Raw genomic sequence first — 55,025 nt, forward strand, 5'->3', positions numbered from 1 at the left:
TCCGATGCGCGCTGGCTCGGCGACTGGCCGGCCGACCGGGTCTCGCTCGGCACCACCTTCGGCGATGTGGCGGGCGCCCGGATCGCCGCGATCGCGGAGGGCGTGGAGCGCTACTGCGGCAACTTCATCCCCGACCGGCTCGACCCCACCGACTACCGGACCGGAACCGCGGCCGGGCTGCGGGAGCAGGGCCTTCGAGTCGTCGGCCTCGACGATCTCCCCCGCTGGAGCACGTCGCAGCTCGCCCGGCCGGACTTCCCCTACCGTGCGCTCGACGACGAGCTGCCGACGCTGTGGAGCCGTTGCCAGGAACAGCCGGCCGAGGGCTGGTCCGACCTGGCGACCGACCTCTGGATGCCGCACGCCCTCATCGGCCTCAACTGGCGCCAGCGGCGGTTCGCCCACCTGGACCGCGTCTTCCACCTCAACTATGCGGGCATCGCGACCGGTCAGGGCGCCGCCGATGCCCACGACCGTGGTCTTCTCGAGGTCGTCGAGAGAGACGCTCTCGAGGTGTGGTGGCACCACGGCGGACCGGCCCAGGGGATCGACACCGGCTCGGTCCCGGGGCTGAGCGCCGATCTGGAGGGAGCACCGCTCGACGTACACATCGTCCGGATGCCCACCGAGCTCGCGCCGGCGATGGCCGCCCTCGTGCGCGACCGGGAGACGGGTGTCTACGCCGCCGGTTTCTCGGCGTCCACCGACCCGGTTCGGGCCGTCCGCAAGGCGGTTCTCGAGGCGGTCCACACCTGGATCTACACGCTCGGCTGCCGTGACGCCGACGGCTGGGTCTTCCAGGCCGTACGCGCCGGGCTGATGGCTCCCGGGCTCTACCTCGACCACCGCGAGGACCGCCGCTACCTGGATGCGGCGGGACCGGACTTCGCCCGGGTCCGCGATCTCGGCGCCCATGTCCAGGTCTGGCTCGATCCACGGGTGCACCCGCTCGCCGATCGGTTCACGGCACCGGCCCTGGGCACGGTCCCGATCTCCGAGGTGCCGGCCACCGACGTCGCCGAAGTGCGCCGCCGACTGCACGAGGGCGGTCATCGGGTCATCACCCGGGACCTCACGACGCGGGACGTGGCACAGACACCGCTGCGGGTCGTACGCACCTTCGTCACCGGCCTGGTGCCCAACGCCCCAGCCGCGTTCCGCTACCTCGGGATGCCGCGCTTCGCCGAGGCCGCGCTGCGCCGCGGCTGGGACCCGGTCGATCCCGACGAGCCGCTGGCCCTGTGCCCGCCGCCCCACATGTGACCCCGGGGACGCGACATGACCTCGAGCATCGCGCTCCTCGAGACCGCCTTCTCCCCCGACCTTCCGGGCGATCCGCTGCCTCCGGGGCCACGTGAGAACAGCTGGCCTGGCGAGCTCGTCGAGATCAGCGGCACGGCGGCGACGGCCATCCACCGGCTCTGGCGGGCACGGGGTCACCATCCGCGCCCCGACGGGACCCCGACGACGATCCCGCGCCGGGCGGTCCCCTCAGCGGGTGGCTCCTACCCCGTGCAGTGGCACCTGGTGGTGCCTCCCGGCCGTGCGCGGCCGCTCGGCCCGGGTCGCTACGTCTACCAACCGTCGGCCGAGATGCTCGTCCGCCGGTCCGAGCCCCGACCGGGACAGGCCGCAACGGACCACGTCGAGATCGTCCTCACGGTCCAGCCGGGACGTACCTTCGGCCGCTACCGTCACCGGGCGTGGCCGCTGTGGGTCGCTGATGCGGCGTACGCGCTCGAAGCGCTTCTCCTGCTGATCCCGGACGCCTACCTGCCCGAGGACTGGTCCGACCTCGCCACCGCCCGTCGAGCGCTCGGCCTGCCCCGAGCGGCACAGGTCGCGTGGTGGCTCGAGCGCGCACTCGTGCCCGAGATCGCCCTTGCCCGGATCAGGCTGCCCCTCGACCCGCAGCTCGACGAGGTCGCCTCCGCCGCGATCTGCTCACGGCGCAGCCCCGCTCTGGATCGCTTCCACGAGCGTCGTGACCTCAGCCCCGCCCACCGGCACGTCGCCGAGGCCGCGCGGCAGAGCGGCCAGTCCTGGGTGCTCGGCGCCGACCACGTCATCGGCTGGCCGCGCCCTCCGCGGCTCGACGCCGTTGGGTACGCCCGGCTGTGGCAGCTCCATCGCGAGGCCGCCCGGCACAGCTACGCCCTGACCGCCCGGGGCCATGGCGTCCGCGCCGTCTCCGGGTTCTGCACGCGTCCGATGGCTGCGCATCCGCTGGTCCATGCCATCGCCATCCTCGAGAACGGATCCACCGCATGATGGTCGACAAGCTGCTTCTGCGCACCGCGCTGCGACATCCCGCCCCTGCCGCGGCCACCGTCGGGCTGCAGGTCCTCGTGACCGCGACCTACCTCCCTCAGGCCTATGCCCTGGCCCAAGGGCTCTTCGCCGTGGTCGACCGCGACGACGATCGTGCGGTCGCGGCAGCGCTGTGGATCGCCGGGATCGTGGCGGTGCGCTGGCTGCTGTCCTGGGTGCAGGCGACCGCCGCGGCACGGCTGGGTGAGGACGTACGCCTCGGGGTGCGGGACGAGGCGCTGCGGGGCGTCCTGGTCCCCGAGGCGCTGCACGACCCCGGACGGCGAGACGGCGGCCTCCGGACGGCGCTCGTCGACGGGGTCGACGGGGTCGACGCGTACGTCACCCGTTACCTGCCGGCGCTCGCCCAAGCCCTCGTGCTGATCCCGGTGGTGACGATCCTGCTGGTCCTCGTCCACCCGCTCGCCGGTGTCGCCGCCGGGCTGGCCGCGGCCGGCGCACTGACCGCTCCGCTGCTGTGGAAGCGGCTCATGCGGCGGCGCTCCGACGATCACTGGGACACCTACGAGGGCCTCGGCTCCGACCTGCTCGAGGCCCTCCGCGGGATGGCGACGCTGCGCCTGCTCGGACAGGTGGACAGGACCCGCGCCCGGATGGCCCGGCGGAGCGAGGAGCTGCACCGTGCGACGGTGAGGGTGATGCGTACGTCGCTGCTCGACACCGCGCTCATCGACCTCGCCGTCCAGGGCGGCACGGTCGCCGCTGCCGGACTCGCGCTGGTCGCGAGCGTGACCGGGACAGGGGTGCCGCCGGCCGAGCTCTACCTGGCGCTCATGCTGGTGAGCGAGGTCTTCCGGCCGATCCGGGACCTCTCCGGCGCCTGGCACGCGGGCTATCTCGGGACCTCCGCCGTCCCGGCGCTCCGCAGGCTCGGCGTCGGCGGGCACCACGACACCCCGTCGAGCGGCCCGGCCGAGGCGGACCGGACGGTGTCACCCTCGGCGGCACTCGTCCTCGACGACGTCTCGTTCTCCTACCCCGACGGGCCACCGATCCTCGATGGTGTCCGGGAGCGCTTCGAGCCCGGCACCGTCACCGCCGTCGTCGGCCCGAGCGGCGCCGGGAAGACCACCCTCCTCGACCTGGTCCTCACCCACCTCTCCCCCAGCGGCGGCCGGGTTCTGCTCGACGGGCGCCCGGTGCGTACGTCCGATGTGGCGGTGGTCTCGCAGCGCCCCGTGCTCTTCGAGGGAACCGTCCGCGAGAATCTCCGGGTCGCCCGCCCGGACGCGAACGACACCGACCTGTGGGAGGCGTGCGCCGCGGCCGGCATCGAGCAGGAGGTACGCAGCCTCCCCACCGGTCTCGACACCCCGATCGCCAGCGCCGGAGCGAGCCTGTCGGGTGGTCAGCGCCAGCGGATCGCGCTGGCCCGGGCGGTCCTCTCGGACCGGCCCGTACTCCTCGCCGACGAGCCGACGAGCGCCCTCGACCCGGTCTCGGCACGCACCGTCACCGCCACGCTCGCACGGCTCTCCGCCGACCGCATCGTCATCGTCGTCGCTCACCGCGAGGAGTCGCTCGACGGGGTCGAGCGCGTCCTCGAGCTCACCCACGGCCGACTGACCCCGCTGCTCGACGGGAGCCACGTATGACCGCGCCAACCGCCCCAGCCCGCCCCCTCACCGGCCTGCTCCATCATCTCGGCGGCGAGCGACGCGCCATCGTCGCCACCATCGTGCTGGTGGTCGTCAGCCAGGTCTGCCTGGGCGCGATCTCGGTGCTGCTCGCCGCCGCCGTCGGGCACGCCGTCGTGCTCCGCAGCGCACCGCCGGGCTGGTTCTGGGCCCTGCTGGCCGGTCTGGTGATCCTCCGGGCGCTGCTGACCTGGGGCGAGATGGATGCCTCCCACGCCCTCGCGTTCCGGGTGCTCGCCCGGCTCCGGATGGCGCTCTTCGACCGCTACGCGGTCGCGTTGCCGACCAGGCGTCGCGAGAACGTCGGCCGCGCCGCCTCGACCGCGATGGCCGACACCGAGCGCCTGGAGTTCTTCTACGCCCACACCGTGGCTCAGCTCGTCGCCGCGGCGGTCAACGCCCTTCTCGGCCTGGTCCTCCTCACCGTCGTGGAGCCCACGCTCGCGCTGGTCACCCTCACGGCGCTCGCGCTCGTGCTCTCGACGATCCCGCTCGGCCGGCGCCGCCTGGAGACGCTCGGGCAGGAGGTCGTCGAGGCGACCGGCGCCCTCTCCGACCGGGTCGTCGACGTGCTCGGCGGCCTCCGTGAGGTGCTGGGCTACGGCATCCACGAACCGGTCCGCCGTCAGATCAGGGAGACCGGCGCCGAGGCCGCCCGCGCCGCGGGCCGGCTCGAGACCACCCATCGCGTGCTCGCCGGCGCACGCGAGGCGGCGGTGACCCTCGCCGGCGTGGGCGTGCTGGTCAGCGTCCTCGGTCGCGGCGTCGCCGCCGAGCACGTCGCCGCCCTGGTCGTCCTCGCGCTCGCGACGGTCGCCCCGGTGGCCGACGCCGCCGCAACCTGCGCTCGCCTGCCCGCGCTGCGTGCGGCCGCCGCCCGGGTCGGCACCGAGCTCGCCCGGCCATCCGTGCTCACCCGCGAAACCCCGCAGGCGCCCCTACCCGACGGACCGCTCGGCCTCAGGATGAGCGAGGTGGGCTTCGGGTACGACGACCGGAGGGTGCTCGACGGGTTCGGCCTCACCATCGCTCCCGGGGAGCACATCGGCCTCCGCGGACCCTCGGGAGCGGGCAAGTCCACCGTCGTGGCGCTGGCCAGCCGGCTCTGGGACCCCGACACCGGCACCGTCGAGCTCACCGACCCGGCCGGCGGCCACGTACCGATCTCGGCTGTCGACGACGCCGCCCTCCGGACAGCGCTGTCGACCGTCGAGCAGGACGGGGCGCTCTTCTCCGGCACCGTGCGCGAGGCGATCGCCGGCCCCTCGACCACCGATGCCGAGATCGAGGACCTGCTCGCCAGGCTCGGCCTGGCGGACACGGTCGCGGCGGAGAGCCACATCGGTGAGGGCGGCCTCCGCCTCAGTGGTGGACAGCGGGCACGACTGAGGCTGGCGCGCGCCGTCCTGCAGCGCCCGCGGATCCTGGTGCTCGACGAGCCGACCGCCGACCTCGACGAGGCCTCCGCGCGGCAGGTCACCGACCTGCTCGGCACCCTTCCGGCCACGATGCTGGTCGTCTCCCACCGTCCGCAGACTCTCGCCGGGATGGACCGGGTGATCGACCTGAGCTCGCACAGGGCCTCCGAAGGCGCCCCAAACCCCCGCAGAGCCCGTAACCACGCGGGACACGCGGGCGCGTGAACGTGGAACATCCCCAGGTCTGGCCTACGCTGGCGACGAGCCGCATCTCGTCAACCTTTGCGGCTCAGATCAACGATTTAAGGAGATCGCATGAACCGCACCGACCTGGTGAGCGAAATCGCCAAGCAGGCCGAGATCACCCAGACGCAGGCCTCCGCCGCCCTGGGTGCTGCCATCGAGGCGATCAGCGCGGCCGTTGCCAACGGCGACAAGGTCACGCTGCCTGGCTTCGGTACGTTCGAGTCGCGCGAGCGCTCGGCTCGCACCGGCCGCAACCCGCAGACCGGCGCCGAGATCAACATCCCGGCCTCGAAGGGCCCGGCGTTCAAGGCCGGCTCCGCCTTCAAGGAGCGGGTCGCCAAGGGCTGAGTCCCCTGGACACCTAAGAAGGAAGGGCCGGGTCGTCATGACCCGGCCCTTCCTTCGTTTTCTCGGTTGTCTTCGTTCGGTTGCCTCAGCCCTGGCGCGCCTTGAGGCGCGGGTTGAGCTTGTTGATCACGTAGACCCGGCCGCGGCGGCGTACGACCTGGGACCCAGGCTGGTTCTTCAGCGACCGGATGGAGTTGACGACCTTCATCGGACTATCCCTTCGTGCTCGTGTAGGGCAACAGCGCGACCTCGCGGGCGTTCTTGATCGCCTTGGTCACCGCGCGCTGCTGTTGCGGGGTGAGTCCGGTGACGCGGCGCGAGCGGATCTTGCCGCGGTCGGAGATGAACGTACGCAGCAGCTGCACGTCCTTGTAGTCGACGTAGGTCACGTCCGGCGCCAGCAGCGGCTTGCGCCGCTTGCGGACGGGGGACGGCGGTCGTTTGGGCATGAGGGCCTTCCTTTCAGCAGAGCCTTTCAGCGACTCAGCGGAGCTTGGCGGGGTCGACGTAGCCGCGCTGGACCGCGCGGACCAAGCGACGGGGTACGTCGTAGCTCTGGCCGTCGACGGTGACCGGCACGAGCGCGACTGGGGTCGCCTTCCAGCTCGATCGGCGGTGGCGGGTGTTGCTGCGCGACATCTTGCGCTTGGGTACGGCCATGGCGGCCTCCTTCTCGTGGTTGCTGCGGGGCGGGTCTCAGGCGGCGCGGCCGATGGGGCCGAGCCAGTCCTCAAGCCCGTCCCAGGACTCCTCCCAGAGCTGGCCGCGCTGGGCGATCTCCTGGTCGGTGAGCAGGGCGCGCTCGAAGGCCCGCGGGATCTGCTCGGCTTCGTCGTCGATGCCGATCACGACGATCCGGGTGAGTCGTTCGGTGCGGCCCCACTTCTGGGTCGAGCCCACGCTCGCCTGGCCGCCGGCGCCATCCCAGACGCAGATGTCGTCGGGTCGGGTCGGCACCCAGAAGCAGCCGCGCGAGCGGCGCGGGCCGCCGCCGAGGACCTCCAGCTCCTCCTGGAACCGCACCGGGTGGATCGGGCGCTCCGAGCGCAGGTCGAGCCGCCAGGCGCCGCCCTCGGGCAGCGGCGGCAGCGCGTTGCGGCGCACCTCCGCGACCCAGGCCTCCACCGCGTGGTGGCGGTGCACACCGGCGACCAGGCCGGCGGCGTCCAGGAGCGAGGGGTCGGTCACCACCGGCGTACCGGGCCGGGCGAGGGTCGCGACCAGCGACTCCTCCTCGGGATCGGGGACCTCGGTGATGCTGACGACGTCGGCGTACTCGACGATCGCACTGGCGACCTCGGCGACGCCGCGGCGGTCGTCCTCGGAGGTGGCCAGCCCGCGCTCGTCGAGGAGGTCGGGACCGAGCAGGTCCTCGGCGACGGTCGCGCCCTCGAGCGCCGCGACGACCGCTGCGATGGCGATGTGCGGAGCCATCCGCGGCGCCCAGGCGAGCACCCGGCAGACCTGGATCGCCTCGGCGGCGACCGGCAGGCAGGCCACGATGCTCCCCCAACGACCCTGGGCGGCGAGGCGCTCGAGCGTCGGCACGATGTCCTCACGGATCGCGCAGGCCACGCAGGCGTGGGCGAGGTTGATCTCCTCGTGCTCGATCACGCCGGTCAGGTCGCTGACGACGCGCGTGAGGAGCTGGCGCTCGGGGTCGATGATGTGGCGCACCATGACGGCGTCGGGGAGGCCGAACTGGAGCGAGATGGTCGCCGAGAGCATCGCGCTCTCCGCGACCCCGCTCACCAGGATCACCGGCACCTTCGGGCGGGACAGGTTGCGGGGAGACCGCGGCCGAGGGGCGCTCATCGGCCGCGCCCGTAGCGGCGCTTGAACCGCTCGACCCGTCCCTCGGTGTCGACGACGCGGCCGCGTCCGGTCCAGAACGGGTGGCTGGCGCTGGAGACGTCGACGTCGACGACCGGGTAGGTCTCGCCGTTCTCCCAGGTGACCCGCTCGTGCTCCTCGGCGAGACGCTCGAGGATCGTCGACTGCATCAGGAAGAGCTTGTCCGCCGAGCGGTCGCGGAAGACGACCGGCCCAGAGACGGGGTGGATGCCTTGCTTCATGGGGACCTCCCGCTGTAGTTAATGATAACGGTTCTCATTCTACACACAGGATCAGGCCCCGCTCATATCGAGGCCAGACTCACCCGTCGGCGGTGTGGGTGTGCATGCGTACGCCGTCGCTGTTGAAGATGCTCAGCACCTGCGCCGGGCGCGACCCGGTCGCGAAGATCGCGTGTGGCACCCGGGTGTCGAACTCGGCGGCCTCGCCGCGGGTCAGCACCAGGTCGCGGTCGCCCAGCAGCAGCCGCAGCTTGCCGGAGATGACGTAGAGCCACTCATAGCCGTCGTGGACCCGTGGCTCCGGCACCTCGGTCACCGGCTGGTAGGTGATCTTGAAGGTGTTGACCGGCGAGCCCTCGGGAGTCAGCGGCGCGATCTCCATGCCGTCGCGGCGGATCACCGGCCGGCGCACCCGCGGATCCGGGACCGACGGCGTCACCAGGCTGTCGAGACCCACGCCCAGGTGGCGGGTCAGCGGGATCAGCAGCTCCAGGCTCGCCTGCCGCTTGCCCGACTCGAGCCGAGACAGCGTGCTCGGCGACATCTCCGCCATCGCGGCCAGCTGATCCAGGGTCCATCCCTTGCTGTGCCGGATCGCCCGGATCCGCGGCCCGACCTGCTTGAGCTCATCGATCATGTGCTCCATCTCCCGTTTGCTGTTTCCGCAAGAACCCTTGCCGTTCCTTCATTGTGCCACTGAACTGGTGGCATGACCCAACACACCGAACACACCGAACAATTCGACGCAATCGTCATCGGCGGCGGTGCCGCCGGACTCTCCGCTGCCCTCATGCTCGGCCGCTCCCGCCGCCGGACCCTCGTGATCGACTCCGGCCTCCCCCGCAACCGCTTCGCGGCGCACATGCACGGCGTCCTCGGCCACGAGGGCATCGACCCCGCGGAGCTGCTGCGCAAGGGACGCGAGGAGCTGGCTGCGTACGACGTCGGGATCCGCCCCGGACGGGTCGCCCGCCTCGACGAGACCGACGAGGGCGTGAGCGTCCTCCTCGAGGACGGCGAGCGGCTCACCGGCCGGATCGCGATCGTCGCCACCGGCGTCACCGACGAGCTTCCCGACATCCCCGGCCTGGCCGAGCGCTGGGGCGCCAGCGTCCTGCACTGCCCCTACTGCCACGGCTGGGAGGTGCGCGACCGGCGGATCGGGGTCCTGACCACCTCGCCGCTCGGGATGCACCAGGCGCAGCTCATCCGGCAGTGGAGCGACGACGTCGTCGTCTTCACCGCCGGGCTCGGCCCGCTCGAGGAGGCCGACGAGCAGCGGCTGCTCTCGCGCGGGATCACCCTCGTGACGTCGCCGGTCACCGAGGTCCTCGGCGAGGGCGACCAGGTCACCGCGGCGCGCACCGCGGACGGGCTGACCACTGAGGTCGGCGCCATCTTCACCGCCGGCACCCTGCGCCCGCACGACGGCTTCCTGACCCACCTCGGCCTCGAGCGTGCGGACTCACCGGTCGGCAGCTTCCTCGCCGTCGACGCGACCGGCAAGACCAGCAGCGATCGGATCTGGGCGGTCGGCAACGTCTCCAACCCGATGGCCAACGTCCCGATCAGCATGAGCGCCGGGACCATGGCCGGCAGCGTCGTGAACATGGCCCTGGTCACCGACGACTTCGACCGCGCCCAGGCCGGGCCTGCCGCGGTGGACTTCTGGCAGGAGAGGTACGCCGGCAGCGACCGGATCTGGTCCGGCAAGGTCAACAAGGTGCTCGGTGACATCGCCGCCGGCCTCGAGGCCGGGACGGCGCTCGATCTGGGCTCCGGGGAGGGCGGCGACGTCATCTGGCTGGCGCAACAGGGCTGGCGAGCCACTGGCCTCGACATCTCCGAGAACGCCGTCGCACGGGGACGCGAGGCCGCGCGGGCTGCCGGACTGACCGAGGAGCAGGCGAGGTTCGTCGCCTCCGACCTCTCCTCGCTCTCTGACCTCGACGGGAGCTACGACCTGGTCACCGCCAGCTTCTTCCACTCCCCCGTCGAGCTGCCGCGCACCGACATCCTGCGTCGCGCGGCCGAGCTGGTGAGCCCGGGCGGACACCTCCTGATCACCTCCCACGCGGCCGCACCGCCGTGGGCCGACGCCGCCGCGCACGAGCACCACTTCCTCGACGCCAAGGAGGAACTGGCCGAGCTCGACCTGCCCGCGGAGAGCTGGGAGACGGTCGTCCTCGAGCACCGGCACCGTCCGGTGACCACCCCGTCGGGCGAGGAGTCCACCCTCGAGGACGCCGTGGTGCTGCTCCGTCGCCGGTGATCGCCCGGCGGCGTCAGGCGGCGCCGCAGCTCTCGGTGAGGAACTCGCCGAGGCGCTCGTAGGCGAGGTTCTGGGCCTCGCTGCGCTCCAGCGGGTCTTCGCCGCGGCCGGTGCGCAGGGCGTCCTCGATCATCATCCGGACGCCCTCGACGGCGGCCGGCGGCGTACCTTCGGGGACGCCCATCGACTGCAGGCTCGTCGCCGCCAGGCCCAGCGCGGTCTCGTTCTCGTCGTTCGGGGTGGACATCTGGTTCGCGTGGGCGTTCGCCATGGTCTGTACGGCGCCGCAGAACTCCTCCAGGGATGCGACCGGTCCGGCGGCGACCGGAGCGGCCGAAGAGGTCGCACCCGAGGGGGCAGAGGCTGCCGGAGCGTCTCCGCCGCCGAGGTCGCGGGTGAGCACCACGACGCCGACCGCGGCCGCGATGAGCACGCCGATGATCAGCGCACGCGGCGGGTGCGGGAGCCGGTCGCGCCAGGTCGGATCATGCTGCGCCTCGGCCCGGCGGGCGGGGTTGCCGGAGCGTCTCGGGTCACTCGGGCGACTCACTGGGGCGCTCACTGGTAGGTGTTGGCCGGCGCCTCGCGCGGCTCGACGGAGGCGGCCTCGATGGCCGTCTCCGACTTGCCGCCCGGCGCGGTGCCCTCGACCCAGCGGCCGGTGACCGCGACCCAGGAGTCGCGCTCCGGGGCGTCGTCGTAGTCCTCCACCCGCACCCGCGAGGCGCTCGCGTCGGCGGCGCAGCAGGCGATGGCGATGCGGGTGACGTACCAGTTGCCGTTCTCGTCGGTGCTGACGAAGCCGGTGAGGCGTACGTCGCGGTCCTTGATCGTCGAGCCGTCCTCGACCCCGGCACGCCACATGAACTCGGCGACCTCGACGTCGACCGGCCCGTCGGAGGCGGGCAGCGGCAGGATCTCGGCATCGGGGGCCGCCGCGACCGGGTCGTCGGCTCGTCGCTCGGCGAGGTAGGCGCCCAGGGACGGCGGACTGGCGACGAAGACGATCACGCCGGGCACGATCGCCAGCCAGGTCATCGCCGGGACCTTGTGGCCGTGGTCATGACCGTCGTGCTCGTCGCCGTCCTCGCCGTCGTGCTCCCCAGACGCGGGACGCAGCAGCATCCACACGGTCAGCCCGAGCAGCACCACGCCGGTGGCGACCAGCGGCCACTTCATCCAGCCGGTGACGTACCTCAGATAGCCGTCCCCGAACGAGAGCCGCAGCAGCACAGCGCCGAGGAAGCCGACGACCAGGGCCTGGGTTGTACGAGTCACAGCAGCCACCATCCGATGCCGACGGCGGAGGCGACCGCCGTGATGATCACCAAGGGTACGAAGCGAAGCGCGAAGCCCATGCCGAACTGGCCGGCCTCCATCGAGGCGAGCTTGATGTCCATCGCCGGGCCGACGACGAGGAAGACCAGCTTCGCGGTGTCGGAGAAGGCGGTGAAGGAGGCCGCGACGAAGGCGTCGGACTCCGAGCACAGCGCAACGATGAACGCGAACAGCGCCAGGGTGGCGATCCCCAGCACCGCCTGACCGGCGACGGTGTTGACCACCGAGCGGGGTACGAAGGTGTTGACCGCCGCGGCCAGCATGGCGCCCAGCACCAGGAAGCCGGAGGCGTGCAGGAAGTCGTGGCTGACATTGCCGAGGAAAGACCGCTCGTGGGCGTGCTGGTCGCGGCCCAGGTTGGTCAGCCGCTCGAGCAGCAGCTTGCCGCGGGCGAGCATGATCCAGCCGACCGCGACGGCAGTGATCATCGAGGCCAGGAACCTGGCCAGCACCATCACCGGCTGGCCGGGGAAGGCGACCGCGGTCGAGACGAGCACCGCCGGGTTGACCGCGGGCGCGGCCAGCATGAACGTCAGCGCCACCGCGGGCGCGACCCCACGGCGGATCAGTGAGTTGGTCACCGGCACCGCGGCGCACTCGCAGCCCGGCAGCCCGATCCCGGCGAGGCCGGCGACCGGGACGCCGAGCACCGGGCTCTTGGGCACGATCTTGCTCAGCGCCTTCTCCGAGAGGAAGGTCGAGATGACGGCGCTGAGCAGCACGCCGCCTAGCAGGAACGGAGCCGACTGCACCACGATGGCGACGAAGATCGTGCCCCAGGTGTTGAACAGGTCGTGGTCCAGCAGCGGCAGCAGCCAGCGCTGGGAGAGCAGGATGACGAGCAGGACGATCGCCACGACCTCTGTCTGCCCCAGCCGGAACCCGGACTTCTCGGCTGCCCGCACCGGGGTCTTCGTACTCATGGAGCGAGTGTTTAGCACAGCTCGATGACGCCCGGGTTGCGCCCCGCCGGTTCGGAATGGTTCCGGTTAGGATTTTGTCGAAGTCACCAGCTGGACTTGGTGATCCCCGGCAGATGCCCCTTGTGCGCGAGCTCGCGGAACCGGATCCGGGACACCCCTGCCTTGCGCAGATAGCCCCGCGGCCGGCCATCGACCTGGTCACGGTTGCGCAGGCGTACGGGCGAGGAGTCGCGCGGGAGACGGGACAGGGCGCGGACCGCCTCAGCCTGCTCGGCCGAGCCCGGCTCGGCGGCGCGGATGCGCTCCTTGATCTCGGCCCGGCGCGCGGCGTACCGCTCCACGATCTCGCGACGCTTGGCCTCGGCCGCGATCTTGGACTTCTTGGCCATCAGATCTTCTCCCCTCGGGCGCGCATCTCGGCGACGACGGCGTCGATGCCGCGTACGTCGATCTGCTTCATCGCGTTGGTGCTGAGCCGCAGCGTGACCTTCCGGCCCAGGCTGGGGACGTAGTAGGTCTTCTTCTGCAGGTTCACCTCCCAGCGTCGCCGGGTCGCCTTCTTGGACCAGGGGCGGTTGTTGCCGAAGCCTGGGCGGGCTCCGGTGACCTGACACGTGCGTGACATGGCAGCCTTTCGTCTTATTGGGAATCATTCCCAGTATGGCACAGGCGTCTCGTGTCCTGTCATCGACGGCCCTGCTGGACACGGGATCCATACCGATACCGACTAACATGTCGCTCATGGCACCAACCCAGCAGGTCAAGCGGCGCGCAACCAACCAGGGCGCCGCGGTGAAGGAGGCTCTCGCCGCCGAGGACACCTTCCGCAGCGCCCAGGACGTCTACGCCACGCTGCGAGCCAACGGCGAGAAGATCGGCCTCTCCACGGTCTACCGCCACCTGCAGATCTTCGTCGACGACGGACTCGCCGACGTGATCCACAAGCCCGACGGTGAGTCCACCTACCGGCTGTGCGGCGACGCCTCCACGACCCATCACCACCACCTGGTGTGCCGCAGCTGCGGCAAGGCCGTGGAGATCGAGGGCCCGGCCGTGGAGACCTGGGCCGACAAGGTGGCGGCGCAGAACGGCTTCACCGACGTCAACCACACCGTGGAGATCTTCGGCCTCTGCGCGACCTGCGCCGCCGCCTGAGTCAGCTGCGCCGACGCACCGCGCCCAGCGCGGCGTCGACCACCAGGAACGCGACCAGGCTGATCCCCAGCATCGGGACGAACCAGCCGACCACACCGGTGACCGCGACGAGCGCCACGAGTGCCGGCCAGGGCAGACGGCGCCACGCCCCGCGCGGCACCGGCTTGCCGAACCGGAGACCTCCCGCTCCGCGGGGCCGCCGCAGCCACAACATCCGGTAGCCGAGCACGGTCATCACGATCAGGCCGATCGCCAGCGCCGCCAGCGCCAGCTGGTTGACGATGCCGAACAGGATGCCCATGTGGGCGCCGATGACCCAGTCGGTCAGCTTGGCCATGACCGGCCAGTCGGCGAAGTCGACCCGGTCCAGCATCTCGCCGGTGGCGGGGTCGACGCTGATCGCGTCGTACCTGGTCGGCCAGTCGCGCTTGTTCTCCGCCGCCGTCCACGCGCTGGCGCCGTCGGTCGGCGGGACCAGGTAGAGCGGATCGCCCAGCCCGGCTTCCCGCGCGGTGGCGAGAACACCGTCCACACCTGCCCCGTCGGAGAAGGCCGCATCCGGGTCACCCGCGGGTGCCGCCGATTCGGTGGAGCCGTGGTGCGCGTGCTCGTCCGCGGCGCCGCCGGCGTGCAGCGAGGTCGCCGGTGTGGGCTCGGTCCAGGACAGCGCCGTACGCACCTCGCCGATGTTCGCCCCGGCGAAGCGTGACCAGGTCAGCCCGGAGACCGACAGCGCCAGTACGCCCAGCAGGACCCACACGCCGATGACGGCATGCCACGACATCACCCGGGAACGTCCGGTGGCCGCCGGGTCGGGAGCGACCAGCCGGCGCGCGCGCCGGTCTCGGCGTCCCTTGCCGATCCACAGCATCAGCCCGCCGAGGGCCACCACCCACAGCCAGCTCGCGGCGAGCTCGCTGTAGTGGCGCCCGAAGGCACCCAGGTGGAGATTGCGGTGCAGCTCGTCGAGCCACGCCCGGAATCCGAGCCACTGGCCGTAGCTGCGTACCTGGCCCTCCACGCCGGCGGTGTAGGGGTTGACGAAGACGGACATGTCGTAGTCGGCCGGAACGGTCTCGTCGGTGAAGACCACCCGGGTGCTGCGGTCGGCGGCGGGCGGCACGTCGACGCGGAGGATGTCGCCATCGGGGTGGCTCGCCCGGGCGGCGGCGACCTGCTCGGCGAGCGTCACCTGATCTCCTGACGGGGTGACGTGGGTCAGGTCGTGATAGGCGATCTGCTCGACCTGCGGGGCGATCGTGTAGAGCAGCCCGGTCACCGAGGCGACCAGGATGAACGGGGCGACCAGCACCCCGGCGTAGAAGTGGAGCCGCAGCACGAGCGGGCGGATCGTCGGCCACCAGCCGAGCCTGGCGCCGGGCGCCTCTGTCTGTGGCTCTGTTGGGGACGCGGTCTGGAACTGGGTCGGAACGGACATTCGAGGTTTCTCTTCTCGCGAATTTTTCGGGTACGCAAGACAGCCACCGGGATTCACCCGGTGGTGCTCGCAGAGGGATCTCAGAGGCCGGCAGGCCTCGGCGGTCCCCTTCGCGGAGAGACATCAGCCCACAGGACCGGTCGCGGGACGATCTGGCACACCTCGGCGAGGAGGCGGCCGACAGGTGCGATTCGCGGCCTCGGAAGGCTGCGTACGGCCACGGCCAGCGCCCTGCGGTGCAGTACCCAGACGACGACCGAGAGCACCGCGGCGCAGGCGTGGGCCAGGAGCATCGCGACGCCGTCGGCGGAGCCGAGCGAGGTGCCGACAGCGTGATGGTGCTCGGCGCCGGGGGCCGCGGCGAACGCCGCGAAGACCTCGTGGAGACCCAGCTGGGACAGGCCGGCCAGAGCAGCACCGGCGAGGAGCCCGACCCGGCGCTGCAGCACCACCACGCCGGTGCCGAAGACGGCCAGGGCCGCCGCGACCAGCCAGCCGGCGCTCGGCAACGCGCCGCCCGCGGCCAGGTGGGCAAGGGCCGCGCCGGTCATGATCTCGAGGGTGGCGAGCAGGGAGAGCCACACGCTTCCGCGCGTCGGTCTCACCACTCGCAGCTCCACGCGCAGCACCGTATCCCGAACCCCGAGCCGAGAGCTCAGAGCTCGCTGGTCTTGCCCTCGACGAGGAAGGTCGGGTACTGGCCCTGGTCCTCGTCGTCGGTCGGGATCACCGGGCTCACCGGCGTGCACGCGAGGGTGCGCACCTCGCAGGTGACGACCTGCTGGGCGCGCAGCACGTTGGCAGCGTTCGGGTCTATGCGCTGTGCGACGCCGAAGAACGTGTCCTCGTCGCTCCACCCGGCCAACGTGAAATGACCCCAGGGAGCATCGATCGGGCGTTGGTCCCCGGTCGCTGCGTCGTACGCAACCGCCTGGGTGGGCCACTCGGTGGTGTCGAAGATCGTGCTGCGGTCCGGTGAGAGCAGCCCCACTCCGGACAGCCAGGTGTCGGCCACCTTCCGGCGCCGGCCCTCAGCTTCGAGATAGACGTGGAAGCCATCAGGGAACAGAGTCTCGGCAAGGCCCTCGTAGACCTCCCCGTCGGGGCCGTCGCTCGCCCGTGTCGTGGAGCCGTCCTCGAGATCGATGGTGGTTCGGTCGAAGAAGAGGCGCTCGTTGCTGACCCCGATCAGCAGCGGCATGATCTCGCCGTAGAGGTCCGCGAGATCCGCGTCCCCGTCGGGCTCCTCGTCAGGCGTTCGGTAGAGCTGCTCGCCCGTGCGGGTGTCGAACGCCGCGACCTGGAGCACGTGGGTGCCGAACTCGTCGGTCGGGCCGCGCGACTGGTCCACCGTCGCGAAGACCGAGCGATCCGCAGACACCGCCAGGTTGCGCCAGCCGACCTTCTCGACCTTCTCGGTCTCGCCCTCGGCGCTGGTGAACCACAGCGTCCCGCCACGCATCCAGTAGACGCCGGTCGCGCCCAGGACGAACTGGTCCACACGATCACCGAGCTCGACGCTCCGCTCCCCCACACGCAGGGTGCCGTCGGCGTACCAGGTCGGGGCGGTGGCGTCCCACTCGGTCGGCCCCACGGGCAGCGAGAAGGGCTCCTTGCCGCCGCCGCTCGCAGTCGGGCTCCCACATCCGGTCAGCGAGAGCGCGACGAGCGCGCCGGCGACGACGGCCCCGCGTAGGTTCATCGAGCCCGCTGGACCGGCGTGTGGTTGCGGGCGAGGAGCCAGATCATGGTGCCGTAGCAGGCGATCCGGAGCGCCCAGCCGAGGCCGGTGCGGAGGATGCCGAGGGCGAGGATCGCCCAGTCGCGGTCGATCGTCCCGCTCCAGGCCAGGAACCAGATCGGGCCCTGGATGGCCGCGCCGATCGCCCCGGGCGCAAGGAAGAGCCAGGTCAGCCGCGAGCACAGCTTCACGATCTGCTTGTCCTGGTGCCACTCGAGCGGATCGCCGCTGGCGACGCCGATGAAGAAGCCGAAGATCGGCCAGCCGATCAGGCACAGCCCGCCGACCACGACGGTGTAGCCGAGGCTGATCAGGATGCCGGGCAGGAAGTAGGCCAGCGCCTGCTCCTCTGCCGAGCCGCCCATGGACTGGGCCAGCCGCACGACCGCGAAGCCGATGAGGATGCCGAAGATGGCGTTGCCGACGTACTGCAGGCTCGAGCGCTGCACGAGCCGGACCAGCAGGAAGGCCGCCGCGGTCGCGGCCGAAGCGATCAGCGCGACCTTGAGGTCCTTGACCACCAGCCAGGCGATGGTGAAGACCAGCCCGGGCACGCCGGCCTCGAGCATCCCGCGCACACCGCCCAGCCCGGCGGACATCTGGCGGCGTACGACCGCCTCGACGGTGTCGACGGTCGGATGGTTGTGGTCGTGCTCGTCGCCCTGGCCGTCGTCGGCAGGGGTCTCAGAGGTGGGGCTCACGTGTGGTTGGCTCACTCGTTGGGGTCCGGTATCAGCTCGTAGCGGGGGTTGAACATGATGCGCTGGCCATCGGTGCGGCCGATGCGGCCCTGCACCTGCAGGGACCGGCCCGGGCTGATCCCGGCGATGCGCCGGCGTCCCAGCCAGATGAGCGTCAGGGTGCCGGAGCCGTCGAACAGGTCGGCCTCCAGCGCAGGGACGCCACCGCGCGGTCGTAGCGTGATCGTACGCAACGTCCCGCGCAGCCGCACCGGCTCGCGGTCGGGCGCGTCGGCGATGGAGGCGAAGTCCTTGGCGACATAGGCGGCCCGGATCTCGCTCGCGTCGATCGAGCCGGTGTTGGCCCACTCACTGAGCTTCGCGCGCAGCCGACCCTTGGACACTACTGGCTCACTTCTCGACGCGGCGCGCGTTGGGCGGCAGCTTCACCTCGAGGGCCTCGCCCTTCGGCTTGGCCCCCTCACCACGACGAACGACCACCCGCTCCAGGAACTTCTCCCACTCCTTGCCGGCGGTCGGCTCCATCGCGGGGCGGCCCATCATGGTGGCGCGAAGCATCCAGCGCGGGCCGTTGACGCCGATGATGCGGGTCTGCTGGACGGCCGGCTGGCCGTCGGGCAGCTTGACCTTCATCTGGGTGATCAGCTCGGTGCCCCACGGACCCTCCAGGTCGGCGGTCGCACCGCCGCGCTGCTGGACGTCCTCGCGCAGCATCGGCAGCGACTCGGTCCACAGGTCGCCGTTGCGGGGCGCGGCGAAGGCGCGCAGCTCCATGGCGCCGTCCTCGGCGGTCAGCATCACGGCCGCGATCTGCCCGGACTTCTCGTCCACCTGCAGGCGCAGCTCCTTGCCCGGCGCCGGGGCGAGCATCATCGAACCGAGGTCCACCCAGTCACCGGTGATCAGCCCGTCGGGGACGGAGTCGATGTCGAACGGCCCGATCTCAGGAGCTGCCGGCACCGGCCGCTCGGGGGCCATCGGCCCGTCCTCGACCGGTGCAGATGGCTCTCCCCGGTGGGAGGGCGTGGACTTGCGGCGGAACTTCACGACCATCTGCTTTCAGGTTTGCGGTGAGTCTCTGAGGAGACTTATCTAACACTGATCCCTCAGCGGTTGGAGAAGCCCCCGGTAGAACCGTATCCCCCATCGCCACGAACTGAGTGGGGCAACTCGGAGACCTCGACGAAACGAGCCTGCTCGACGCGCTGGATCACCAGCTGGGCGATCCGGTCGCCACGGCGCAGCTCGATCGCCTCGACGGGGTCGAGGTTGATCAGTGCCACCTTCACCTCGCCGCGGTAGCCGGCGTCGACGGTGCCGGGGGCGTTGACGATGGACAGCCCGTGCTTGGCGGCCAGTCCGGAGCGCGGGTGCACCAGGCCGACGTACCCCTCGGGCAGCGCCATCGCGATCCCGGTCGGCACCAGGGCGCGCTCCCCCGGTTTGAGGCTCACGTCCACGGTCGTCCGCAGGTCGGCACCGGCATCGCCCGGGTGGGCGTAGGCGGGCGGCGGCAGCTCGGCGTCGAGACGGACCAGGGCTACTTCGAGATCAGACACAACCCGCACCTTAGATGCTGTGAGGCTCACCCGATTCGTGACTCCCTTGACCGACGTGAAAAACTCACGATTCGTGAGCACCCCGGCGTACGACGAGCGACTGACCGTGCCGCTGCGGTGGTGGGTCCAGGGCGTCATGTTCCTGGCGACCCTGTGGATCGCGGTCATCCTGTGGGTTCCGGCCGCACTCGCCTGGGGCATCACCGCCGCGATCGTCGGCCTGTTCGCGCTGGCCATGATCGTCTACGGCAACGCCAAGATCACGATCGCCGACGGCGTCCTGCGGGCGGGGCCCGCCCGGATCGAGGCGCGTTTCCTCGGCGAGGCGGTCGCGCTCGACGAGACCGAGGCGCATCACCTGGCCGGGCGTGACGCCGACGCCAGGGCGTACCTGCTTCTTCGTCCCTACCTCAAGCGCGCGGTGCGGGTCGCCATCGAAGACCCGGCCGACCCGACGCCCTACTGGCTGCTCTTCACCCGGCACCCGGTCGCGCTCGCCAAGACGGTCAACGCACTCCGAGCGAGTCTCTGAGCGGCAACCTCCCGGCCATGGCCTAGGCTCGAGGTATGTCCAAGTCCACCAAGGCTGACAAAGCCGATAAGGCTGACAAGGTCTGGGCGATCATGGCCCTCGTCAGCGGAATCGGGGCCGCCAAGGTCACCAACAAGGTCCTCTCCTCCGGCTGGAAGGCGTCCACCGGACGCAAGCCTCCGGCCAACCCCGCCGACCCCGACGTACGCCTCCTGGAGGCCGTGCTGTGGTCGGCTGCGACCGGCGCCACTGTTGCGCTCGCGCGGATGTTCGCCCAGCGGCGCGCGGCCAACTACTACGTGAAGTCGGTCGGTCGGCTGCCCAAGCAGCTGGAGAAGGACGGGTCCTGAGTCAGCAGATCCTGAGATAGCAAAGAAGGCCGTACGGAATCCGTGCGGCCTTCTCCCCTTTTGCCCGGCTTGCGTCGGGCTTTCCGCCGAGTCGGCGCGTTTGCACAGAGCGCTTGCTAGCGCAAGCTATGCAAACCCGCCGACTCGGCGGCTTTTGACTGTGCTACGCACAGTCAAAGCAGATCATCTTCTTTTCGTCAGCCAGCTGGCTGCGGTGGTGAACCAGGAAGCAGCTCATACAGGTGAACTCGTCCTCCTGCTTCGGCTTGACCTCGACCGCGAGCTCCTCATGGCTGAGGTCGGCTCCCGGGAGCTCGAACGACTCGGCCGCCTCGGCCTCGTCCTCGTCAACCTTGCCCGAGTTCTTGTCGTGACGACGAGCCTTGAGCTCTTCGATGCTCTCCTCGGACTGGTCCTCTTCATTTTTACGCGGTGCGTCGTAGTCCGTCGCCATATGCGCCACTCCCCTTCTCACTCATCTTCAGTCCCCCCGCGCGCCCCCGAGGGCAGCGGCACGGCCCGTGATTGTGCACCATCAACGCGGATTTCGCACACTCAACCGGATCCGCGTCGCCGAAACGTTCTGTCATCTGGCGGTATTCCCTATCACGGGTATAGATGAGCAGTGAGTTTCGGGTGGGTGAACGCGGCTGTACCGACGGGGCTCCGGGACCTTCCCGGCCCCCGGCCGGTCATAGATCTACATCAACCAGCGGCTTTCAGTCGGGTACGACACCCGGGAGCGAGTCAACTGGCAGAAAACCGGCCTGAACAGCCGCTTTCCGTAGTTCATCGTAGCCGTGGGCTGGTGCGACGATCACGAACCGACGACCGCCGATCCCGGTCGTCGCCTCCCATCGAGCGCCGGCGGCCTCCGCCACCAGGCCGGCCGCGGCATGGTCCCACAGATGCAGCCCCTCCTCGAGGTAGCCGTCGAGGGTCCCCTCGGCCACTCCGCAGATGTCCAGGGCTGCCGAACCAATGCGACGAACATCACGTACGACCGGAAGCAGCCGCACCAGCGCTTCGGCCTGAACCCGGCGGAGCTCGGCGTCGTAGGAGAAGCCGGTGGCGATCAGCCGCTGCCCGAGCTCGGCGGGTTGACGTACGCCGATGGGCTCGCCGTTCTTGACGGCGGCGGCCGATCCGTCGGGCTGCCGGAAGGCGGCGTAGAGGGTGCCGTGGGGCACGTCGACGACCGCGCCGGCGACGACCTCACCGGCGTACTCGGCTGCGATCGAGACCGCGTAGCTCGGCAGGCCGTAGAGGAAGTTGACGGTGCCGTCGATCGGGTCGACGATCCAGCGGACGCCGCTGGTGCCCAGCGTCTCCTCGCCCTCCTCCCCGAAGAAGGCGTCCTCCGGACGCTCCTGGGAGATCATCCGACGGATCAGCGCCTCGGTGTCCCGGTCGGCCTCGGTGACCACATCGGTCGCGGTGGACTTGGTGGCGGCCACCTCGACCACGCCGGCGGCCCGCTCGCGGACGAGATCGGCGGCCGCGCGGGCAGTCGCCACCGCGAGCGCGAGCAGGTCTCCGGGCTTGGGTGCGGGCGGGGACGCTGGATGCTCTGTCATGGGGCCGACCCTATGCCGCGGCTGATCACTCGGAGTACTGGGGCGAGTCCTCCCCCGAGAGGGTCGGCAGCGGCGAGCGCTGGTTGAAGCAGCAGCCTGCGGGGCAGCGGTCGGGCCCGGGGCCCAGGTCGCCCACGGTGGGCCGCTCAGGGGCCTCTCCGCGCTCTGCGGCGGCGCGTTCGAGGAGCAGCTCACGTACGGCGGCCACGAAGCGCGGGTCCTCCCCCGCGGTCGGGCTGCGGCGGGCGTGGATCCCGAGCTTCTCAGCGGTGGCCATGGCCTCGGTGTCGAGGTCGTAGACGACCTCCATGTGGTCGGAGACGAAGCCGACCGGGCACATCACCACGGCGCGTACGTCGTCGCCCGCCAGGTCCTGGAGGTGGTCGTTCACGTCCGGCTCGAGCCACGGGATGTGCGGGGCGCCGGAGCGGCTGCAGTAGACGAGGTCCCACTCGTGGGTGACCCCGCGCCGCTGCGCGACCTGCTCGGCGATCACCTCGGCGACGTCGAGGTGCTGGGCGACGTACGCGTTGCCGTCGGGGCCGGCGTTGTCGTTCATCGAGGTCGGGATCGAATGGGTCACGAAGAGGATCCGCGCACCATCACGCTCGTCCTCGGGCAGGTCCTCGAGAGAGGCGAGTACGCCGTCGACGACCGGCGCCACGAAGCCCGGGTGGTTGTAGTAGCGCCGCAGCTTGTCGAGCACCGGCGTCTGGTCGACTCCGCCGGCGTTGTCGCACGCCTCAAAGAGGTTCTCGCGGTACTGCCGGCACGAGGAGTAGGACGAGTAGGCGCTGGTCGCGAAGACCGCCGCCCGCTTGATCCCGTCGGCCCGCATCTGCGCGACCGTGTCGCTCAGGTAGGGATCCCAGTTGCGGTTGCCCCAGTAGACCGGCAGGTCGATCCCGTTCTCCGCCAGGTCGCTGCGCAGCGCCGCCAGGAAGGCCCGGTTCTGGTCGTTGATCGGCGACTTACCGCCGCGATCGAAGTAGTGCTGCCCCACCTCGACCAGCCGCTCGCGCGGGATCCCCCGCCCCCGGGTCACGTTCTCCAGGAACGGCACCACGTCCTCGGTCTTCTCCGGCCCCCCGAAAGAGACGAACAGCAGGGCATCGTACGGAGAGACATCCACCCGCCCATCATATTTCACCGCCTACGCCACAGACCAAACGCCCGCCCCTGCTGGTCGAGCCGCGAGGCCGCCCGCGGCCGAGCGTGTCGAGACCAACACGGCCCCTGTCGCGCTCGATGGGACTGTGTTGGTCTCGACACGCCTCCGCCTAGCGGCTCCGGCGGCTCGACCAGCGGGGCTACTCCACCACCGAGGAGTAGGCGACGACGCCGCGCTTGATGAGGTCCATGGTCTGGCGGGCCGTACGGCGCAGGGGGACGTCGCCGGCGGCGTCGGCGACCTGGCCGCAGAGGTCGATGAGCTGCTTGACCCAGCGGACGAAGTCACCGGCGGCGAGCTCGACCTCGCTGAGGACATCGTCGAGCTCGTCGCCCTCGGCCCAGCGGTAGGCGGCCCAGGCGAAGCCGAGGTCGGGCTGGCGGAGGAAGTCGAGCTTGTGGTCGCGCTCGAGGGCGTCGAGCTGACCCCATAGCCGCACGGTCTCGGCGATGACGTCCTTGACCCGGCCGCCGGGGAGGCGGGGCGGGGTGGCGTCGTCGGAGCGCCGGGCCTCGTAGACCAGCACCGAGAGGGCGGCGGCGAGCTCGGAGGGGGTCAGGTCGTCCCACAGCCCCTCGCGGAGCGCCTCGGCGGCGACGAGGTCCATCTCGGAGTAGAGCCGCATCAGGTGGGTGCCGCGCTCGGTGACCGTCTCGCCCTCGAGGTAGTCGAGGGCGACCAGCACGTCGCAGACCCGGTCGAAGGTGCGCGCGACGGTGTTCGTACGCGCCTCCACCCGGCGGCGCAGCGTGTCGGTGTCGCGCGAGAGCTTGAACCAGCGCTCGGCCCAGCGGGCGTGGTCCTCGCGGTCGGGGCAGTCGTGGCAGGGATGCATCTTCAGCTCGCGCCGCAACTCGGAGATCTGGGTCTCCACCGAGCTCTTGCGCTCCTTGCGTGAGGTCGGCGACCCCTCGTACGGCACCGGACGCAGGTCGAGGGTCTTCTCCCGGAGCCGCGAGGCCATGTCGCGGCGCATCTGCGGGTTGCGGCCGTTGAACGACTTCGGCACCCGCAGCCGGGTCTGGGCGACGATCGGCACGTTGAAGTCCATCATCGCCAGGCGCCGGGCCTGCCGGTCCTGGGTGATCACGTAGGGACGAGGTCCGTCGGGGTCGAAACCCGGGTCGAGGACGACGGCATAGCCGGCGAACTTGCCGGTCGGCACGTCGATCACGTCACCGATCTTCAGCTTCGAGAGCGACTCGATGATCTCCTCACGGCGGTCGGCACGCCGCTCGCGGGAGGAGGACTTCTCGACATCGGAGATCTTGCGGCGGATCGCGGCGTACTCCATGAAGTCGCCGCGGTCGCACGTCGCGGCCTCCTGGTAGCCCTCGAGCGCGTCCTCCGCCTTGCGCACCTGGCGGGCCAGCCCGACGACGGCCTTGTCGGCCTGGAACTGCGCGAACGACTGCTCCAGCAGCTCCCGCGAGCGCGCCCGGCCGAACTGGTGCACCAGGTTGACCGCCATGTTGTAGGACGGCCTGAAGCTGCTCCGCAGCGGATAGGTACGCGTCGAGGCGAGGCCGGCGAGCTCGCGCGGGTTGAGCCCCTGCTGCCAGAGCACGACGCCGTGGCCCTCGACATCGAGGCCACGTCGGCCGGCGCGGCCGACGAGCTGGGTGTACTCCCCCGGCGAGAGGTTGACGTGGGCCTCGCCGTTCCACTTCGAGAGCTTCTCGATGACCACCGTGCGGGCGGGCATGTTGATGCCGAGCGCGAGCGTCTCGGTGGCGAAGACGGCCTTCACCAGACCGCGCAGGAACAGCTCCTCGACGACCTGCTTGAACGCCGGCAGCAGGCCGGCGTGGTGGGCGGCGACACCGCGGCTGAGGCCGTCGATCCAGTCGTGGTAGCCGAGGACGTGGCGGTCCTCGTCGGGCAGGTCGGCGCAGGCCTCCTCGACGTAGGCGATGATCTCGTCACGCTCGTCGGGCGTGGTCAGCCGCAGGTTGGCCTGGATGCACTGGCCCACCGCGGCGTCGCAGCCGACCCGGGAGAAGACGAAGTTGATCGCGGGGAGCAGGTTGTCGCGCTGCAGGGCGGTGATGACCTCCACGCGCGACGGGATCCAGACGCGCCGCCCATTGCCCACGCGCCGGTTGCCGTTGCCCTTGCGCTTGTCCTTGGGCGTACGCCGGTCCGTCATCCGTCCGGCCGCCCAGTCGTCGCGAGCCAGCCTCATCAGCTCGCCGTTCACCGGAGCGCCCTCCTTGACGAACCCGGCCGCCGCGTCGACGTCGGAGGAGGCGAACAGGTCCATGATCCGGCGGCCGGCCATCACGTGCTGGTAGAGCGGCACCGGCCGCTTCTCCTCGATGATCGTGGTCGTCTCGCCGCGCACCGTGGTGAGCCACTCGCCGAACTCCTCGGCGTTGGAGACCGTGGCGCTCAGGGAGACGACCGAGACCGACTCGGGCAGGTGGATGATGACCTCCTCCCAGACCGCGCCGCGGGAGCGGTCGGCGAGGTAGTGGACCTCGTCCATGACCACGAACCCGAGACCCATCAGGGTGTGCGAGCCCGCGTAGAGCATGTTGCGCAGTACCTCGGTGGTCATCACCACGACCGGCGCCTCGCCGTTGACGACGTTGTCGCCGGTCAGCAGGCCGACCTGGTCGGAGCCGTAGCGCTTGACCAGGTCGTTGTACTTCTGGTTGGAGAGCGCCTTGATCGGCGTCGTGTAGAACGCCTTGCGACCGGTCGCGAGCGCCAGGTGGATGGCGAACTCACCGACGATCGTCTTGCCCGACCCGGTCGGCGCGGCGACCAGGACGCCCTTGCCTTCCTCGATCTCCTTGCACGCCTCGATCTGGAAGTCGTCGAGCCCGAAGTCGTAGAGCGAGGCAAAGTCCCGGAAGACGGGGTAGTCCTTGTCACGCTTGAAAGCGGCGTACTTCTCCGCTGGCGAGGCGTCCATGGACCCGAGCCTATCGACCGACACCGACAATCACGCGCGCGGCGGCACGAGTACGCCGAGAGCGGACGGCACGCACTCGACATCGAGCGGCAGCGGCCCGAGGCGCTCCCCGTCGCTGTAGGCGATCACGCCGGGAGCGGAGGCGGTGATCCGGCGGGCGCGGATGCGCTCGAAGGCCGGATGGGTGAGGTGCTTGGCCTGGCGTACGCCGGGGAAGACGCGCAGGAACTCCAGCCGTGAGACCGGCTTGATGAGGATGGCGTCCAGCAGGCCGTCGGCGGGGTCGCACTCCGCCGCGATCCGCAGGCCTCCGCCGTACGACTCGGTGTTGGCGATCGCCAGGAGCATCGCCTCCTGCTCGCGGACCGTGGTCGCGCCGGTCGAGTCCTCGATCTCGAGCCGGTAGGGCACCGGCTTCCAGTTGCGGATCACCGACAGCGCGGCGAGCGTGTAGCGGAGGTCGCCATGGGGCCACCTCATCGCGTTGGCCCGCTCGTTGACCGCTGCATCGAACCCGGCGGCCAGGACCGTGGCGAACCACGACTCGCCACTCCGACCGAGGTCGATGCGGCGGGGGTGGTTGCGTACGACCACGTCGGCGGCAGCCAGCGGGTCGCCGGCCGGGATCCCGAGCGCCCGCGCGAAGTCGTTGCCGGTCCCGAGCGGGATGACACCGAGGTTGACCTCGGTCTCGGCCAGTGCCTGGACGGCGACGTGGACCATGCCGTCACCGCCGAGGGTCACGACCGTGTCGACCCCGTCCGCAGCCGCCTTCCGAGCCAGTTCGAGAGCGTGGTCGGCGTCGTCACCGATGAGGTGCTCGACCACGGCCCCCGAGGCCGCCAGCCTCGCGGTGACCGCATCGAGGATCTGGTCGGCGTTGCCGCGGCCGGCGGTGGGGTTGGCGAGCAGGGCGATCTGACGCGTCACCCGGTGAAGACTAGTGGTCAGATCACCGACGGGACGTCAGGATCCCCGATCATGTCCTTGCGCTTGCTGGCCTTCCGCCTGTCATGCGCCCGGGCGATGACCTCGGAGATCCCGAAGAGGACGACCATCGGACCGGCCATGATCGTCATCGTGAACGGGTCACCCGACGGGGTCGCGACGGCGGCGAAGACGAAGGAGCCGATGATGATCCAGGCGCGGTACTTGCCCAGGGCGGCACCGGGCAGGACCCCGATCCGGTTGAGCAGGATCACGAAGACCGGGATCTCGAAGGCGATGCCGAAGACCAGCAGCGTACGGCTCAGGAAGCTGAGGTATTCGCTGAACTCGACGATGTTGGTCAGGCCGTCGGGGACGAAGGCGAACAGGATCTCCAGGCCCTTGGGCAAGGTGACGTAGCCGAGCAGGACGCCGAGGAGGAAGAGCGGGCCGGCGACGGCCACGAAGATCCTCGACATCTTCTTCTCGTGGGCGTGCAGGCCGGGCATCAGGAACGCCCAGATCTGGTAGAGCCAGATCGGCGCGGTGCCGATGAACGCGGCCAGGCCGCACAGCTTCAGGTAGAGCATGAAGCCGCCTGCGGCGCCGTTGACAGAGCTCAGCGAGGCAGCGCCGCCCTCCTGGTCCATCATCTTGACGGCCTTGAGGTAGGGGTCCATGACGAGATCGAAGAGCTGCTCGAAGAAGAACAGCGCGACGACGAACCCGACGACCAGGGCCAGGGACGCCTTGATCACCCGCGCACGGAGCTCACGCAGGTGGTCGGAGAGAGCCATCCGGCCGTCGTCGCCGATGGGGTGCTTGGGGGTGCCGCGGAAGATCGCGACAACACCGGCGATGGACAAGGTCGGCCTCAGTTGCCGGAGAGGCGCTCGCGCTCGGCCTTGATCTCGGCCTCACGACGCTCGAGCTCGGCGATCCGCTCCTGCTCGGAGGCGGTCAGCTCGGCCGGCTTCTCGGCCTTGTCGCCCTTCTCCTTCTCGTCCTCGTCGCGAAGACCCTTGGTCTCGGTCTTGAAGATGCGCAGCGCCTGACCGGTGCCGCGGGCGAGCTCAGGAAGCTTTGCGGCACCGAAGACGAGGATGACGATCGCCAAGATGATGAGCCACTCGGCTCCCTGCGGCATACCGATCAATGGAGTGAACATGAACTACCTCATCTACGTCTAGGGGGAACGCCAGAAGTCTACGCGTCCGTACGGTACAGGCCGAGTGCATGCCGCGCAGACGCGGCGAACGATTCAGTGAACTCTGTGCTCATCTGCGCCCTTCGGGCGTCAGCTTGCGCCCCTCGGTCGCCCTCAGCCACGAGCTCGGCATGGGGCGCCAGCCGGAGCAGGAACCGGGTGAGCCAGCGCTGGTCGTAGACCCGCAGCCCGACCTCGAGCCCGCCATCGGGCAGCTCGACCGGGTCGATCACCGAGTAGTATTCACCGACCCAGCGGGCCTCAGGGGCCAGCCGCACGCGGACGATCGTGCCGTAGTCCGTACGCTCCAGCAGCCCGGCCGCGTCCTCGGCGCTCGCGCCGTCCTCGGGGTCGGTGGCCACCGGGGTGTCGAGCACCTCGGCTCCCCTGATCCGGTCGAGTCGGAAGCTGCGCGGCGCCTCGGCGGTGTGGCACCAGGCGTCGAGATACTCGATGTCGCGGATCGAGACCAGCGCGCGCGGGTCGATGACCCGCGAGGACTCCTCGTCGCGCGCCGGGACCCAGTAGTCGATGCGTACCTGGCGACCCTGGTCGATCGCGGTCGCGATCGCGGCATGGATCTGGACGAGTGAGGTGTCGATCAGCTCCTCACCGGGGTCGACGCTCGCCGCGGCGCCCTCGGCAGCCGCCTGCTCGAGCTTGGCCAGCGTACGGTCGACGACCTCCTTGGTCTCCGCGCTCACCGCACCGCCCCGCAGCGCGCGCAGCGCGACGATCACGGCGGTGGCCTCGATCGGGGTCAGCCGCAGCTGGCGGTCGAGGTAGTCGGCGTTGGAGATCCGGATGACCCGGTCGCCGTCGGGCTCGGTCAGCGCGTCGATGTCGACGTCGATCAGGTCGTCGGGGTAGCCGCCGGGCAGCCCGCACATGAAGAGCACCTGCAGGTCCTTGACCAGCTGCTTCTCCTCGACGCCGAGGTCGGCGGCGGCCTTGTCGAGGCGTACGTCGTCCTCTTGGGAGTAGAGGTAGGGCACCAGCGTCAGCAGACGCCCGACCTGCCCCTTGGCACCCGACGCACCCGTCACGCTCATCGTGCGGCTCCGTCCAGGCGCGCCACCAGCTGCTCCAGCCGCGTCGCGACCTCGCGACGCAGGTCCTCGGGCTCCTCGACATAGGCGTCGGCGCCGTGGCCCAGCACCGCTCCGACCAGGTCGGCGGGCACCCGGGTCAGCACCACGCGGTCCCAGTCGTCGCGACCGTCGGGCCCGGTCACGCCGGACTCGGTGGAGTCGGCCGCCCTGCGAAGGGTGTAGCCGCTCCCCTGCCGCAGCAGCAGGACGGCCTTCCCCGCGGGCGGCGCCGGCGCCAGGGTCCGTGCGATATCGCGTACGTCGACCTCGGCCGGCACCTCGAAGGCATCGAACTCGCCGACCGCCCGGGCCTCCCCCAGGACGCGGGAGAGCCGGAAGATGCGGGTGTCGTCGCGGTCGACGTCATGGCCGACGGCGTACCAGCGGCCCGAGTAGCGCACCACGCCCCACGGCTGCAGCCGCCGGTGGGACGGCTCGGCCGCCCGTGACCCGCGGTAGTCGAACTCGACGATCTGCCGGTCCTGGGTCGCGGCCACGAAGACGTCGAAGGAGCCCTCCTCCGCGGCCAGCCGCGGCTGCACGATCTCCAGCGCCGAGACGTCGGTCTCGAGCCCGGCGGCGTTGAGCTTGCGTACGGCCTCGGTGGTCGCCTCCGCCATCGAGGCGTTCTCCCAGACCTTGGTGGCCAGCGCGACCACCGCGAGCTCGTCGGCCTCGAGGGTGATCGGCGGCAGCGCGAACTGCTCGGGGCTGACCCGGTAGCCGATCTCGTCCTCGAAGAAGGAGTCGAGCACCCCGGTCTCGATCGGGACACCGAGGCTGCGCAGCTCCTCCTTGTCGCGCTCGAACATCTTCTCGAACGCCTCACCGTGGGACGACGGGTAGAGGACCTCGCGGATCCGCTCCTTCGACACGTTGTCACGCTGCACTAGCAGCATGATGAGCAGGTTCATCAACCGCTCGGTCTTACCCGCCGCCACGGTGTTCTCCCCCTAGAGACTCTTCTACTGCGGAGCCGGGGTGGATTCGGCCTTGACGACGTCGATGACGAAGTAGAGCGTGCTGTTGGCCGGGATCCCCGGCGTGCCGCCCTGGCCCGGCTTCTCCTCTGAACCGTAGCCCAGCTCCGGCGGGATCTGCAGCAGAACACGGCTGCCGACCTTGACGCCCTCCAGGCCGTTGGTCCAGCCCGCGACCACCTGGTTGAGGGCGAACGGCACGGCCTCCTTGCTGAAGCTCTCGTCGAACGGCTTCTTGGCGCCGTAGGTCATGCCGAGGTAGTTGGCGGTGACCGTCTGGTCGGTGGTGATCTCCTCGCCCTCGCCCTCGGTGACGATGGCCCGCTTGAGCCCGTCGTCGGCCTTCGGCTTGGCGATGCCGGTGAAGTCGAACCCGGTCGGCTTGCCGTTCTTCTCGACGACCTTCGGGAGCTCGGAGGCGTCGACGTCCTGCGGGGTCTTGTCGGCGGCGGGCTTGACCACGTCGACGACGACCAGCAGCGTGTCGTGGTTGCCGATGCCCATCTGCGGGTTGCCGCCCTCGCCGAGCAGGTCGGCCGAGCCGACGATGGCCTCGATCCGGTCGCCGACCTTGGCGCCCTTCAGGATGGTGCTCCACGGCTTCTCCGCCGGGAGCTCCTCACCCTCGGGGGCCTGGCTCTCGTAGGCCCAGTCCTTGTCCAGGGTGGTGGCGTTGCCGATGTAGATCTTGGCGAAGACGCCGCGGTCCTTCGGGATCTCCTCACCCTCGCCCTCGGTCAGGGTCTTGACCTTGGGGTCCTTGGGGTAGGCGATCGCGGACTTCCACTTCAGCGTGGGCGCCTTGTCGACCGAGGCCGAGACCGTGGCGCCGTCGAAGCCGGAGACGGTCTCGTCGCCGTACCCCGTCTTCTCCTCGCCGCCGCAGGCGACCAGAGCCGGGATGAGCAGGGTGACGGCCAGCGCGCTCAGCGCGTGGCGCAGACGAGGCCGAGGAGCAGTGGGCACAGTGCAAACCTTCGTGACGTGAAATAGAGATAGACGACAGCGGAGCACACCATATCCGCCCGGTGGTTGCCCCGCAGCGAAGCCACCCCGGCCGGTGCCTCACATGCCGTCGATGAGCCTCTGCACGCGCTCGTCGTACGCCTTGAGCGGGTCCTTGCACAGCACGGTGCGCTGAGCCTGGTCGTTGAGCTTGAGGTGGACCCAGTCGACGGTGAAGTCGCGGCGGCGCTCCTGCGCCTTCTTGATGAACTCGCCACGGAGACGGGCACGGGTGGTCTGCGGCGGCACCGACTTGGCCTCGAAGATCTTCAGGTCGGTGGTCGCCCGCTTGACCGCGCCCTTCTTCTCCAGCAGGTAGTAGAGGCCGCGGTTGCGGTGGATGTCGTGGTAGGCGAGGTCGAGCTGGGCGACTCGCGCGTGGCCCAGCGGTAGGCCGTGCTTGGCGCGGTAGCGGTCGATCAGCTTCCACTTGATCACCCAGTCGATCTCGCGGTCGACCAGGGAGAGGTCGTCGGACTCGATCGCCTTCAGGCCGCGCTCCCACAGGTCGAGGGCGGCGATCATGGTCGGGTCGGTGATCTCGCGGCGATCGACGAACTCGCGCGCCTTGGAGAGGTATTCGTTCTGGATGTCGAGGGCGCTGGCCTCGCGACCGTTGGCCAGCCGCACCTTGCGGCGGCCGGTCAGGTCGTGGGCGATCTCGCGGATGGCGCGGATCGGGTTCTCCATCGTCATGTCCCGCATGACGACGCCCTCCTCGATCATCCGCAGCACCAGGTGGCAGCTCGCGATCTTGAGCATCGTGGTGGTCTCGGACATGTTCGAGTCTCCGACGATGACGTGGAGACGCCGGTACTTCTCGGCGTCCGCGTGCGGCTCGTCGCGGGTGTTGATGATCGGCCGGGACCTCGTCGTCGCCGACGACACGCCCTCCCAGATGTGCTCGGCACGCTGCGAGACCGCGAACCCGGCACCCCGCGGGGTGTGGGTGACCTTGCCGGCACCGACGATCAGCTGGCGGGTGACCAGGAACGGGATGAGCACGTCGGCGAGCTTGGAGAACTCCCCCGCGCGACTGACCATGTAGTTCTCGTGGCAGCCGTAGGAGTTGCCGGCCGAGTCGGTGTTGTTCTTGAACAGGTAGATGTCGCCCGCGATGCCCTCGTCGTGCAGCCGCTGCTCGGCGTCGAGGAGCAGCCCCTCCAGGATCCGCTCCCCCGCCTTGTCGTGGGTGACGACCGAGACCACGTCGTCACACTCGGGCGTGGCGTACTCGGGGTGGGAGCCGACGTCGAGGTAGAGCCTCGCGCCGTTCCTGAGGAACACGTTCGAGCTGCGGCCCCAGCTCACGACCTTGCGGAAGAGATAGCGGGCCACCTCGTCCGGGCTCAGCCGCCGCTGGCCGCGGAACGTGCAGGTCACGCCGTACTCGTTCTCGATGCCGAAGATGCGCCTGTCCATACTGAAACCCTAGACGGTCGACGGTCACTCCGGAGGCGTTCAGAGGTACGACACGGCGGGGCGCGCCGTCCACCGGCACGCCGACCGCGAGCCGACGCCGGAAGGGTCGAATCTCACATCGCTCACAAAGCCGGGGACGAGTGCGGCCAGCCCTAGGATTGCGGCTCGTGCCCTCACCCCTGCCTTCGTCCTCCGCCGGCAACGAGCCAGGCGTCCTCGCGGCGCTGCGTTCGCCGCGGCTGCTGCGTACGGAGGTGCTGGCGGGCCTCGTCGTCGCTCTCGCGCTGATCCCCGAGGCGATCTCGTTCTCGATCATCGCCGGGGTCGACCCGCGGGTCGGGCTGTTCGCCTCGTTCACCATGGCGGTCGCGATCTCGTTCCTGGGTGGGCGGCCGGCGATGATCTCGGCGGCCACCGGCGCGGTTGCGCTGGTGATCGCCCCGGTGATGCGGGAGCACGGCTATGACTATCTGATCGCGACGGTGCTCCTGGGCGGCCTGATCCAGATCGCGCTGGCGCTGGCCGGGGTGGCCCGGCTGATGCGCTTCCTCCCCCGCTCGGTGATGGTCGGCTTCGTCAACGCGCTCGCGATCCTCGTCCTCGAGGCGCAGATCGTCCACATGGTCGACGTGCCCTGGGCGGTCTACCCGATGATCGCCGTGGGCATCGCCGTCATCGTCGGGTTTCCGCGGATCAACAAGGTGATCCCTGCCCCGCTGGTGGCGATCGTCGCGCTCACCGCCTTCACCGTCATCGGTGCGATCGACGTGCCGAACGTCGGCGACCAGGGCAAGCTGCCCGACAGCCTGCCGACCTGGTTCCTGCCCGACGTACCTCTCACCTTCGACACGCTGCAGGTCATCGCCCCCTACGCCCTCGGGATGGCGCTGGTCGGCCTGCTCGAGTCGCTGCTGACCGCCAAGCTCGTCGACGACATCACCGACACCCACTCCGACAAGACCCGCGAGGCCGGCGCGCAGGGACTTGCGAACCTGATCACCGGCTTCTTCGGCGGCATGGGCGGATGCGCGGTCGTCGGGCAGACGATGATCAACGTGAAGGTCTCCGGCGCTCGTACGCGGCTGTCCACCTTCCTCGCCGGCGTCTTCCTGCTCGTCCTGGTGGTCGGCTTGGGCGGCGTCGTCGCGCTGATCCCTATGGCTGCCCTGGTCGCGGTGATGATCATGGTCTCGGTCAGCGCCTTCGACTGGCACTCGGTCCGGCCCTCCACCCTGCGGCGGATGCCTCTCTCGGAGACGGCGGTGATGCTCACGACCGTCGCGGTCACCGTCGCGACACGCAACCTCGCGATCGGCGTCATCGTCGGGGTCCTGGTCGCGCTGACGCTCTTCGCGCGCCGTGTCGCCCACCTGACCGACACGCACCGGGAGCTCGTCGAGGGCGCCGACGGCAGCGTGAGTGCCGTCTACCGGGTCACCGGCGAGCTCTTCTTCGCCTCCAGCAATGATCTCTACACGCAGTTCGAGTACGCCGACGATCCCGACGAGGTCGTCATCGACCTCTCCGACTCCCACATCTGGGACGCCTCCACGGTCGCGGCGCTCGACGCGATCACCCACAAGTACGCGACCAAGAACAAGTCCGTACGCATCGTCGGCCTCAACGCGTCCAGCGCCGACCGGCACGAGCGGCTGACCGGTCAGCTCACCGGTCACTGACCAAGGCGGGCCGATTTCGTGTCGTCGGGCATGTAGAGATCGGCGCGCCGGCCTCGTTCCCTCGTCGAAGGCACCCGCCAAACGACGAGCACAGTACGAGGATGGCAGTCATGACACACCTGTTGAAGTTCGACCACATCGGCATCACGGTCGCCGACATCGACCTGGTCACGGAGTTCTTCGTCGGCCTGGGCCTGGAGATCGAGGGACGTACGTTCGTCGAGGGCGAGTTCATCGACACGGTCTGCGGGATCCCGGGGGCGCGCTGCGAGGTCGTGATGCTGCGCCCGCCGGGCGGCGGCACCACCCTCGAGCTCGCCCGGTTCGTACGTCCCGACCACGTGCCCGGCTCGCCCGAGGCGATGGCCAACGTGCTGGGCCTGCGCAACGTCTGCTTCCAGGTCGACGACCTGGACGCGGTCCTCGCGGAGCTGGCGAAGGACGGCTATGGGCTGGTCGGTGGAGTCGGCGTCTACGAGGACATCGTTCGGATGGCGTACGTGCGCGGGCCCGAGGGCATCGTGGTCTCGCTCTCGGATCAGATGGGCTGAACCGAGCGGCGTCCTCGAAAACGGGCTGTCGCGGCCTCAGAGCCGTGGCACACTTCGGGCCATGACTTCGAAGCATCTCGGCCTGCTTCCGCCGCCGGTCGCCTGACCGGAGCGGCCTCGCCGATCTGCCGCTGAAGGCGCGGATCGGCTCTCTTTGGCGTGCTCCAGACGCTGCCCTTCCGTCTTGTCGAACCTGGAGCACCTCTTCGATGTCCTCTCTCTCCGCCCGTCTCGGGCTCGTTCAGATCTGTCTCGCCGGGGTCCTATGGGGCACCGGCGGCCTCGTCCTTCAGATCGTCCGCGCGATCACGCCGATGTCGGTGCTCACGGTGAGCGCATACCGCATGCTGATCGCCGCGGTCGTTCTGCTCGCCGTCCTTGCCGCCTTCGGCCGCCTGCGCGACCTTCGCCTCGACCTCCGCACGGTGGTCGTCGGGGTCGCGACCGGCCTCTACCAAGCGCTCTACTTCGCCTCCGTGGTCGCCGTCGGAGTGACCGTGTCCACCGTCGTCAGCCTCGGGATCGCTCCGGCGATCCTGCTGGCCGGCGAGGCCATCGCGTCACGTCAGCGGCCGACCGGCCGGCAGCTCGTGGTGCTGGCGACGGCGCTGACCGGGCTGGTCCTGGCCTCGGCATACGCCGGCAGCGGGGCCGGCGGCGACCGGCCGGTGACCGGGGTGCTGCTCGCGATCGCGTCCGGATCTGCGTACGCGCTCACCACTGCGGTCGGGCGCCCGCTCGTTCAGCAGCGCAGCCCACTGCTGGTGACGGCCGGCGCCACCTGCGTCGGGGCCCTTGCCCTCACTCCGTTGGCGCTGCTCGGCGGCGGGCCGCTCGTCTCGTCCTCGGCGACCGTGTGGGCCTGGCTGGTCTACCTGGGCGTGGCGACGATGGCGCTGGCGTACGGCCTGCTCTATGCCGGGCTGCGCACCACGCGCAGCAGCGCGGCCACCGTGGCCAGCCTGATGGAGCCGGTCGCCGCCTCCGTCGCTGCGGCAGCGGTCCTCGGTGAGCGCCTCGCCGCGCCGGCGGTCGCCGGGGTCGTGCTGATCCTGGTCGCCGTCGCCGGTCTCGCGTAGATCGGAGACGGAGCGAAGCCGGGGAGTCTCAGGCGCACCGGGTGCACCTGGGACTCCCCGGCTTCTGGGCTCAGTCGAGCGGCGGGGCGATCGGCGGCTCGCCGTCGTCGTCGGCTGGCGGGGCCAGCGGCGCCTCGCTGACCGGCTTCTCGGCCGGCTTCTCTGTCGGCTTGTCGGCGGGCGGCTCGACGGCGGCCGGGTTGGCTGCCTCGACCTCTGGGGTCGCGACGTCCGAGCCGAGGATGTCGACCAGCGTCGCCGGCCGGATCCTGCGGAACTTCCGCGGCTGGGTGCGGTTGCGGTCGAGGACCGCGACCTCGAGGTCCTTGGCGGCGATCTCGCGGTCGTCGGTGTCGGTGTGGCCCAGCGCTGCGACGGCCAGCTTGATGGCGTCCTCGAGCGAGGCGCCTTCGGTGTAGCGCTCCTTGAGGTAGCCGCCGACGGACTCGGCGGCACCGCCGATGGCGGCGAAGCCGTGCTCGTCGACGACCTGGCCGTCGTAGGTGAGCCGGTAGAGCTGGTCGTCCTCGGCGGAGTCACCGATCTCGCCGACGAAGAGCTCGACCTCGTAGGGCTTCTCCCCGCCCGAGGAGAAGATCGTGCCGAGGGTCTGGGCGTAGGCGTTGGCCAGGCCGCGGCCGGTGACGTCGCGCCGGTCGTAGGCGTAGCCGCGCATGTCGGCCAGCCGCACGCCGGCGATGCGGAGGTTCTCGAACTCGTTGTAGCGCCCGACCGCGGCGAAGGCGATCCGGTCGTAGATCTCGCTCACCTTGTGCAGCGCCGCCGAAGGGTTCTCGGAGGCGAACACGATGCCGTCGGCGTACTGCAGCGACACCAGCGCCCGACCCCGGGAGATGCCCTTGCGCGCGAAGTCCGCGCGGTCGCGCATCAGCTGCTCGGGTGAGACATAGAACGGAGTGCTCATCGGCCACCCTCCAGCTCGGCGATGGGACCGTCGGGCCGCTGCAGCCTCCCGGTGATGACGGCCTCGGCAACGGCCGCGACGTCGGCGTCGGGCAGCGTGCGTCCGCCGTCGGCGGTGATCACGTGGACCAGCGGGAACAGCTTGCGGGACAGGTCCGGGCCGCCGGTGGCCGAGTCGTCGTCGGCCGCGTCGTAGAGCGCCTGGACCAGGACCGCGACCAGCGTGGCCTCGTCGAGGTCGGGCCGGTAGAGCTTCTTGAGGGCACCCTTGGCGAACAGCGAGCCCGAGCCGACGCCGGAGTATCCGGTCTGCTCGTAGCGGCCGCCGGTCGGGTCGTACCCATAGATCTTCCCTTCGGCGGCCTCGGGGTCGAACCCGACGAAGAGCGGCACCACGACCAGGCCCTGCATCGCCATCGGCAGGTTGCCCCGGACGAGCGCGGAGAGCCGGCTGGCCTTGCCCTCGATCGAGAGCGTGGTGCCCTCGATCTTCTCGTAGTGCTCCAGTTCGGTCTGGAAGAGCTTGACCAGCTCGACAGCGAGTCCCGCTGAGCCGGCGATGCCGACCGCGGAGTATTCGTCGGACGGGAAGACCTTGCGCATGTCGCGCTCGGCGATCAGGTTGCCCTGGGTCGCCCGCCGGTCACCGGCGATGATCACACCACCGGGGAAGGTGGCGGCGACGATCGTGGTGCCGTGCGGGGCGATGTCGTTCAGATTGCCCGGAACGGCGTCGCGTCGCGGGAGCAGCTCCGGGGACTGGGCCGTCAGAAAATCGGCAAAGGACGAGGTGCCCGGCGTCATGTAGGCAGCCGGGATACGGGATTCGGACATCTACTACTGCCCGCCCTTCTGGATGAAGGACTTCACGAAGTCCTCGGCGTTGGTCTCCAGGACGTCGTCGATCTCGTCCAGGATGTCGTCGACGTCGGAGTCAAGCGCTTCCTTGCGCTCATTCACATCGGTCTCGGGCGCGGTCTCGACGGACTCCTCCGTCTCGGAGGACTTCTTCGGCTGCTTCTGCTCCTGTGCCATGTCTTCAACCTATCCACTAGCACCGACAAACCTGAGGAAACAATGCCCGATTTCGCTACGGGAGGAAGCAGAAGTCGAACGTTGGGCCGAGATGTGGCACGAGTCGCGTTCGACGCTCAGGAACCGGTCAGCCGGTTGAACAGGTCGACGGCGGTCTCGGAGGAGTCGAGCAGGCCACCCACGTGCTTCTTGGTGCCGCGCAGCGGGTCGATGGTCGGCACCCGCTGCAGCGACTCGCGCCCGGGCAGGTCGAAGATGACCGAGTCCCAGCTGGCCGCGGCGACGTTCTCGGAGTACTTCTCCAGGCAGCGGCCCCGGAAGTAGGCCCGGGTGTCGGTCGGCGGCTCGTGCATCGCCTTCTCCACCAGGTCGTCGGTCATCAGGCGCTGGATCCGGCCGGCGCGGACGAGACGCTGGTAGAGGCCCTTCTCGGGGCGGATGTCGGCGTACTGCAGGTCGATCAGGTGGAGCTTGGGGTCGTCCCACTCCAGGCCGTCACGGTCGCGGTAGCCGAGCAGGAGCTTGTACTTGGCCACCCAGTCGAGCTCGGTGGCACACTCCATCGGGTCGCGCTCGAGGCGGTCGAGGACCGACTCCCAGCGCTCCAGGACGTCCTTGGTCTGGTAGTCGGCGTCGGAGCCGTAGCGCTCCTCGACGAACTTCTTGGCCAGGTCCAGGTACTCCATCTGCAGCTGGACGCCGGTCAGCTTGCGACCGTCCTTGAGCGTGATCAACGTCTTCAGCGACGGGTCGTGAGACACCGCGCGCAGCGCCGAGACCGGACCGTCCACGCTGAGATCGCGGGTGATGTAGCCGTCCTCGATCATGGCGAGCACCAGCGACGTACTCCCGAGCTTGAGGTACGTCGAGATCTCGGCGAGGTTGGCGTCGCCGAGGATCACGTGGAGGCGACGGTACTTCTCCGGGTCCGCGTGGGGCTCGTCGCGGGTGTTGATGATCGGCCGCTTGAGCGTGGTCTCCAGCCCGACCTCGACCTCGAAGAAGTCGGCGCGCTGGGAGATCTGGAAGCCGTGCTTGGGGCGCTCCTGGCCGATCCCGACCCGTCCGGCGCCGGCGAAGACCTGCCGGGAGACGAAGAACGGGGTCAGGTGCTTGACGATGTCGGCGAACGCGGTCGAGCGGCGCATGAGGAAGTTCTCGTGCGCACCGTAGGAGACACCCTTGTTGTCGGTGTTGTTCTTGTAGAGGTGGATCTGCGGGTTGCCCGGCAGCCGCGCGGCGGCACGGGAGGCGTCGAGCATCACCTGCTCACCGGCCTTGTCCCAGCGCACCGCGTCGAGCGGGTTGGTCACCTCGGGGCAGGAGAACTCCGGGTGGGCGTGGTCGACGTAGAGCCGGGCGCCGTTGGTCAGGATGACGTTGGCCAGCCCCAGATCCTCGTCGGTGAGCTGGCTGGGATCGGCCACCTGACGCGACATGTCGAAGCCGCGCGCGTCGCGCAGCGGCGACTCCTCCTCGAAGTCCCAGCGCGCTCTCCTCGCCTTCAATGTCGAGGATGCGTACGCATTGACGACCTGCGAGGACGCCACCATCGGGTTGGCCTGGGGCTGTCCGGCCACGGAAATTCCGTATTCGACCTCCGTGCCCATCACCCGTCGTACGCTCATGCCTGCAAGGCTACCGGCCACGTGCACGAAGGCACGTGAGCATCCACACGCCACGCTGAGGTTGCCCCAGGTTGTTCGGCTGGGCGGCACCAGGAGGAGACCGCTATTGAAGCGCCATGTCCGGGGGTACGTCGTCGGCGGAGGCGGGTCATGGTGAGGTTGGGCCATGGGAACTCCTGAGATCCGGCGGGCCACCGCCGACGACCTCGACGACATCTTCTCGATCTGCCTGCTCACCGGGGCATCGGGCGAGGACGCCACCGAGTTCTACGACGACCCGCGGCTGCTGGGGAACATCTACGCCGCGCCCTACATCGTGCTGCGTCTCGGGCTCGGGTTCGTGGCGGTCGACTCCGAGGGCGTGGTGGGCTACGTCGTCGGCACCCCGTTCACCCGCGCCTTCGAGAAGGAGTGCGAGGAGGACTGGTGGCCCGCGCTCCGCGTCGTCAACCCCGATCCTGGACCCGACCACGACCGGACCGATTGGAACGCCCGGCTCCGCTCCCAGATCCACCGGCCGCCGCGGATGCTGGGCGAGATCCTCAGCGAGTTCCCGGCACACCTGCACATCAACCTGCTCCCCCGCGCCCAGGGCCAAGGCGTCGGCAAGGAGCTGATCGGGATGATGCTCGGCGCCTTCCACGTCGCCGGCGTACGCGGCGCGCACCTCGGCGTCGCCTCCGGCAACACCCGCGCGATCGGGTTCTACCGGCGCATCGGCTTCACCACCCTCGTCGAGGGCGAGGATTCGATGCTGCTCGGTGTCCAATGGACCGGAGAGATGGAAGAGTGAGGTCCCATGGGACTCTGGGAAGCGCGGGTGGTGCCACGCATCGTGGACCGCACCTGCGGAATCGCGCAGCTCGAGCCGCTGCGCGAGCAGGCCTGTGACGGTCTCCGCGGCCAGGTCGTAGAGATCGGCTTCGGCAGCGGGAGCAACATCGGCCTCTATCCGCCCGAGGTCACCGAGATCATCGCCGTGGAGCCTTCCGACGTGGCCTGGCAGCTCTCGACCTCGCGCCGTTCGGGCTCATCGGTCCCGGTGAGCCGCGTCGGGCTCGACGGCGCCCGGCTCCCGCTCGCCGACGCCTCGGTCGACACGGGCCTGGTCACCTTCTCGCTGTGCACCATCCCCGATGTCGCCGGTGCCCTGGCCGAACTGCGCCGCGTCCTGCGCCCCGGCGGCACCATCGGCTTCGCCGAGCACGGTCTCTCCCCCGACCCCGGCGTCGCCCGCTGGCAACACCGCCTCGACGGCCTCCAGCAGCGCCTCTTCGGCGGCTGCCACCTCACCCGCGACATCCCGCGGCTCGTCGAGGCCGCCGGCTTCACCCTCGACCACCTCGAGCAGTCCTACCTCCCCGGGCCGTCGTTCTCGCGCCCGTGGGGCTATCTCTCGGTAGGGCGCGCGGTTCCCTCTTAAGGGCGCCGCCCACGCCGTCAGCGCTTACGCGTACGCAGCGCGTGGGCGACGTTGACGCCGACGAGGCCGACCCAGGAGATCACCAGGGCGCCGAGGTTGTCGGTGACGCCGAGGGTGATGCTGATCGGGATGCCGGCGACGGCCGAGCCGGCGCCCAGCACGAACTGGAAGATCGACGTACGCGACTCGTTGCGCTCGGCGAGGGTGCGGGCGGAGGCGGTGGCACCGACCCGCTCCTGAACGGTCTTCTCGATGCGGTCGGCGAAACCGGCTACCAGCTCCGCGTCGAACGCATCCCCCAGCTCATGGCGGGTCTCCAAACCTGCCTCGATGTCCTTGCGCGCCATCTCGTCTGCCACGTCGTTCAACCTTAGAGGATCAGAAGCCGGGGTCGATGTCCCCGACGTTGTGCTGAATGTTGGTTCGCTTGGCTCGACCCGACAGCGCCACGACGAGGGCTACGACAGTCACCACCACGACGACTACGACGAGTGCCGCTACTCCGGCCACGATCAGCAGTTCCACTGCCATCTGGCTCCCCCATTCTCACCGGCCCGCGAACGCTCAAACACTAGCCCCGCGAACCGCCCACCCGCAGCCGAATACCCTCCGGCTCTACAGGTACGTCCTTCGACGACCACGACGAGCTTCCCGCTGGTCGTTCCCTCCTCCATCCGCTGGTGAGCCTCACGGATCCCGTCGAGGTCGTACGTCGTGTCGATCGGCACCACCGCGCGACCGGCGGCCACATCGTCGAGGAAGCCCTGGAGAACGTCCGCCGGAAGATCGTCGGCCTCACCGGCGTATGCGGTGAGCCGAACACCTGTGGGGAGATAGTCGATGGGGTAGAACTCCTCGACGGTCCACACGTTCGAGAGCATCCCGGTGAAACAGACCGTGCCGTGGACGCGGGTGGACCGTAGCGTGTCGGGAAGCGTCGGCGTACCGATCAGCTCGATCGCGCCGTCGACCCCTTCAGGAAGCAGGCGCCGCACCTGGGCCTCGACATCGCCGTCGTCGACCAGCACGTCATCGACCCCGATCCCCTCGAGTGCCTCGGCCTTGGCCGCACTCCGGGTCGTGGCGAGAACGCGAAGACCATGCCGTTTGGCGAGCACCGCGGCAGCCATCCCGACGGACGAGGTTCCTCCTCGAACCAGAAGGCTCTGACCGGGTTTCATGTCGACTCCGACAGTGAGCGACCCGTACGCCGTCTGCAGCATCTCCGGCACCGCGCCCAACGTCGCCCAATCGAGGTCGGAGCGGAACGGGATGACCTGTGCCGCCGGGACACAGGTGTACTCGGCGTAGCCACCGTCGAACGTACGTCCCATCCCACCCATCATCGTCATCACCTGCTGCCCGGGCTCGAACTCACCACCCGGCGCGAGATCCACGACGCCGGTTGCTTCGATGCCCAGCACACGCGGGTACGTCACAGAGTCCCCGGCCAACCCCAGTCGGGTGTGCAGCTCCGAGCGGTTGAGCCCGAACGCCTTGACCCGGATCCGCACCCAGCCCGGTTCGGGCTCCGGGAGGGGCAGGTCCCGGACCTGCAGAGCCTCCACCGGTCCGGGCGCCTCCAGCACAACAGCTCGCATGGTCTCGCTCGAGTTCACGAGTCGATCTCCTCTCTGATCCAGGCCCTCTCGGCGGCGCTGGTGGCACGGGCGGTCAGCAGTAGTCCGCGTCGGTAGGGGTCGGCGACCTCTTCGGCCCGGACCGGGCGGTCGCCGTCGTAGAAGAAGCTCGCCGGCGTCTCCAGGAACTCCAGTCGTCGGCGCAGGACCGCGTGCTGATCGGCACGGTCCGGTAGCAGCGACAGGAAGGTGAGGATGACGTAGAACCGGCTCGCGTCGGTGATGTCATGGTCATCGGCGGTTCGAATCGCTTCGAGCAGATGCGCCCGCCCTGCATCGGTGAGGGTGAGCGTGTGCCGACCCGCCCGACCCCGCCCCGGCTCGGACTCCTTGACCACATAGCCGTTGCGTTCGAGTCGGTCGGTCGCGGGATAGAGCGTGCCGTCGCTGATGCGGCGGGTGTGGCCGTACAGCTGCTCGATCTTCCGGCGCAGCTCGTAGCCGTGCTGAGGTCTTTCGGCCAGGAAGCCGAGGACCATGACGTCGATGATGCTCACGCCAGAACAATACCTCGATTCGAGGTATTGTCACACGGTTTAGTCGAGGCGACGGAACAACGCGGCGAGAGCCTGGCCGCCGCCGATGCACATCGTGACGATGCCGAGCTCACCTCCCGTACGTCGCAGGTGCTTGACCACTCGCAACGACAGGATCGCGCCGGTCGCCCCGACCGGGTGGCCGAGCGCGATCGCCCCGCCGTAGGGATTGGTGCGCTCCGGATCGAGCCCCACGTCACGCGAGACCGCGACGGCCTGGGAGGCGAAGGCCTCGTTGAGTTCGACGATGTCGATGTCGGCAGGGGTGAGATCGGTGCGCTCGAAGAGACTGCGCAGGGCGAGCGTCGGGGCGTACCCCATCAGACCCGGCTCCATCGCCGCGGTCGCCACCTGCTCGAGCGCGACCAGTCCGGTCGCACCCCGGTCACGAGCGGCCGACTCGGTCGCGAGCACGACCGCGGCGGCCCCGTCGTTGACCCCGAGGCGTTGCCGGCGGTGACCGTACCGCCCTCGGCGAAAGCCGGCCGCAGCGCAGCGAGCGCCTCGGGCGTGGTCTGCGGCTTGGGGTGCTCATCGGTGTCGACGACGGTGACGCCCCGACGTCCCGAGATCTCGACGGGGACGATCTCCTCCGCGAATGCCGCCTTTGCAGCCTCCGCCGCACACCGCCTTTGGGACCGGAGCGCGAACTCGTCCTGCTCCTCACGTGAGACGCCGTACTTCTCGGCCACGGCTTCCGCGGTCACCCCCATGTGCACACCGCCGAACGGGTCGGTGAGCATCGCGACCGTGCCGTCGACCAGTTCGCGGTCACCGAGCTTGTAGCCGTTGCGGGCGCCGAAGTCATAGAACGGCATCCGGGTCATCGACTCGTCGCCGCCGGCGACGGTGACCTGGAGGTCGTTCCAACGCATCTCCTGAGCGGCCGACCAGATGGCCTGCAGCCCGCTGCCGCACAGCCGGTTGACGGTGAACGCGGGGACCGACGTGGGCAGGCCGGCCTCGATGGCGACCCGACGGGCGTTGTACGCATCGGGCCCGACCTGGCCGATGCGGCCCATCACGACCTCCTCGGTGTCCGCAGCGGCCACACCGGAGCGCCCGAGCGCCTCGGTGACCGCCGCCGCGCCGAGCTGGTAGGCCGGCACGTCCTTGAACTGGCCGCCGAAGCTGCCGATCGGGGTGCGGGCCCCGTCGAGCACGACGATGCGTTCCTTGGTCACTGTCTTCCTCCATCTGGTCCGGTCACGGCCGGGTCGTCGGCGCGGCCTCGAGGCGGTCGCGCAGGTCGGTCTTGCGGATCTTCCCGCTCGGCGTACGTGGCATCTCGTCGATGACCTCGAGCCGCTCGGGCAGCTTCTGCGTCGTCAGGCCGAGGCCTCGCAGGTGGGTCGTGAGGGCAGTCAGATCGAGGACGGCGCCGGGCTCGAGCACGACCCAGGCGCAGACCCGCTCGCCGAGTACGGGGTCGGGCACGGGCGTGACCGCGACGTCGACGACGCCCGGGACCTCGGCGACCAGGTCCTCGATGTCCCGTGCGCTGAACTTCTCGCCGCCGCGGTTGATGATGTCCTTGATCCGGCCCTGCACCGTCAGCGATCCACCGGCATCGAGGCGCACGAGGTCGCCCGTCCGGAACCAGCCGTCGGCGGTGAAGGCTCCGTTGCGCTCGGCATCGACATACCCCGAGCACAGCTGCGGCCCACGCCACCAGGCCTCACCGATCGAGCCGGACGGCAGGTCCCTGCCGGTGTCGGGATCGACCACCCGCCCCTCGGTCGGAAAGAGCCAGTGCCCCTCGGTGCCCCAGCGCTGGAGCACCGGGTCCCACGGCGAGCCACAGCTGGCGTTGGGGCACTCGGTGGCACCGTACATCCGTACGACCGTGCCCAGCCGCCCATGCGCCCGGCGGGCAAGCGCCTCGGGTACGTCCGCACCACCGCACACGATCGTCCGGATATGGTCCAGACGTACGCCACGGTCCTCCGCGATCTCGGTGAGGGCGGCCAGGAACGGGGTGGCGAAGATGAAGAAGGTCGTCCGGTCGCGTTCGACCACGTCGAACGCCTGCTGCGGATCCCATGCCTCCTGGAGGGTGACCGAGCAGCCGAAGGCGACCGGGAAGAGGACGCTCAGCGAGATGCCGGTGATGTGGCTGACCGGCGACGGGTTGAAGAGGACGTCGTTCTCGTTGAGCCCGAACGCGCGCCGACAGATGTCGCCCGAGGCCGCGATCCCCTCGTGCGTGTGGATCGCGCCCTTGGGGTCGGCGGTGGTCCCCGAGGTGTAGATGACGAGCGCGACGTCGCCGTCCCGCCCGGCGCTCGCGAGCGCGGTCTCGACGTCCACCGGTTCGGTGAGCATTGCCTCCTCGAAACGCTCGCCACTCGCCCCGCCACGTACCCACAGGACATGGTCGAGCGCGATGCCTTCACCGATCAGGTCGGCGTAGAGATCGCGGTAGGAGTATCCGCGGAACGCCTCGGCGACGATCGCGAAGCGGGCACCGGTCTGGCGCACGATGAAGCCGACCTCGCGCTGCCGCAGGATGCTCGTCATCGGAACCACGACGCCGCCGGCCATCAGCACCCCGTGGAACGCCACGACCGCCTCGGTCCAGCTGGGCAGCTGGACGGCGACGGCGTCCCCGCGGCGCAGACCGCGCTCGCGCAACCAGCCTGCGAGAGCGGCGGCTCGGTCCCAGAGCTGGCCGAACGTCAGCTGGGTCGTCGAGTCGCGGACCGCGACCTTGTCACCGAAGCGGTCGACACAGCGCCGGAGGTCGTCGGTGACACAGGCCGGGTGCCACATCCCGGCGGCGCGGTAGAAGCGGTCGATCTCGGGTGCGGGTCGCCACGTCGGCACGATCGTACGAGACATCCGGTCCTCAGATCCGGACCAGCGTCTTGCCGGTCGTACGTCCCAGCATCATGTCCGCGATCGCCTGCGGCGCCTTGGCGAGACCGTCGTAGACGCTCTCGCGGTAGCTCAACCGGCCGTCGGCGAGCCAGCCACCGACCCGCTCCTGCATCTCGTCGAGCAACTGCGTGTGCGCGCTCCCCCGGAAGCCGCGGAGGGTGAGGTTCTTGGAGGTGGCGAGGAACAGGTTGTCGGGGCCGGCGGGTGCCCCTTCGTACTCCGAGATCGAGCCGCACAGGGCGATCCGGCCATGGTTGTTCATCGCCGCGAGGGCAGCCTCGAGGTGGCCGCCGCCGACGTTGTCGAAGTAGAGGTCGAGCCCCTCGGGCGCGGCGTCGCGCAGCGACTCCACCAGCGGGCGATCGCGCCAGCTGAAGGCGGCATCCACGCCGATCTCGTCACGCAGCCAGGCGACCTTCTCCTCAGTGCCTGCGCTCGCCACGACCCGCAGGCCGGACAGCTTCGCGATCTGGCAGACCAGGCTTCCGACCGCTCCCGCGGCCGCCGACACCCAGATCGTCGGGGTGTCCTCGCGGGCATCGAGCGCATCGATCACATGCAGCCCGGCGTACGCCGTCAACCCCATCGCGCCGAGCGGACCGAGGTACGTCTGCGGGGAGGACCGCTCGACGTCGAGGACTCGCAGGTCGGCGACGCCGTTCATCGCGACCTCGTCGGGATCGACGATCGCGTGGCTGCGCCAGCCGTAGGAGTGCCACACCGTCGCACCGACCGGAAAGCCCTCGGCACGGGACTCCTCGATGACACCGACCGTGAAGATCCCGTCCATCGGCTCGCTCGGCGGGAAGGCCCGGAAGTAGCCCTCGGGTGCGTCGGCACGCAGCCGGAGCCGCATCCCCGGGTCGACCGAGGTCCAGGTGTTGCGGACCAGCACCTGGCCGGCCCCTGGATCGGGCAGGTCGACATTCACGAGCTCGAAGTGCTCCGGACGTACATCACCGTCCGGGAGCGTGACCACATGCACCTGAGTGCTCTTCACAGAACCTCCTCGATGGTTCGGGCGCCTGGACATGGCACCCAAACCAAACTAACTTCAGTTCTATGGATACCGCAATGGGGGCCTGGCAATGGACCGGGACCGGACGTCCCCTCACGCTCAACCAGGTGCCCGTCCCCACCCCTGCGGCGGACGAGGTCCTGATCCGCGTACGCGCGGCCGGCATGTGCCACTCCGACGTGGGCGAGCTGGACGAGCCGTCATGGGCCGTCAACATCAAGCGCAACCCGATCACCCTCGGCCACGAGATCGCGGGCGAGATCGCGCAGGTCGGCACGGCGGTCACGCAGTGGCAGGTGGGGGACCGGGTCGGCGTACATCCCCTCGGCGCGACCGTCCCGGGTTACAGCCGCGACGGTGGGTACGCCGCATACACCGTTGCTCCCGCGGCCGACCTGGTCGCGATGCCCGACGGCCTCCCGTTCGACCTGGCCGCCGCCGGCACGGACGCAGGCATGACCTCCCACCACGCGGTCGCCGAGGTCGCCCGGGTCGGCGCAGGTGACCGTGTCGGCATCATCGGGCTCGGCGGACTCGGCCAGTTCGGTGCACGCATCGCTGCCCTGCTCGGCGCCGAGGTGTACGCCGCCGACACCAGCCCCGCAGCAGTGGCCCTCGGCGAGCGGCTCGGCCTCGCTGCCGTGCACCCACGAGCGGAGGACCTCATCGGCCTCGGCCTCGACGCGGTGATCGACTTCGCCGGCTTCGGCTCCACCACATCCGCCGCGGTCGGTGCGATCCGCAAGGGCGGCACCATCGTCATGGTCGGCATGGGCGCGGTCGAGACGACCCTCGTAACCGCCGACGTCGTCCACCAGGGCGCCCACATCCACGGCTCGTCCGGCGGCACCCGCGAGGACATCGCCAAGGTGTACGACTACCTCGCCCGCGGCGAGATCACCCCGACCATCGAGCACCTCGACCACGATCAGGTCCCGGAAGGCATCGAGCGCCTCCGGGCCGGCCGGGTGACAGGTCGGCTCGTGGTCACCACCGACTGACCACAACAACCGGGCCGCAAGGACCGACCCGACACCACCGACCCGACGACCACCGACACCGACCAGCAGCCGGCGTCAGGACGACGCCGAAACCAGCGGCCTGGCCGCAGCCTCCGCCCCGGTCGCTGCCGCCTCCAGCGGATAGACCTGCATGGTCTCCGGGCGCAGCCCGATGACCACCTTCGCACCCTCCTCCGCGCGACGCAGCCACGATCCGTGGAGCGCGCTGCTGGCACGGAGTCGGAGCTCCTCCTGACCTGCGGCGACGGTGACGTCGTAATGGCGTCCGCCGAACTCGGAGGAGAGCAGCTCGGCGTCGAGCGCGACGACGCCGGACGGCACGGAGGCCACGTCCCGGTAGAGCTCGAGGTCATCGGGCCACAGCCGCGCGACCACCGCGTCCGTGTCGGGCAGCTCCCGCTCGAGCGCGATGTCGACACCCGCGTTCGTACGCCATCCCTCGGCGCTGCGGTGCAGCTCGAGCCGGTTGGACATGCCGATGAACTCGGCGACGTAGTCGGTCGCCGGGTCGGCGAAGACCCGCTGCGGCGTGTCGACCTGCTCCATCTTGCCGGCACGCATGATGGCCAGCCGATCACCGAGCGCGAACGCCTCGGACTGGTCGTGGGTCACGAAGACCGCACCGAAACCGAGGCTCTCGTGCAACCGGTGGATCTCCGTACGCACCGTGTCTCGCAGTCGCGCGTCGAGGTTGCTCAGCGGCTCGTCGAAGAGCACCAGGTCCGGACGCGAGACCAGGCCACGGGCGACGGCGATGCGCTGCTGCTGCCCACCACTGAGCTGGCTCGGGTAGCGATCGAGCAGGTGCTCGCAGTGCACCATCGCGGCTGCTTCCTCGACCTTCCCGCCGGCGAGGGCCTCGCGCATCTTGCGCACCTTCAGCGGGTAGGCGATGTTCTTGCGCACGGTCATGTTCGGCCACAGCGCGTACGACTGGAACACCATGCCGACGTCCCGCTTGTGTGCCGGCACGTTCAGCCGCCGGCCGGAGTCGAAGACGTGACGCCCCTTGAAGTCGATGACGCCCGACTCCGGGGTCTCGAGGCCGGCAAGACAGCGAAGGGTGGTCGTCTTGCCACAGCCGCTCGGCCCCAGCAGGACCAGGAACTCGCCTTCCTCCATCTCGAGGTCGAGGTGGTCGACGACGACGTTCGATCCGTACGACTTGGTGAGTCCTTCGACTCGGAACTTGGCGGACATCGGCCCTCCATGGGCTTGCTTGGTTGGATTACGACTCAGAGGTTGTCGAGCACGTTTCGGCCACCGACCAGCATCGCGATGGCGACGCCGGCTCCGGTGACGGCGGACATCAGGATCGCCATCGCCCCGACCAGCGGGTACGAACCGTTGGTCCACTGGTCGTAGAGGAGCGTGCCCATCACCTGGGTCGTCGCCGAGCGCACCATGATCGAGGCGGCGAACTCGTGGGTGAGCAGGATGAACATCAGGGCGATGGAGCTCAGCACGGCCGGCTTGAGCATGGGAAGCGTGACGTTGAACGCGGTGCGCACCGGGCCGGCACCACTCACCGCCGACGCCTCTTGATAGGTGTTGCCCAGCGACACCAGCGCCGTCAGCTGCATCCGGGTCGCGAACGGGATCATCAGGACGACGTAGACGAGCACGATGATCGCCTTGGTGCCGTACAGGATGAACGGCGGCTGGGTGTACGTCAGCAGGAAACCGACGCCGAAGATCACGGCCGGGATACCGAGCGGCAGCGCGGTGATCAGGTCACCGAGGAGGCGTACGAGCGGCAGGTCCCGACGCCGCACCATGAGCTGGGCGACGCCGAGCCCGATCGGTACGCAGATCGCGACCGCGATCAGCGACGTGACGACGCTCGTCACCACCGACTCGACGATCCCGGGGGTCTCGAGCAGCGCGCGGTAGTTGTCCAGCGTGAGCAGGCCCCACGACAGGTTGGCCGACCAGAACGGCGAGAGCGACACCAGGATCACCCCGACCAGCGGCAGCACCAACGCGACCAGTCCGTACGCCGCCACGACGACGGCCGCCCAGGCGGACCGGCCGTGGGTCGGCGCGAAGGACTTGCCGCCGTGGGTGACGAACCGCGTCTGGTTGCCGAGCAGGTAGCGCTGGGCGAAGATCACCAGCAGCCCGAAGATCACCAGTGGCGATCCCGCAGCCGCGGCCGCGGCGAAGTTGGTCGGCGATTCGCTCGTACGCCGATACATCTCTGTGGTGAGTACGTTGACGCCCTCGTTCTGCCCGAGCAGCAGTGGCCCGGTGAACTGTCCGAGCCCGAGCAGCAGCGAAACACCCGCGCCGTACACCAGCGACGGGCGCAGCAGCGGAAGCACGACCTTGAAGAAGACCCCGATCGTGGACGACCCGCTGATCGCCGCGGCCTCGAGGTGCTCCGAGCCGATGTTCTGCATCCCGGCACTCACGAAGAGGTAGACGAACGAGGTCAGCCCGAAGCCGGTGATGATGATGATCCAGGTCGTGCTGTAGATGTTGACCGGACCGCTCTCGAGGTCGTGCCACCACGGCAGGTGCCGCAGCATGGCGTTGAGGTAGCCCGGCCCCGGCGAGAGCAGGAACGCCCAGCCGGCGACGTTGGCCACCGACGGCATCACGATCGGCAGGAGCGGGACGACCCGCAGGAAGCCGAGTCGCCGCGGGAGCCGGCTCGTCGCGAAGGCGAGGACGGTGCCGAGCACCATCGCGATGGCCAACGACCCCACCGCGAGCAGGAGTGTCGTACGGAGCGTCTCCCCGATGTCGTCGCGCCCGAACTGGGCCCGGTAGCCGCTCGCGCCGTCGGCGAACGCGAGCGACTGGAGCCGATAGAGCGGCACCACGACGAGATACCCGAGGATGAGGATCAAGGGCGCGTACGTCAGGCGCGCGCGCCAGGTAGCGGCGTCGCCGCGCAGACGAGGCAGTGTGCTGCTGACGATCGTGGTCATGAGGTCTTCCTCGAGGTCGGGGTCGGCGAAGCGGCGGTGATCAGCCCTGGAAGAGCGATTCCCACTGCTCCTGGTACTCGTTGACCGAGTCCTGGTCGAGCGTCTTGGGGTCGGGGAGCTCGATGTCCTGCGCCAGCAGTTCCGAGCCGGGGACGCCGGTCCCCTTGATGTCGGGCAGCACAGCCACGTAGTTGTGCGAGATGGCGGCCTGCCCCTCGGGCGTCACCATGAAGTCCGCGAGCACCTGGGCGGCATTGGCGTGCGGCGCCGAGGCGAGCACCTGGCTGTACCACGGGACGCCGAACGGGTCCTTGGGGACCGCGAAGTCGACCGGCGCACCGTTCGCCTTCGTGTCGAGCATCGTGGTCGCGGCCATCGGGGAGCCCCAGATCTCACCGGAGGCGATCGCCTGGTCGATGGCCACGGCGCTCGGGTAGACGCGGGGCTTCTGGGCGGCCAGCTTCTCCACGAACCCACCGCCCCAGTCGGCGTCGATCCGGCGGTACATGTCCACGTACGTCGGGATGCCGGCAGGGTTGGTGATGCCCAGCTTCCCGCCGCTCGCGTTCGCAGCCAGGACATCCTCGTAGGTGTGCAGGCCCTTCGGCAGCTTGCGGGTGTTCCAGCCGTAGCCGAAGACGGTCGCGCTGGAGAGGAACCACTTGTCGTCCATGATGCTCTCGGAGCGCTTGTAGTCCTTGTTGTCGAAGCTCGAGCCGACGACCTTGACGTTCCAGGCCTGCTTCGTCGCGTTGTCCATGAAGCCCGCGTCGGTCGTCATCTGGATGTCCGCGTTGCCCTGACCGGTCTGGATCTCGGTCTCGACCTTGGGGATGATGTCGGCGTCGGTGCCGCGTACATAGTTCAGCTTGATCCCGGGGTACTCCGCCTCGAACGCCTTCTTCAGCCGCTCGAGGTTGTCCGGGGAGTGCGTGGAGTAGAGGGTGACCGAGCCCTCGTCCTTGGCTGCCGCGACGATCTCTTTCCAGCTACCAGCGAGCTCGGTCTTGGTGGCTTCGCCACCGCAGGCCGTCAGGGTCGTCGCGACCGCCACCGTAGCGGCGGCCAGCGCGAACAGTCGTCGTCTGATCATCTCTTCTCCTCGAGGCACAGCGTCTTCTCGGTTAACTAAAGTGAAGTTGGTTCAGGTAGACTGTATGGCGCAGGTCACACGATGGCAAGGAAAAGTCTCATTGAATTCACTTGAGGATTCGAGGGACCGAGAGGACGAGGTGAACGATGCAGCGGTACACAGATCGACGAGTGCTCGTGACCGGAGCGGGCGGCGGACTGGGCAGTGAGATCTGCGCCCGACTCAGCGCCGAAGGGGCACAGGTCGCCGCGGCCGACCTGGCCGGGACCGACCTCGGTCCCCTCGTCGACTCGCTCACCGGCACCGGCCACCTCGCCCTCGAACTCGATGTCAGCGACGAGGAGCAATGGCGCGAGGCCACCTCGCAGATCGAGGCCGCCTGGGGCGGTCTCGACGTGCTGATCAACAACGCCGCGATCGGCAGCATCGCGAACGTCGAGGACGAGGAACGCGCCACATGGGATCAGGTGGTCGCGGTCGACCAGACCGGAGTCTGGCTGGGCATGAAGCACATCGGACCGCTTCTGGAACGTACCGGCGGCGGATCGATCGTCAACGTCGCCTCGATCCTGGGCAGCACCGGCGGCCTCGGCAACAGCATCGCTTACCACGCCGCGAAGGGGGCGGTGCGCACGATGACGAAGAACGCCGCCCTGCACTGGGCAACCCGGGGCGTACGCGTCAACTCGCTGCACCCGGGGTTCATCGAGACCCCGCAACTGATCGAGCGGTTCGGCGGCTCGCCGCGCCACCAGGCGATGCTCGCCAACACCCCGATGGGGCGCCTCGGCACCCCGGCCGAGATCGCGGGCGCAGTCGCCTTCCTCGGCAGTGACGACGCCGGCTACATGACCGGCAGCGAGGTGTACGCCGACGGCGGCTGGACCGCTCGCTGACGACGGACCGAATCAGAGCTCGGCGCCGAGCCGATAGCCGTCCGCGATCGCATGCGTGACCCGCCGCGGTGTGACGCAGTCGCCGATCACGCTCACCTTGTCGCCTGCGACGACACCCGGCAGCAGGACCGGCACCCGCGGCCGGTGCCAGACGGTGAGCACTGGCCCGAGATCCATCGGCTCACCTCCGAAGACCGGCGCCAGCTGGAGCGACGCCGCCGGATCCTCCGGTACGACGACGGTGCTCGCGACACGGAGGTCGACCCCGCCGGCGCCGAGGCGGGCGAGCAGCGGACCCGCGCTCTCGGCGGGCACACGGGAGGCGAGAGCGCCGAGGGCGGTCGCGAAGGTCACCTGCCAGCCCGCTCGCACCAGCGCCTCGGCCGCGCTGTACGCAGGCCAGAACCCGTCTCCTTCGTCGTAGACGAGCGCACGCCGGTCGCCGACGTACTCGAGCTCACCGGTGATCACGTCGTCTACGGTTGCGAACGGCCGGCCGGCCAGCACGTCGGGCGGATCCGCGGGGCGCGATCCGGTCGCGATGACGACGTGATCGGCCATCCCGACGATCTCCTGGAGGTCGTCGGCCTCGATGCCGGCGGCGAGGTTCACGTCGACCCCGAGCCTCTTGAGCTCCCGTTCCTGGTAGTCGACGACGTCGATGAAGGTGGCCCGATGCGGAGATGCGGCGGCGATCCGCGCTGTACCGCCGAGCTGCGGCGACTGCTCGAAGAGAGTGACCCGGTGGCCGCGGCCGGCCGCGATCCGGGCCGTCTCCAGACCCGCTGGCCCTCCCCCGACGACGTAGATCTCTTTCGGACTGTCGACACGGACACCGACGTTGGGATGCCGCCCGCGGCCGATCTCGGCGTTGACGGCGCAGTGCAGGTGCGGATCGAAGGCACGACAGTCCTGGTTGATGCCGAGACAGCCGCGCACCTCGCTCACCCGACCGGACTCAGACTTGGCAGGAAGGTCGGGGTCGGCGATCAACGCACGGGCCATCCCGACCAGATCGGCACGCCCTGTCTTGACGATGTGGTCGGCTGTCGCCGCGTCCCGGATGCGCTGCCCGACGAGGGTCGGCAGACCCGTGGCCGCCTTGACCCGCGCCGCCGACGGCACCGCTACGGCGTCCGGGTTCGTCGAGTCCTTGACGTACTTGCCGCGGGTGCCGTGCGTGATGCTGAAGTAGTCGACTCCCGAGCCGGCCAGATCCTCGGCGATGCGTACGCAGTCCTCGATGTCCATCCCGCCGGGGATCTCTTCCTCACCCGAGAGACGCACGCCGAGGACGAAGCCCTCGGGGATGACCGACTCCATCGCCTCGATGACGAGGTGCAGGAACCGCATCCGGTTCTCGAAGGAGCCACCGAAGGCGTCCTCACGCCGGTTGGTCAGCGGCGACATGAACTGCGCCGGGAGATACCCGTGGGCGGCGTGGATCTCGACCCCGTCGGCACCGGCCTTGACCAGGTTCTCCGTTGATACCCGCCACCCTTCGACGATGTCGTGGATCTCGGCAACGGTCAGCTCATGCGGCGGGTACGCGTCACGTACCGTCTTGATCGGCGACGGTGCCACTGGCGGCGAGTCGGACTCGCCTCCGATGAACTCGCGTCCCAGATGACACAGCTGCCCGATGAACCTGGCGCCGTGGCGGTGGATGACGTCGGCCTTGGCAGCCGCGGCCGGGACGAACTCGTCGAGATAGGCCTCGACCAGCTTGCGGGAACGCAGCGTGGTCGTCGGATGGACGACCGTGGCGCCACCGATGATCATGCCGACGCCGCCGGCAGCGAGACGCTCGAAGTGCTCGGTGTCGCCATGGGTCGGTACGCCGCCCTCGGCCATGCTCGTTCCGGCCGGGAGCGCGACCAGCCTGTTCTTCACCGACATCGGGCCGATGTCGAAGGGCGAGAAGAGGTGTGGGAACTCGGTGTCCATGGGGGGTCCTTTCGCGGCGGGTCTCTGCGGTGGTTCCTCAGACGGTGAAGCGGCCGCCGTTGCTGAGCAGCACCGCCCCGACGACGTTCTTCGCGCCCGGGGAGGCGAGATAGCAGATGTTGTCCGCGAGGTCTTCGGCCGAGGCGTACCCGATGGCGCCGGTCGTCTCCATCGCCTTGCGGACGGCGCCCGGTGTACGGCCGGCCATCGGGGTGTCGACCGGGCCAGGGGCAACCGTGTTCACCCGGATCCCGTACGAGATGACCTCCTTGGCGACGGACTGCGACAAGGCGTGCACGCCCGCCTTCGAGGCGGCGTAGTGCGGGTAGCCGATCAACGTGTCGTACGCCGCCGAGGAGCCGACGGTCACGATC

Annotated in this window: 62 protein-coding genes (2 of these 62 cut by a window edge); 16 read left to right on the forward strand and 46 right to left on the reverse strand. The window is 69.7% G+C overall.

The features are described from left to right. The 5 genes from ABTW65_RS04235 to ABTW65_RS04255 all read left to right on the forward strand — a co-directional run. Positions 1–1,263 carry the 3' portion of a YcaO-like family protein gene (locus tag ABTW65_RS04235; protein WP_350658691.1) on the forward strand. The gene continues 138 nt to the left of window position 1, outside the view, so 1,263 of the gene's 1,401 nt are visible here — the last part of the coding sequence; its start codon lies off the left edge, out of view; its stop codon occupies positions 1,261–1,263. Between the two features lie 15 nt (positions 1,264–1,278). Next, positions 1,279–2,271, forward strand: coding sequence for a nitroreductase family protein (locus ABTW65_RS04240; protein WP_350658692.1), 993 nt, complete (start codon positions 1,279–1,281; stop codon positions 2,269–2,271). Then, entirely contained in the window at positions 2,268–3,926 is a 1,659-nt protein-coding gene (locus tag ABTW65_RS04245; RefSeq protein WP_350658693.1) for an ABC transporter ATP-binding protein/permease, read from the forward strand. Before ABTW65_RS04240 ends, ABTW65_RS04245 begins: the two co-directional genes overlap by 4 nt. Beyond that, entirely contained in the window at positions 3,923–5,611 is a 1,689-nt protein-coding gene (locus ABTW65_RS04250) for an ATP-binding cassette domain-containing protein (protein WP_350658694.1), read from the forward strand. The genes ABTW65_RS04245 and ABTW65_RS04250 overlap by 4 nt, the downstream gene beginning before the upstream one ends. Positions 5,612–5,701: 90 nt before the next feature. Further along, positions 5,702–5,980: an HU family DNA-binding protein gene (locus ABTW65_RS04255; protein WP_350658695.1), complete on the forward strand. Its 279-nt coding sequence runs from the start codon at positions 5,702–5,704 to the stop codon at positions 5,978–5,980. An 85-nt stretch (positions 5,981–6,065) separates the two neighbouring features. On the opposite strand, the gene ykgO is transcribed toward ABTW65_RS04255, so the two are convergent. The 6 genes from ykgO to ABTW65_RS04285 all read right to left on the reverse strand — a co-directional run bounded on the left by ykgO (position 6,066) and on the right by ABTW65_RS04285 (position 8,692). Beyond that, positions 6,066–6,188 carry a type B 50S ribosomal protein L36 gene (ykgO, locus tag ABTW65_RS04260; protein ID WP_045547214.1) on the reverse strand — a complete coding sequence of 41 codons (123 nt, stop codon included), beginning with the start codon at positions 6,186–6,188 and terminating at the stop codon, positions 6,066–6,068. Between the two features lie 4 nt (positions 6,189–6,192). Next, positions 6,193–6,429, reverse strand: coding sequence for a 30S ribosomal protein S18 (rpsR, locus tag ABTW65_RS04265; RefSeq protein ID WP_141804807.1), 237 nt, complete (start codon positions 6,427–6,429; stop codon positions 6,193–6,195). A 34-nt stretch (positions 6,430–6,463) separates the two neighbouring features. Continuing rightward, positions 6,464–6,640, reverse strand: coding sequence for a 50S ribosomal protein L32 (rpmF, locus tag ABTW65_RS04270; protein WP_350658697.1), 177 nt, complete (start codon positions 6,638–6,640; stop codon positions 6,464–6,466). A 36-nt stretch (positions 6,641–6,676) separates the two neighbouring features. Beyond that, entirely contained in the window at positions 6,677–7,795 is a 1,119-nt protein-coding gene (locus tag ABTW65_RS04275; protein WP_350658698.1) for a GTP-binding protein, read from the reverse strand. Further along, the gene (locus tag ABTW65_RS04280; RefSeq protein WP_350658699.1) at positions 7,792–8,055 is read right to left on the reverse strand and encodes a type B 50S ribosomal protein L31; all 264 of its coding nucleotides are present in this window, start codon (positions 8,053–8,055) and stop codon (positions 7,792–7,794) included. The genes ABTW65_RS04275 and ABTW65_RS04280 overlap by 4 nt, the downstream gene beginning before the upstream one ends. Before the next feature lie 79 nt (positions 8,056–8,134). Beyond that, positions 8,135–8,692: a helix-turn-helix domain-containing protein gene (locus ABTW65_RS04285; RefSeq protein WP_350658700.1), complete on the reverse strand. Its 558-nt coding sequence runs from the start codon at positions 8,690–8,692 to the stop codon at positions 8,135–8,137. A gap of 72 nt (positions 8,693–8,764) precedes the next feature. On the opposite strand from ABTW65_RS04285, the gene ABTW65_RS04290 reads away from it, so the two are divergent. Further along, positions 8,765–10,327, forward strand: a complete 1,563-nt coding sequence (locus ABTW65_RS04290) for an FAD-dependent oxidoreductase (RefSeq protein ID WP_350658701.1) — start codon at positions 8,765–8,767, stop codon at positions 10,325–10,327. A gap of 13 nt (positions 10,328–10,340) precedes the next feature. Here the strand turns inward: ABTW65_RS04290 and ABTW65_RS04295 are convergent, their stop codons facing one another. From ABTW65_RS04295 to rpmB, 5 genes are all read right to left on the reverse strand, one after another. Continuing rightward, positions 10,341–10,877 (reverse strand): hypothetical protein, encoded by a 537-nt coding sequence (locus tag ABTW65_RS04295; protein ID WP_350658702.1) that lies wholly within the window; start codon positions 10,875–10,877, stop codon positions 10,341–10,343. An 8-nt stretch (positions 10,878–10,885) separates the two neighbouring features. Further along, positions 10,886–11,605, reverse strand: a complete 720-nt coding sequence (locus tag ABTW65_RS04300) for a TIGR03943 family putative permease subunit (RefSeq protein WP_350658703.1) — start codon at positions 11,603–11,605, stop codon at positions 10,886–10,888. Further along, entirely contained in the window at positions 11,602–12,588 is a 987-nt protein-coding gene (locus ABTW65_RS04305) for a permease (RefSeq protein WP_350658704.1), read from the reverse strand. The genes ABTW65_RS04300 and ABTW65_RS04305 overlap by 4 nt, the downstream gene beginning before the upstream one ends. Before the next feature lie 83 nt (positions 12,589–12,671). Next, positions 12,672–12,977: a 30S ribosomal protein S14 gene (rpsN, locus tag ABTW65_RS04310; RefSeq protein ID WP_350658705.1), complete on the reverse strand. Its 306-nt coding sequence runs from the start codon at positions 12,975–12,977 to the stop codon at positions 12,672–12,674. After that, the gene (gene rpmB, locus ABTW65_RS04315) at positions 12,977–13,213 is read right to left on the reverse strand and encodes a 50S ribosomal protein L28 (RefSeq protein WP_350658706.1); all 237 of its coding nucleotides are present in this window, start codon (positions 13,211–13,213) and stop codon (positions 12,977–12,979) included. The genes rpsN and rpmB overlap by 1 nt, the downstream gene beginning before the upstream one ends. Positions 13,214–13,329: 116 nt before the next feature. Between rpmB and ABTW65_RS04320 the strand changes: the two genes are divergently transcribed. Further along, positions 13,330–13,743 (forward strand): Fur family transcriptional regulator, encoded by a 414-nt coding sequence (locus ABTW65_RS04320; RefSeq protein ID WP_350658707.1) that lies wholly within the window; start codon positions 13,330–13,332, stop codon positions 13,741–13,743. 1 nt (position 13,744) lies between these two features. On the opposite strand, the gene ABTW65_RS04325 is transcribed toward ABTW65_RS04320, so the two are convergent. From ABTW65_RS04325 to dut, 7 genes are all read right to left on the reverse strand, one after another. Next, positions 13,745–15,181: a PepSY-associated TM helix domain-containing protein gene (locus ABTW65_RS04325; protein WP_350658708.1), complete on the reverse strand. Its 1,437-nt coding sequence runs from the start codon at positions 15,179–15,181 to the stop codon at positions 13,745–13,747. Between the two features lie 80 nt (positions 15,182–15,261). Then, on the reverse strand, positions 15,262–15,801 hold the full coding sequence (locus ABTW65_RS04330; protein WP_350658709.1) for a cell division protein FtsQ: 540 nt from the start codon (positions 15,799–15,801) through the stop codon (positions 15,262–15,264). A 35-nt stretch (positions 15,802–15,836) separates the two neighbouring features. Beyond that, positions 15,837–16,883, reverse strand: a complete 1,047-nt coding sequence (locus ABTW65_RS04335) for a hypothetical protein (RefSeq protein ID WP_350658710.1) — start codon at positions 16,881–16,883, stop codon at positions 15,837–15,839. After that, positions 16,880–17,623 (reverse strand): DUF3159 domain-containing protein, encoded by a 744-nt coding sequence (locus tag ABTW65_RS04340; protein WP_350658711.1) that lies wholly within the window; start codon positions 17,621–17,623, stop codon positions 16,880–16,882. The genes ABTW65_RS04335 and ABTW65_RS04340 overlap by 4 nt, the downstream gene beginning before the upstream one ends. An 11-nt stretch (positions 17,624–17,634) precedes the next feature. Then, the gene (locus ABTW65_RS04345) at positions 17,635–18,006 is read right to left on the reverse strand and encodes an OB-fold nucleic acid binding domain-containing protein (RefSeq protein WP_350658712.1); all 372 of its coding nucleotides are present in this window, start codon (positions 18,004–18,006) and stop codon (positions 17,635–17,637) included. A 7-nt stretch (positions 18,007–18,013) separates the two neighbouring features. After that, positions 18,014–18,676, reverse strand: a complete 663-nt coding sequence (locus ABTW65_RS04350) for a DUF3710 domain-containing protein (RefSeq protein ID WP_350658713.1) — start codon at positions 18,674–18,676, stop codon at positions 18,014–18,016. A 53-nt stretch (positions 18,677–18,729) separates the two neighbouring features. After that, positions 18,730–19,182, reverse strand: a complete 453-nt coding sequence (gene dut / locus ABTW65_RS04355; protein ID WP_350658715.1) for a dUTP diphosphatase — start codon at positions 19,180–19,182, stop codon at positions 18,730–18,732. Between the two features lie 73 nt (positions 19,183–19,255). On the opposite strand from dut, the gene ABTW65_RS04360 reads away from it, so the two are divergent. Both ABTW65_RS04360 and ABTW65_RS04365 read left to right on the forward strand, forming a co-directional pair. Further along, positions 19,256–19,714, forward strand: a complete 459-nt coding sequence (locus ABTW65_RS04360; protein WP_350658716.1) for a DUF3093 domain-containing protein — start codon at positions 19,256–19,258, stop codon at positions 19,712–19,714. A 35-nt stretch (positions 19,715–19,749) separates the two neighbouring features. Further along, positions 19,750–20,064 carry a DUF4235 domain-containing protein gene (locus ABTW65_RS04365; protein WP_350658717.1) on the forward strand — a complete coding sequence of 105 codons (315 nt, stop codon included), beginning with the start codon at positions 19,750–19,752 and terminating at the stop codon, positions 20,062–20,064. 163 nt (positions 20,065–20,227) lie between these two features. Here the strand turns inward: ABTW65_RS04365 and ABTW65_RS04370 are convergent, their stop codons facing one another. The 11 genes from ABTW65_RS04370 to pafA all read right to left on the reverse strand — a co-directional run bounded on the left by ABTW65_RS04370 (position 20,228) and on the right by pafA (position 32,364). Continuing rightward, entirely contained in the window at positions 20,228–20,518 is a 291-nt protein-coding gene (locus ABTW65_RS04370; RefSeq protein WP_040755057.1) for a DUF4193 domain-containing protein, read from the reverse strand. A gap of 265 nt (positions 20,519–20,783) precedes the next feature. Then, entirely contained in the window at positions 20,784–21,641 is an 858-nt protein-coding gene (locus ABTW65_RS04375; RefSeq protein ID WP_350658718.1) for an inositol monophosphatase family protein, read from the reverse strand. A gap of 25 nt (positions 21,642–21,666) precedes the next feature. Next, on the reverse strand, positions 21,667–22,773 hold the full coding sequence (locus ABTW65_RS04380) for a ferrochelatase (protein WP_350658719.1): 1,107 nt from the start codon (positions 22,771–22,773) through the stop codon (positions 21,667–21,669). 178 nt (positions 22,774–22,951) lie between these two features. Further along, the gene (locus tag ABTW65_RS04385; RefSeq protein ID WP_350658720.1) at positions 22,952–25,732 is read right to left on the reverse strand and encodes a DEAD/DEAH box helicase; all 2,781 of its coding nucleotides are present in this window, start codon (positions 25,730–25,732) and stop codon (positions 22,952–22,954) included. A gap of 30 nt (positions 25,733–25,762) precedes the next feature. After that, complete coding sequence (locus tag ABTW65_RS04390) at positions 25,763–26,662, reverse strand: diacylglycerol/lipid kinase family protein (RefSeq protein ID WP_350658721.1); 900 nt, start codon at positions 26,660–26,662, stop codon at positions 25,763–25,765. 17 nt (positions 26,663–26,679) lie between these two features. Next, positions 26,680–27,525, reverse strand: a complete 846-nt coding sequence (gene tatC / locus ABTW65_RS04395) for a twin-arginine translocase subunit TatC (RefSeq protein ID WP_350658722.1) — start codon at positions 27,523–27,525, stop codon at positions 26,680–26,682. A gap of 8 nt (positions 27,526–27,533) precedes the next feature. After that, complete coding sequence (gene tatA / locus ABTW65_RS04400) at positions 27,534–27,827, reverse strand: twin-arginine translocase TatA/TatE family subunit (RefSeq protein ID WP_141804833.1); 294 nt, start codon at positions 27,825–27,827, stop codon at positions 27,534–27,536. Positions 27,828–27,865: 38 nt separating this feature from the next. Further along, positions 27,866–28,918, reverse strand: a complete 1,053-nt coding sequence (locus ABTW65_RS04405) for a helix-turn-helix transcriptional regulator (RefSeq protein WP_350658723.1) — start codon at positions 28,916–28,918, stop codon at positions 27,866–27,868. Then, positions 28,915–29,898, reverse strand: a complete 984-nt coding sequence (locus ABTW65_RS04410; protein WP_350658724.1) for a helix-turn-helix transcriptional regulator — start codon at positions 29,896–29,898, stop codon at positions 28,915–28,917. Before ABTW65_RS04410 ends, ABTW65_RS04405 begins: the two co-directional genes overlap by 4 nt. 24 nt (positions 29,899–29,922) lie before the next feature. Beyond that, positions 29,923–30,903 (reverse strand): FKBP-type peptidyl-prolyl cis-trans isomerase, encoded by a 981-nt coding sequence (locus ABTW65_RS04415; protein ID WP_350658725.1) that lies wholly within the window; start codon positions 30,901–30,903, stop codon positions 29,923–29,925. A 99-nt stretch (positions 30,904–31,002) separates the two neighbouring features. Continuing rightward, complete coding sequence (gene pafA, locus ABTW65_RS04420; RefSeq protein ID WP_350658726.1) at positions 31,003–32,364, reverse strand: Pup--protein ligase; 1,362 nt, start codon at positions 32,362–32,364, stop codon at positions 31,003–31,005. 167 nt (positions 32,365–32,531) lie between these two features. Here pafA and ABTW65_RS04425 point away from each other — a divergent pair, with 167 nt between their 5' ends. The 3 genes from ABTW65_RS04425 to ABTW65_RS04435 all read left to right on the forward strand — a co-directional run bounded on the left by ABTW65_RS04425 (position 32,532) and on the right by ABTW65_RS04435 (position 35,673). Continuing rightward, on the forward strand, positions 32,532–34,043 hold the full coding sequence (locus tag ABTW65_RS04425; RefSeq protein WP_350658727.1) for a SulP family inorganic anion transporter: 1,512 nt from the start codon (positions 32,532–32,534) through the stop codon (positions 34,041–34,043). A 110-nt stretch (positions 34,044–34,153) separates the two neighbouring features. Continuing rightward, positions 34,154–34,594, forward strand: a complete 441-nt coding sequence (locus ABTW65_RS04430; RefSeq protein ID WP_350658729.1) for a VOC family protein — start codon at positions 34,154–34,156, stop codon at positions 34,592–34,594. A 209-nt stretch (positions 34,595–34,803) separates the two neighbouring features. Further along, positions 34,804–35,673: a DMT family transporter gene (locus ABTW65_RS04435; RefSeq protein ID WP_350658730.1), complete on the forward strand. Its 870-nt coding sequence runs from the start codon at positions 34,804–34,806 to the stop codon at positions 35,671–35,673. Positions 35,674–35,743: 70 nt separating this feature from the next. On the opposite strand, the gene prcA is transcribed toward ABTW65_RS04435, so the two are convergent. The 4 genes from prcA to dop all read right to left on the reverse strand — a co-directional run bounded on the left by prcA (position 35,744) and on the right by dop (position 39,260). Next, positions 35,744–36,598, reverse strand: a complete 855-nt coding sequence (prcA, locus tag ABTW65_RS04440) for a proteasome subunit alpha (RefSeq protein ID WP_350658731.1) — start codon at positions 36,596–36,598, stop codon at positions 35,744–35,746. Further along, positions 36,595–37,431, reverse strand: coding sequence for a proteasome subunit beta (gene prcB / locus ABTW65_RS04445; protein WP_350658732.1), 837 nt, complete (start codon positions 37,429–37,431; stop codon positions 36,595–36,597). The genes prcA and prcB overlap by 4 nt, the downstream gene beginning before the upstream one ends. A 3-nt stretch (positions 37,432–37,434) precedes the next feature. Next, the gene (locus ABTW65_RS04450) at positions 37,435–37,632 is read right to left on the reverse strand and encodes a ubiquitin-like protein Pup (RefSeq protein ID WP_008356645.1); all 198 of its coding nucleotides are present in this window, start codon (positions 37,630–37,632) and stop codon (positions 37,435–37,437) included. A gap of 116 nt (positions 37,633–37,748) precedes the next feature. After that, a complete protein-coding gene (dop, locus tag ABTW65_RS04455; protein ID WP_350658733.1) occupies positions 37,749–39,260 on the reverse strand; it encodes a depupylase/deamidase Dop in 1,512 nt (503 codons plus the stop codon). A 166-nt stretch (positions 39,261–39,426) separates the two neighbouring features. On the opposite strand from dop, the gene ABTW65_RS04460 reads away from it, so the two are divergent. Together ABTW65_RS04460 and ABTW65_RS04465 are read left to right on the forward strand one after the other, a co-directional pair. Further along, positions 39,427–40,053 carry a GNAT family N-acetyltransferase gene (locus ABTW65_RS04460; protein WP_350658734.1) on the forward strand — a complete coding sequence of 209 codons (627 nt, stop codon included), beginning with the start codon at positions 39,427–39,429 and terminating at the stop codon, positions 40,051–40,053. Positions 40,054–40,059: 6 nt separating this feature from the next. Next, a complete protein-coding gene (locus ABTW65_RS04465; RefSeq protein ID WP_350658735.1) occupies positions 40,060–40,683 on the forward strand; it encodes a class I SAM-dependent methyltransferase in 624 nt (207 codons plus the stop codon). 17 nt (positions 40,684–40,700) lie between these two features. On the opposite strand, the gene ABTW65_RS04470 is transcribed toward ABTW65_RS04465, so the two are convergent. Genes ABTW65_RS04470 through ABTW65_RS04505 form a run of 8 tightly spaced genes read right to left on the reverse strand, consistent with a single transcriptional unit; the run spans position 40,701 to position 46,739 of the window. Further along, the gene (locus tag ABTW65_RS04470) at positions 40,701–41,042 is read right to left on the reverse strand and encodes a hypothetical protein (RefSeq protein ID WP_350658736.1); all 342 of its coding nucleotides are present in this window, start codon (positions 41,040–41,042) and stop codon (positions 40,701–40,703) included. A 19-nt stretch (positions 41,043–41,061) separates the two neighbouring features. Then, the gene (locus tag ABTW65_RS04475; protein ID WP_350658737.1) at positions 41,062–41,214 is read right to left on the reverse strand and encodes a hypothetical protein; all 153 of its coding nucleotides are present in this window, start codon (positions 41,212–41,214) and stop codon (positions 41,062–41,064) included. After that, positions 41,196–42,302 carry a zinc-binding alcohol dehydrogenase family protein gene (locus ABTW65_RS04480; RefSeq protein ID WP_350658738.1) on the reverse strand — a complete coding sequence of 369 codons (1,107 nt, stop codon included), beginning with the start codon at positions 42,300–42,302 and terminating at the stop codon, positions 41,196–41,198. The genes ABTW65_RS04475 and ABTW65_RS04480 overlap by 19 nt, the downstream gene beginning before the upstream one ends. Beyond that, entirely contained in the window at positions 42,299–42,820 is a 522-nt protein-coding gene (locus tag ABTW65_RS04485; protein WP_350658739.1) for a PadR family transcriptional regulator, read from the reverse strand. Before ABTW65_RS04485 ends, ABTW65_RS04480 begins: the two co-directional genes overlap by 4 nt. Positions 42,821–42,859: 39 nt before the next feature. Continuing rightward, complete coding sequence (locus ABTW65_RS04490) at positions 42,860–43,180, reverse strand: hypothetical protein (protein ID WP_350658740.1); 321 nt, start codon at positions 43,178–43,180, stop codon at positions 42,860–42,862. Then, positions 43,180–44,043, reverse strand: a complete 864-nt coding sequence (locus ABTW65_RS04495) for a thiolase family protein (protein WP_350658741.1) — start codon at positions 44,041–44,043, stop codon at positions 43,180–43,182. The genes ABTW65_RS04490 and ABTW65_RS04495 overlap by 1 nt, the downstream gene beginning before the upstream one ends. 22 nt (positions 44,044–44,065) lie before the next feature. Next, positions 44,066–45,700 (reverse strand): class I adenylate-forming enzyme family protein, encoded by a 1,635-nt coding sequence (locus ABTW65_RS04500; RefSeq protein ID WP_350658742.1) that lies wholly within the window; start codon positions 45,698–45,700, stop codon positions 44,066–44,068. A 7-nt stretch (positions 45,701–45,707) separates the two neighbouring features. Then, a complete protein-coding gene (locus ABTW65_RS04505) occupies positions 45,708–46,739 on the reverse strand; it encodes an NADP-dependent oxidoreductase (protein WP_350658743.1) in 1,032 nt (343 codons plus the stop codon). Positions 46,740–46,801: 62 nt separating this feature from the next. On the opposite strand from ABTW65_RS04505, the gene ABTW65_RS04510 reads away from it, so the two are divergent. Beyond that, on the forward strand, positions 46,802–47,758 hold the full coding sequence (locus ABTW65_RS04510) for a zinc-binding dehydrogenase (RefSeq protein ID WP_350658744.1): 957 nt from the start codon (positions 46,802–46,804) through the stop codon (positions 47,756–47,758). Positions 47,759–47,833: 75 nt separating this feature from the next. Here ABTW65_RS04510 and ABTW65_RS04515 read toward each other — a convergent pair whose 3' ends face one another. From ABTW65_RS04515 to ABTW65_RS04525, 3 genes are read right to left on the reverse strand one after another with little or no spacing between them, the layout of a single operon-like run. After that, positions 47,834–48,979 carry an ABC transporter ATP-binding protein gene (locus tag ABTW65_RS04515; RefSeq protein ID WP_350658745.1) on the reverse strand — a complete coding sequence of 382 codons (1,146 nt, stop codon included), beginning with the start codon at positions 48,977–48,979 and terminating at the stop codon, positions 47,834–47,836. 35 nt (positions 48,980–49,014) lie between these two features. After that, positions 49,015–50,715, reverse strand: coding sequence for an ABC transporter permease (locus ABTW65_RS04520; RefSeq protein ID WP_350658746.1), 1,701 nt, complete (start codon positions 50,713–50,715; stop codon positions 49,015–49,017). A 40-nt stretch (positions 50,716–50,755) separates the two neighbouring features. Continuing rightward, positions 50,756–51,808 (reverse strand): ABC transporter substrate-binding protein, encoded by a 1,053-nt coding sequence (locus tag ABTW65_RS04525; protein WP_350658747.1) that lies wholly within the window; start codon positions 51,806–51,808, stop codon positions 50,756–50,758. 146 nt (positions 51,809–51,954) lie between these two features. On the opposite strand from ABTW65_RS04525, the gene ABTW65_RS04530 reads away from it, so the two are divergent. Further along, on the forward strand, positions 51,955–52,704 hold the full coding sequence (locus tag ABTW65_RS04530) for an SDR family NAD(P)-dependent oxidoreductase (RefSeq protein ID WP_350658748.1): 750 nt from the start codon (positions 51,955–51,957) through the stop codon (positions 52,702–52,704). A 12-nt stretch (positions 52,705–52,716) separates the two neighbouring features. Here the strand turns inward: ABTW65_RS04530 and ABTW65_RS04535 are convergent, their stop codons facing one another. Together ABTW65_RS04535 and ABTW65_RS04540 are read right to left on the reverse strand one after the other, a co-directional pair. Further along, positions 52,717–54,651 carry an oxidoreductase gene (locus ABTW65_RS04535; protein ID WP_350658749.1) on the reverse strand — a complete coding sequence of 645 codons (1,935 nt, stop codon included), beginning with the start codon at positions 54,649–54,651 and terminating at the stop codon, positions 52,717–52,719. A gap of 37 nt (positions 54,652–54,688) precedes the next feature. Then, on the reverse strand, positions 54,689–55,025 hold the 3' end of the coding sequence (locus ABTW65_RS04540) for an SDR family NAD(P)-dependent oxidoreductase (RefSeq protein WP_350658750.1). It continues 455 nt past the right edge of the window; only the last 337 of its 792 coding nucleotides appear in the window; the start codon falls outside the window, past its right edge — the gene reads right to left on this strand; it ends in the stop codon at positions 54,689–54,691.

This window comes from Nocardioides sp. NPDC127503, from assembly GCF_040302165.1.
Taxonomy (GTDB): Bacteria; Actinomycetota; Actinomycetes; order Propionibacteriales; family Nocardioidaceae; genus Nocardioides.

Coding starts and splice junctions, on each gene's coding strand:
- ABTW65_RS04240 (WP_350658692.1), top strand. CDS start 1,279: ATGACCTCGAGCATCGCGCTCCTCGAGACCGCCTTCTCCCCCGACCTT.
- ABTW65_RS04245 (WP_350658693.1), top strand. CDS start 2,268: ATGATGGTCGACAAGCTGCTTCTGCGCACCGCGCTGCGACATCCCGCC.
- ABTW65_RS04250 (WP_350658694.1), top strand. CDS start 3,923: ATGACCGCGCCAACCGCCCCAGCCCGCCCCCTCACCGGCCTGCTCCAT.
- ABTW65_RS04255 (WP_350658695.1), top strand. CDS start 5,702: ATGAACCGCACCGACCTGGTGAGCGAAATCGCCAAGCAGGCCGAGATC.
- ykgO (WP_045547214.1), bottom strand. CDS start 6,188: ATGAAGGTCGTCAACTCCATCCGGTCGCTGAAGAACCAGCCTGGGTCC.
- rpsR (WP_141804807.1), bottom strand. CDS start 6,429: ATGCCCAAACGACCGCCGTCCCCCGTCCGCAAGCGGCGCAAGCCGCTG.
- rpmF (WP_350658697.1), bottom strand. CDS start 6,640: ATGGCCGTACCCAAGCGCAAGATGTCGCGCAGCAACACCCGCCACCGC.
- ABTW65_RS04275 (WP_350658698.1), bottom strand. CDS start 7,795: ATGAGCGCCCCTCGGCCGCGGTCTCCCCGCAACCTGTCCCGCCCGAAG.
- ABTW65_RS04280 (WP_350658699.1), bottom strand. CDS start 8,055: ATGAAGCAAGGCATCCACCCCGTCTCTGGGCCGGTCGTCTTCCGCGAC.
- ABTW65_RS04285 (WP_350658700.1), bottom strand. CDS start 8,692: ATGATCGATGAGCTCAAGCAGGTCGGGCCGCGGATCCGGGCGATCCGG.
- ABTW65_RS04290 (WP_350658701.1), top strand. CDS start 8,765: ATGACCCAACACACCGAACACACCGAACAATTCGACGCAATCGTCATC.
- ABTW65_RS04305 (WP_350658704.1), bottom strand. CDS start 12,588: ATGAGTACGAAGACCCCGGTGCGGGCAGCCGAGAAGTCCGGGTTCCGG.
- rpsN (WP_350658705.1), bottom strand. CDS start 12,977: ATGGCCAAGAAGTCCAAGATCGCGGCCGAGGCCAAGCGTCGCGAGATC.
- rpmB (WP_350658706.1), bottom strand. CDS start 13,213: ATGTCACGCACGTGTCAGGTCACCGGAGCCCGCCCAGGCTTCGGCAAC.
- ABTW65_RS04320 (WP_350658707.1), top strand. CDS start 13,330: ATGGCACCAACCCAGCAGGTCAAGCGGCGCGCAACCAACCAGGGCGCC.
- ABTW65_RS04325 (WP_350658708.1), bottom strand. CDS start 15,181: ATGTCCGTTCCGACCCAGTTCCAGACCGCGTCCCCAACAGAGCCACAG.
- ABTW65_RS04335 (WP_350658710.1), bottom strand. CDS start 16,883: ATGAACCTACGCGGGGCCGTCGTCGCCGGCGCGCTCGTCGCGCTCTCG.
- ABTW65_RS04350 (WP_350658713.1), bottom strand. CDS start 18,676: ATGGTCGTGAAGTTCCGCCGCAAGTCCACGCCCTCCCACCGGGGAGAG.
- ABTW65_RS04365 (WP_350658717.1), top strand. CDS start 19,750: ATGTCCAAGTCCACCAAGGCTGACAAAGCCGATAAGGCTGACAAGGTC.
- ABTW65_RS04370 (WP_040755057.1), bottom strand. CDS start 20,518: ATGGCGACGGACTACGACGCACCGCGTAAAAATGAAGAGGACCAGTCC.
- ABTW65_RS04375 (WP_350658718.1), bottom strand. CDS start 21,641: ATGACAGAGCATCCAGCGTCCCCGCCCGCACCCAAGCCCGGAGACCTG.
- ABTW65_RS04385 (WP_350658720.1), bottom strand. CDS start 25,732: ATGGACGCCTCGCCAGCGGAGAAGTACGCCGCTTTCAAGCGTGACAAG.
- tatA (WP_141804833.1), bottom strand. CDS start 27,827: ATGTTCACTCCATTGATCGGTATGCCGCAGGGAGCCGAGTGGCTCATC.
- ABTW65_RS04405 (WP_350658723.1), bottom strand. CDS start 28,918: ATGAGCGTGACGGGTGCGTCGGGTGCCAAGGGGCAGGTCGGGCGTCTG.
- pafA (WP_350658726.1), bottom strand. CDS start 32,364: ATGGACAGGCGCATCTTCGGCATCGAGAACGAGTACGGCGTGACCTGC.
- ABTW65_RS04430 (WP_350658729.1), top strand. CDS start 34,154: ATGACACACCTGTTGAAGTTCGACCACATCGGCATCACGGTCGCCGAC.
- ABTW65_RS04435 (WP_350658730.1), top strand. CDS start 34,804: ATGTCCTCTCTCTCCGCCCGTCTCGGGCTCGTTCAGATCTGTCTCGCC.
- prcA (WP_350658731.1), bottom strand. CDS start 36,598: ATGAGCACTCCGTTCTATGTCTCACCCGAGCAGCTGATGCGCGACCGC.
- prcB (WP_350658732.1), bottom strand. CDS start 37,431: ATGTCCGAATCCCGTATCCCGGCTGCCTACATGACGCCGGGCACCTCG.
- ABTW65_RS04450 (WP_008356645.1), bottom strand. CDS start 37,632: ATGGCACAGGAGCAGAAGCAGCCGAAGAAGTCCTCCGAGACGGAGGAG.
- dop (WP_350658733.1), bottom strand. CDS start 39,260: ATGAGCGTACGACGGGTGATGGGCACGGAGGTCGAATACGGAATTTCC.
- ABTW65_RS04460 (WP_350658734.1), top strand. CDS start 39,427: ATGGGAACTCCTGAGATCCGGCGGGCCACCGCCGACGACCTCGACGAC.
- ABTW65_RS04465 (WP_350658735.1), top strand. CDS start 40,060: ATGGGACTCTGGGAAGCGCGGGTGGTGCCACGCATCGTGGACCGCACC.
- ABTW65_RS04475 (WP_350658737.1), bottom strand. CDS start 41,214: ATGGCAGTGGAACTGCTGATCGTGGCCGGAGTAGCGGCACTCGTCGTA.
- ABTW65_RS04490 (WP_350658740.1), bottom strand. CDS start 43,180: ATGGGGTACGCCCCGACGCTCGCCCTGCGCAGTCTCTTCGAGCGCACC.
- ABTW65_RS04500 (WP_350658742.1), bottom strand. CDS start 45,700: ATGTCTCGTACGATCGTGCCGACGTGGCGACCCGCACCCGAGATCGAC.
- ABTW65_RS04510 (WP_350658744.1), top strand. CDS start 46,802: ATGGATACCGCAATGGGGGCCTGGCAATGGACCGGGACCGGACGTCCC.
- ABTW65_RS04515 (WP_350658745.1), bottom strand. CDS start 48,979: ATGTCCGCCAAGTTCCGAGTCGAAGGACTCACCAAGTCGTACGGATCG.
- ABTW65_RS04520 (WP_350658746.1), bottom strand. CDS start 50,715: ATGACCACGATCGTCAGCAGCACACTGCCTCGTCTGCGCGGCGACGCC.
- ABTW65_RS04525 (WP_350658747.1), bottom strand. CDS start 51,808: ATGATCAGACGACGACTGTTCGCGCTGGCCGCCGCTACGGTGGCGGTC.
- ABTW65_RS04530 (WP_350658748.1), top strand. CDS start 51,955: ATGCAGCGGTACACAGATCGACGAGTGCTCGTGACCGGAGCGGGCGGC.
- ABTW65_RS04535 (WP_350658749.1), bottom strand. CDS start 54,651: ATGGACACCGAGTTCCCACACCTCTTCTCGCCCTTCGACATCGGCCCG.